51 protein-coding genes are annotated in these 57,083 nt (G+C 63.9%); 29 read left to right on the top strand and 22 right to left on the bottom strand.

The window, feature by feature from the left end:
* Nucleotides 1-62: 62 nt before the first annotated feature.
* Nucleotides 63-2,714: a DNA gyrase subunit A gene (gene gyrA, locus NTD88_RS00740; RefSeq protein WP_262155481.1), complete on the bottom strand. Its 2,652-nt coding sequence runs from the start codon at nt 2,712-2,714 to the stop codon at nt 63-65.
* Nucleotides 2,715-2,975: 261 nt separating this feature from the next.
* Nucleotides 2,976-4,052 (bottom strand): S-methyl-5-thioribose-1-phosphate isomerase, encoded by a 1,077-nt coding sequence (gene mtnA / locus NTD88_RS00735; RefSeq protein WP_095155493.1) that lies wholly within the window; start codon nt 4,050-4,052, stop codon nt 2,976-2,978.
* 107 nt (nt 4,053-4,159) lie between these two features.
* Here mtnA and NTD88_RS00730 point away from each other — a divergent pair, with 107 nt between their 5' ends.
* The 4 genes from NTD88_RS00730 to NTD88_RS00715 all read left to right on the top strand — a co-directional run bounded on the left by NTD88_RS00730 (nt 4,160) and on the right by NTD88_RS00715 (nt 7,739).
* Entirely contained in the window at nt 4,160-5,491 is a 1,332-nt protein-coding gene (locus NTD88_RS00730; protein ID WP_262155483.1) for a TRZ/ATZ family hydrolase, read from the top strand.
* Nucleotides 5,492-5,545: 54 nt separating this feature from the next.
* Nucleotides 5,546-6,244: a bifunctional 2-polyprenyl-6-hydroxyphenol methylase/3-demethylubiquinol 3-O-methyltransferase UbiG gene (gene ubiG / locus NTD88_RS00725; RefSeq protein ID WP_262155484.1), complete on the top strand. Its 699-nt coding sequence runs from the start codon at nt 5,546-5,548 to the stop codon at nt 6,242-6,244.
* 2 nt (nt 6,245-6,246) lie between these two features.
* Nucleotides 6,247-6,918, top strand: coding sequence for an N-acetylmuramic acid 6-phosphate phosphatase MupP (gene mupP / locus NTD88_RS00720; protein WP_095155490.1), 672 nt, complete (start codon nt 6,247-6,249; stop codon nt 6,916-6,918).
* 80 nt (nt 6,919-6,998) lie between these two features.
* Nucleotides 6,999-7,739, top strand: coding sequence for a YciK family oxidoreductase (locus NTD88_RS00715; protein WP_095155489.1), 741 nt, complete (start codon nt 6,999-7,001; stop codon nt 7,737-7,739).
* A gap of 3 nt (nt 7,740-7,742) precedes the next feature.
* On the opposite strand, the gene NTD88_RS00710 is transcribed toward NTD88_RS00715, so the two are convergent.
* The 7 genes from NTD88_RS00710 to NTD88_RS00680 form a co-directional block, all read right to left on the bottom strand.
* Nucleotides 7,743-8,537, bottom strand: a complete 795-nt coding sequence (locus tag NTD88_RS00710; protein WP_095155488.1) for a TenA family transcriptional regulator — start codon at nt 8,535-8,537, stop codon at nt 7,743-7,745.
* Nucleotides 8,538-8,574: 37 nt separating this feature from the next.
* Nucleotides 8,575-11,034 carry an EAL domain-containing protein gene (locus NTD88_RS00705; RefSeq protein WP_262155485.1) on the bottom strand — a complete coding sequence of 820 codons (2,460 nt, stop codon included), beginning with the start codon at nt 11,032-11,034 and terminating at the stop codon, nt 8,575-8,577.
* Between the two features lie 114 nt (nt 11,035-11,148).
* On the bottom strand, nt 11,149-12,981 hold the full coding sequence (locus NTD88_RS00700) for an ABC transporter ATP-binding protein (protein ID WP_262129011.1): 1,833 nt from the start codon (nt 12,979-12,981) through the stop codon (nt 11,149-11,151).
* Entirely contained in the window at nt 12,974-13,606 is a 633-nt protein-coding gene (locus tag NTD88_RS00695) for a DsbA family protein (protein ID WP_262155486.1), read from the bottom strand. The genes NTD88_RS00700 and NTD88_RS00695 overlap by 8 nt, the downstream gene beginning before the upstream one ends.
* Before the next feature lie 3 nt (nt 13,607-13,609).
* Nucleotides 13,610-14,545 (bottom strand): rhodanese-related sulfurtransferase, encoded by a 936-nt coding sequence (locus NTD88_RS00690; protein ID WP_095155484.1) that lies wholly within the window; start codon nt 14,543-14,545, stop codon nt 13,610-13,612.
* A 115-nt stretch (nt 14,546-14,660) separates the two neighbouring features.
* Nucleotides 14,661-14,960 carry a BolA family protein gene (locus tag NTD88_RS00685; protein ID WP_262155487.1) on the bottom strand — a complete coding sequence of 100 codons (300 nt, stop codon included), beginning with the start codon at nt 14,958-14,960 and terminating at the stop codon, nt 14,661-14,663.
* A 12-nt stretch (nt 14,961-14,972) separates the two neighbouring features.
* A complete protein-coding gene (locus NTD88_RS00680) occupies nt 14,973-15,500 on the bottom strand; it encodes a DUF2059 domain-containing protein (protein ID WP_095155482.1) in 528 nt (175 codons plus the stop codon).
* Between the two features lie 160 nt (nt 15,501-15,660).
* Here NTD88_RS00680 and NTD88_RS00675 point away from each other — a divergent pair, with 160 nt between their 5' ends.
* A complete protein-coding gene (locus NTD88_RS00675) occupies nt 15,661-17,055 on the top strand; it encodes a class II fumarate hydratase (protein WP_095155481.1) in 1,395 nt (464 codons plus the stop codon).
* Nucleotide 17,056: 1 nt separating this feature from the next.
* Here NTD88_RS00675 and NTD88_RS00670 read toward each other — a convergent pair whose 3' ends face one another.
* A complete protein-coding gene (locus NTD88_RS00670) occupies nt 17,057-18,013 on the bottom strand; it encodes a DMT family transporter (RefSeq protein WP_262155488.1) in 957 nt (318 codons plus the stop codon).
* A gap of 154 nt (nt 18,014-18,167) precedes the next feature.
* Entirely contained in the window at nt 18,168-19,661 is a 1,494-nt protein-coding gene (gene pap / locus NTD88_RS00665) for a polyphosphate:AMP phosphotransferase (RefSeq protein ID WP_262155489.1), read from the bottom strand.
* 136 nt (nt 19,662-19,797) lie between these two features.
* On the opposite strand from pap, the gene mnmC reads away from it, so the two are divergent.
* The 5 genes from mnmC (at nt 19,798) to NTD88_RS00640 (ending at nt 27,049) form a co-directional block, all read left to right on the top strand.
* Nucleotides 19,798-21,789, top strand: a complete 1,992-nt coding sequence (gene mnmC, locus NTD88_RS00660; protein WP_262155490.1) for a bifunctional tRNA (5-methylaminomethyl-2-thiouridine)(34)-methyltransferase MnmD/FAD-dependent 5-carboxymethylaminomethyl-2-thiouridine(34) oxidoreductase MnmC — start codon at nt 19,798-19,800, stop codon at nt 21,787-21,789.
* Between the two features lie 179 nt (nt 21,790-21,968).
* Complete coding sequence (locus tag NTD88_RS00655; protein ID WP_262155491.1) at nt 21,969-23,756, top strand: N-acetylglutaminylglutamine amidotransferase; 1,788 nt, start codon at nt 21,969-21,971, stop codon at nt 23,754-23,756.
* Nucleotides 23,757-23,759: 3 nt separating this feature from the next.
* Nucleotides 23,760-25,505: an N-acetylglutaminylglutamine synthetase gene (gene ngg, locus NTD88_RS00650; RefSeq protein ID WP_262155492.1), complete on the top strand. Its 1,746-nt coding sequence runs from the start codon at nt 23,760-23,762 to the stop codon at nt 25,503-25,505.
* A 14-nt stretch (nt 25,506-25,519) separates the two neighbouring features.
* Nucleotides 25,520-26,707: an osmoprotectant NAGGN system M42 family peptidase gene (locus tag NTD88_RS00645; RefSeq protein ID WP_095155475.1), complete on the top strand. Its 1,188-nt coding sequence runs from the start codon at nt 25,520-25,522 to the stop codon at nt 26,705-26,707.
* 114 nt (nt 26,708-26,821) lie between these two features.
* Nucleotides 26,822-27,049 (top strand): YheU family protein, encoded by a 228-nt coding sequence (locus NTD88_RS00640; RefSeq protein ID WP_095155474.1) that lies wholly within the window; start codon nt 26,822-26,824, stop codon nt 27,047-27,049.
* An 8-nt stretch (nt 27,050-27,057) separates the two neighbouring features.
* Here NTD88_RS00640 and csrA read toward each other — a convergent pair whose 3' ends face one another.
* The 3 genes from csrA to NTD88_RS00625 all read right to left on the bottom strand — a co-directional run bounded on the left by csrA (nt 27,058) and on the right by NTD88_RS00625 (nt 28,572).
* A complete protein-coding gene (gene csrA / locus NTD88_RS00635) occupies nt 27,058-27,243 on the bottom strand; it encodes a carbon storage regulator CsrA (protein ID WP_095155473.1) in 186 nt (61 codons plus the stop codon).
* A 129-nt stretch (nt 27,244-27,372) separates the two neighbouring features.
* On the bottom strand, nt 27,373-27,708 hold the full coding sequence (locus NTD88_RS00630) for a YnfA family protein (RefSeq protein ID WP_095155472.1): 336 nt from the start codon (nt 27,706-27,708) through the stop codon (nt 27,373-27,375).
* A 48-nt stretch (nt 27,709-27,756) separates the two neighbouring features.
* Entirely contained in the window at nt 27,757-28,572 is an 816-nt protein-coding gene (locus NTD88_RS00625; RefSeq protein ID WP_095155471.1) for an SDR family oxidoreductase, read from the bottom strand.
* A gap of 225 nt (nt 28,573-28,797) precedes the next feature.
* Here NTD88_RS00625 and NTD88_RS00620 point away from each other — a divergent pair, with 225 nt between their 5' ends.
* Nucleotides 28,798-28,956 (top strand): DUF3309 family protein, encoded by a 159-nt coding sequence (locus NTD88_RS00620; protein ID WP_175652484.1) that lies wholly within the window; start codon nt 28,798-28,800, stop codon nt 28,954-28,956.
* Between the two features lie 72 nt (nt 28,957-29,028).
* Here NTD88_RS00620 and NTD88_RS00615 read toward each other — a convergent pair whose 3' ends face one another.
* The 3 genes from NTD88_RS00615 to NTD88_RS00605 form a co-directional block, all read right to left on the bottom strand.
* Nucleotides 29,029-30,687: a cation acetate symporter gene (locus tag NTD88_RS00615; RefSeq protein WP_095155469.1), complete on the bottom strand. Its 1,659-nt coding sequence runs from the start codon at nt 30,685-30,687 to the stop codon at nt 29,029-29,031.
* Nucleotides 30,684-30,995 (bottom strand): DUF485 domain-containing protein, encoded by a 312-nt coding sequence (locus NTD88_RS00610; RefSeq protein WP_095155468.1) that lies wholly within the window; start codon nt 30,993-30,995, stop codon nt 30,684-30,686. Before NTD88_RS00610 ends, NTD88_RS00615 begins: the two co-directional genes overlap by 4 nt.
* Nucleotides 30,996-31,186: 191 nt before the next feature.
* Entirely contained in the window at nt 31,187-32,035 is an 849-nt protein-coding gene (locus NTD88_RS00605; RefSeq protein ID WP_262155493.1) for a glycine betaine ABC transporter substrate-binding protein, read from the bottom strand.
* A 329-nt stretch (nt 32,036-32,364) separates the two neighbouring features.
* On the opposite strand from NTD88_RS00605, the gene NTD88_RS00600 reads away from it, so the two are divergent.
* The gene (locus NTD88_RS00600; protein ID WP_262155494.1) at nt 32,365-33,912 is read left to right on the top strand and encodes a beta (1-6) glucans synthase; all 1,548 of its coding nucleotides are present in this window, start codon (nt 32,365-32,367) and stop codon (nt 33,910-33,912) included.
* Between the two features lie 69 nt (nt 33,913-33,981).
* On the opposite strand, the gene NTD88_RS00595 is transcribed toward NTD88_RS00600, so the two are convergent.
* Nucleotides 33,982-34,344: a hypothetical protein gene (locus tag NTD88_RS00595; protein WP_262155495.1), complete on the bottom strand. Its 363-nt coding sequence runs from the start codon at nt 34,342-34,344 to the stop codon at nt 33,982-33,984.
* A gap of 246 nt (nt 34,345-34,590) precedes the next feature.
* Between NTD88_RS00595 and NTD88_RS00590 the strand changes: the two genes are divergently transcribed.
* Together NTD88_RS00590 and NTD88_RS00585 are read left to right on the top strand one after the other, a co-directional pair.
* Complete coding sequence (locus NTD88_RS00590) at nt 34,591-35,889, top strand: serine/threonine protein kinase (RefSeq protein WP_262155496.1); 1,299 nt, start codon at nt 34,591-34,593, stop codon at nt 35,887-35,889.
* Nucleotides 35,882-36,667 (top strand): VacJ family lipoprotein, encoded by a 786-nt coding sequence (locus tag NTD88_RS00585; protein ID WP_262155497.1) that lies wholly within the window; start codon nt 35,882-35,884, stop codon nt 36,665-36,667. The genes NTD88_RS00590 and NTD88_RS00585 overlap by 8 nt, the downstream gene beginning before the upstream one ends.
* A gap of 4 nt (nt 36,668-36,671) precedes the next feature.
* Here the strand turns inward: NTD88_RS00585 and NTD88_RS00580 are convergent, their stop codons facing one another.
* Together NTD88_RS00580 and NTD88_RS00575 are read right to left on the bottom strand one after the other, a co-directional pair.
* Entirely contained in the window at nt 36,672-37,838 is a 1,167-nt protein-coding gene (locus tag NTD88_RS00580; protein ID WP_262155498.1) for a patatin-like phospholipase family protein, read from the bottom strand.
* 33 nt (nt 37,839-37,871) lie between these two features.
* Nucleotides 37,872-38,798 carry a lipid A biosynthesis lauroyl acyltransferase gene (locus tag NTD88_RS00575; RefSeq protein ID WP_095155462.1) on the bottom strand — a complete coding sequence of 309 codons (927 nt, stop codon included), beginning with the start codon at nt 38,796-38,798 and terminating at the stop codon, nt 37,872-37,874.
* A gap of 121 nt (nt 38,799-38,919) precedes the next feature.
* Between NTD88_RS00575 and minC the strand changes: the two genes are divergently transcribed.
* From minC to NTD88_RS00540, 7 genes are all read left to right on the top strand, one after another.
* Entirely contained in the window at nt 38,920-39,672 is a 753-nt protein-coding gene (gene minC, locus NTD88_RS00570) for a septum site-determining protein MinC (protein WP_095155461.1), read from the top strand.
* A gap of 101 nt (nt 39,673-39,773) precedes the next feature.
* On the top strand, nt 39,774-40,586 hold the full coding sequence (gene minD, locus NTD88_RS00565) for a septum site-determining protein MinD (protein ID WP_095155460.1): 813 nt from the start codon (nt 39,774-39,776) through the stop codon (nt 40,584-40,586).
* A gap of 3 nt (nt 40,587-40,589) precedes the next feature.
* Nucleotides 40,590-40,844: a cell division topological specificity factor MinE gene (gene minE / locus NTD88_RS00560; protein ID WP_095155459.1), complete on the top strand. Its 255-nt coding sequence runs from the start codon at nt 40,590-40,592 to the stop codon at nt 40,842-40,844.
* Between the two features lie 95 nt (nt 40,845-40,939).
* Nucleotides 40,940-41,575: an RluA family pseudouridine synthase gene (locus tag NTD88_RS00555; protein WP_262155499.1), complete on the top strand. Its 636-nt coding sequence runs from the start codon at nt 40,940-40,942 to the stop codon at nt 41,573-41,575.
* 187 nt (nt 41,576-41,762) lie between these two features.
* Entirely contained in the window at nt 41,763-43,052 is a 1,290-nt protein-coding gene (locus NTD88_RS00550; RefSeq protein ID WP_095155457.1) for a M18 family aminopeptidase, read from the top strand.
* A gap of 146 nt (nt 43,053-43,198) precedes the next feature.
* Nucleotides 43,199-43,363, top strand: coding sequence for a hypothetical protein (locus NTD88_RS00545; RefSeq protein WP_177454411.1), 165 nt, complete (start codon nt 43,199-43,201; stop codon nt 43,361-43,363).
* 47 nt (nt 43,364-43,410) lie between these two features.
* Complete coding sequence (locus NTD88_RS00540; protein WP_262155500.1) at nt 43,411-45,570, top strand: mechanosensitive ion channel family protein; 2,160 nt, start codon at nt 43,411-43,413, stop codon at nt 45,568-45,570.
* Here the strand turns inward: NTD88_RS00540 and NTD88_RS00535 are convergent.
* A complete protein-coding gene (locus NTD88_RS00535; protein WP_095155456.1) occupies nt 45,567-46,280 on the bottom strand; it encodes a UTRA domain-containing protein in 714 nt (237 codons plus the stop codon). The genes NTD88_RS00540 and NTD88_RS00535 overlap by 4 nt on opposite strands.
* A 348-nt stretch (nt 46,281-46,628) precedes the next feature.
* On the opposite strand from NTD88_RS00535, the gene NTD88_RS00530 reads away from it, so the two are divergent.
* The 6 genes from NTD88_RS00530 (at nt 46,629) to NTD88_RS00505 (ending at nt 51,891) form a co-directional block, all read left to right on the top strand.
* Complete coding sequence (locus NTD88_RS00530) at nt 46,629-47,693, top strand: ABC transporter substrate-binding protein (RefSeq protein WP_095155455.1); 1,065 nt, start codon at nt 46,629-46,631, stop codon at nt 47,691-47,693.
* A gap of 100 nt (nt 47,694-47,793) precedes the next feature.
* Nucleotides 47,794-48,600 (top strand): alkaline phosphatase family protein, encoded by an 807-nt coding sequence (locus NTD88_RS00525; protein ID WP_262155501.1) that lies wholly within the window; start codon nt 47,794-47,796, stop codon nt 48,598-48,600.
* The gene (locus tag NTD88_RS00520; RefSeq protein ID WP_095155453.1) at nt 48,597-49,439 is read left to right on the top strand and encodes an ABC transporter permease; all 843 of its coding nucleotides are present in this window, start codon (nt 48,597-48,599) and stop codon (nt 49,437-49,439) included. The genes NTD88_RS00525 and NTD88_RS00520 overlap by 4 nt, the downstream gene beginning before the upstream one ends.
* Nucleotides 49,426-50,223 carry an ABC transporter permease gene (locus NTD88_RS00515; RefSeq protein ID WP_095155452.1) on the top strand — a complete coding sequence of 266 codons (798 nt, stop codon included), beginning with the start codon at nt 49,426-49,428 and terminating at the stop codon, nt 50,221-50,223. Before NTD88_RS00520 ends, NTD88_RS00515 begins: the two co-directional genes overlap by 14 nt.
* Nucleotide 50,224: 1 nt before the next feature.
* A complete protein-coding gene (locus tag NTD88_RS00510) occupies nt 50,225-51,214 on the top strand; it encodes an ABC transporter ATP-binding protein (RefSeq protein WP_262128993.1) in 990 nt (329 codons plus the stop codon).
* Between the two features lie 23 nt (nt 51,215-51,237).
* The gene (locus NTD88_RS00505; RefSeq protein ID WP_110969203.1) at nt 51,238-51,891 is read left to right on the top strand and encodes an HAD family hydrolase; all 654 of its coding nucleotides are present in this window, start codon (nt 51,238-51,240) and stop codon (nt 51,889-51,891) included.
* A gap of 45 nt (nt 51,892-51,936) precedes the next feature.
* Here the strand turns inward: NTD88_RS00505 and NTD88_RS00500 are convergent, their stop codons facing one another.
* Nucleotides 51,937-52,899 carry an NAD(P)H-quinone oxidoreductase gene (locus tag NTD88_RS00500; protein ID WP_262155502.1) on the bottom strand — a complete coding sequence of 321 codons (963 nt, stop codon included), beginning with the start codon at nt 52,897-52,899 and terminating at the stop codon, nt 51,937-51,939.
* A gap of 139 nt (nt 52,900-53,038) precedes the next feature.
* Between NTD88_RS00500 and NTD88_RS00495 the strand changes: the two genes are divergently transcribed.
* A complete protein-coding gene (locus NTD88_RS00495) occupies nt 53,039-55,120 on the top strand; it encodes a carboxy terminal-processing peptidase (RefSeq protein ID WP_177454410.1) in 2,082 nt (693 codons plus the stop codon).
* 134 nt (nt 55,121-55,254) lie between these two features.
* The gene (locus NTD88_RS00490) at nt 55,255-57,012 is read left to right on the top strand and encodes a bifunctional diguanylate cyclase/phosphodiesterase (protein ID WP_095155447.1); all 1,758 of its coding nucleotides are present in this window, start codon (nt 55,255-55,257) and stop codon (nt 57,010-57,012) included.
* Nucleotides 57,013-57,083 lie beyond the last annotated feature (71 nt).

The raw sequence follows: 57,083 nt of genomic DNA, 5'->3' as shown, positions 1-57,083 counted from the left end.
CTGCTCAAGATAACGAGGAAGCGGGGCCTTGCCCCGCTTCCTTAAGGTTACGCGTCTACAACTCAGTCCTGTGGCGCCTCTTCGTCAGCGGCGGCATCCCGCTGCTGCCCGTCGGGAGCGTCGATATCCGCCTCGCCATCAACCTCCGCTTCGGCGTCGATTGCCAGCTCATCGTCGTCCTCGGACGGCTCCTGAACCCGCTCCAGACCTACCAGGGTCTCGTCGTTGGCCAGCTTGATGAGCGTCACGCCCTGGGTGTTACGACCCAGGCTCGACACTTCACCTACCCGCGTACGTACCAGGGTGCCCTGGTCGGAAATCAGCATGATTTCCTCGCCTTCCTGCACCTGTACCGCGCCGACCAGACGGCCGTTACGCTCGTTGCTGACCATGGCGATCACGCCCTGGCCGCCACGCTTGTACTCGGGGAACTCGCCGATCGCGGTGCGCTTGCCGAAGCCACGCTCGGAGGCGGTCAGGATCTGGCTGCCTTCTTCCGGAATGATCATCGAGATCAGTTTCTGGCCTTCGTTCAGGCGCATGCCGCGAACACCGCGGGCGGTACGGCCCATGGCTCGGACATCGGATTCCTTGAAGCGGGTCACCTTGCCGGCGTCGGAGAACAGCATGACCTCACGCTCGCCATCGGTGATCGCGGCGGAAATCAGGATGTCGCCTTCGTCCAGTTCCAGAGCGATCAGACCGACGCTGCGCTGACGGCTGAACTGCTCCAGCGGGGTCTTCTTCACGGTGCCGTTGGCGGTAGCCATGAAGATGTAGTGACCCTCGGTGTATTCCTCCACCGGCAGCATGGTGGTGATGTGCTCGCCCTCGCCCAGCGGCAGCAGGTTCACCAGCGGCCGGCCGCGAGCGGCGCGGGATGCTTCGGGAATCTCGTAGGTCTTGAGCCAGTACACCTTGCCCTTGCTGGAGAACAGCAGCAGCGTGGTGTGGCTGTTGGCGACCAGCAGGTGGGAAATGTAGTCCTCGTCCTTGACGCCGGTAGCCGACTTGCCTTTACCGCCACGACGCTGCGCCTGATAGGCAGCCAGCGGCTGAGTCTTGGCATAGCCGCTGTGGGAGATGGTCACCACGCGCTCTTCTTCCGGGATCATGTCGCCGAGGGTCAGGTCCAGGCGGGCATCGAGGATTTCGGTGCGGCGCACATCGCCATATTCGGCCCGGATCAGTTCCAGTTCTTCGCGGATCACTTCCATCAGGCGCTCGGCGCTGCTGAGGATGCGGATCAGTTCGCCGATCTGGTTGAGGATTTCTTGGTACTCGGCCAGCAGCTTCTCGTGCTCCAGACCGGTGAGGCGGTGCAGGCGCAGGTCGAGAATGGCCTGAGCCTGTTCTGGCGACAGGAAGTACTTGCCGTCGCGCAGACCGAACTGCGCATCGAGGGTCTCGGGACGGCAGGAATCGGCGCCAGCGCGCTCGACCATGACCTGCACGGCACTGGATTCCCACGGCGTGCTGATCAGCGCTTCCTTGGCCTCGGAAGGCGTAGGCGAAGCCTTGATCAGGGCGATGACCGGGTCGATGTTGGACAGCGCAACCGCCTGGCCTTCGAGGATGTGCCCGCGCTCACGCGCCTTGCGCAGCTCGAACACGGTACGACGGGTCACCACTTCGCGGCGGTGACGGACGAAAGCTTCGAGCAGGTCCTTGAGGTTGAGCAGGCGCGGACGGCCGTCGATCAGGGCGACGATGTTGATGCCGAATACGCTTTGCAGTTGGGTCTGGGCGTAGAGGTTGTTGAGGATGACCTCCGGAACCTCGCCACGACGCAGCTCGATCACGATGCGCATACCGTCCTTGTCGGACTCGTCGCGCAGTTCGGTGATGCCTTCGAGTTTCTTTTCCTTGACCAGTTCGGCGATCTTTTCGATCAGACGCGCCTTGTTCAACTGGTAAGGCAGCTCGGTAACCACGATCTGCTGGCGGCCGCCGACCTTGTCGATATCTTCGATGGTGGAGCGGGCGCGCATGTAGATGCGGCCGCGACCGGTACGGTAGGCCTCGATGATGCCCTGGCGACCGTTGATGATGGCGGCGGTCGGGAAGTCTGGCCCCGGGATGAACTGCATCAGCTCATCGATGGTGATTTCCGGGTTGTCGATCAGCGCCAGGCAGCCATCGATGACCTCACCGAGGTGGTGCGGCGGGATGTTGGTGGCCATGCCCACGGCGATACCGCTGGAACCGTTGACCAGCAGGTTGGGAATCCGGGTCGGCATGACCGCCGGAATCAGCTCGGTGCCGTCGTAGTTCGGCACCCAGTCCACGGTTTCCTTGTGCAGGTCGGCCAACAGCTCGTGGGCCAGCTTGGTCATGCGCACTTCGGTGTAACGCATCGCTGCGGCGTTGTCGCCATCGACCGAACCGAAGTTGCCCTGGCCATCGACCAGCAGGTAACGCAGGGAGAAAGGCTGAGCCATGCGCACGATGGTGTCGTACACGGCCGTATCACCGTGCGGGTGATACTTACCGATGACATCACCGACCACACGGGCGGATTTCTTGTACGGTTTGTTCCAGTCGTTACCCAGTTCACTCATCGCAAACAGAACGCGACGATGCACGGGCTTCAAGCCATCACGCGCATCGGGCAGTGCACGCCCGACAATGACGCTCATCGCGTAGTCGAGGTAGGACTGTCTCAGTTCGTCTTCGATATTGACCGGGAGGATTTCTTTGGCCAGTTCGCCCATGAGAAGCCTGATTCCTTTTTCTGGTGAAACTTCGTCACATCCATATGGGGAGAAACGAAGCTCGCCGCCACGGAGGAGTTCCTCCGCAACGACTTACGACAAATCAACGAGTTAAAGCATGGATCTGCGTAGTAAAGACGGCCCCTGTGGGCGGTCTTGGAAACCGCCGGATGTTATCACAGTCGCCGGGGGCATGGGAGTATGGCAAAGCGCCGCCCGGCTTGAAGGAAAACGTCCCGACCACCACCCGCACAGGGAGGATCAGTGCAGGCGTTTGCGACACATCAACTGGGCCAGCTTGGCGGTATCGGGACGCTCGACGATGCCCTTCTCGGTCACGATCACGTCAATCAGGTCCGCAGGGGTCACATCGAACACCGGGTTGAAGGCGTCGACATCCGGCCCGATCCGATGACCGGCAACTTCCAGCAACTCGGCGCCGTCGCGCTCTTCCAACGGAATCTCGTCACCGCTGGCCAGCGCGAGGTCGATGGTCGAACTCGGTGCCACCACCATGAACCGCACGCCGTGGTGCATGGCGTTGACCGCCAGCTGGTAGGTGCCGATCTTGTTCGCCACGTCGCCATTGGCGGCGATCCGGTCAGCGCCGACGATCACCCAGGTAATGCCCTTGATCTTCATCAAGTGCGCCGCCGCCGAGTCGGCATTGATGGTGACCGGGATGCCTTCGTTGGCCAGCTCCCAGGCCGTCAGCCGGGTGCCTTGCAGCCAGGGCCGGGTTTCACCGACGTAGACGTGTTCGATCATGCCGTCGAGCCAGGCGCCGCGAATCACCCCGAGCGCGGTACCGAAACCGCCGGTCGCCAGTGCGCCGGTGTTGCAGTGGGTCAGCACGGCCTGCTCGCTACCCTGGTACTTGCGGATCAGCTCCATGCCCAACTGGGCCATGTTCAGGTTGGCTTCACGGTCGCTTTCATGAATGGCCAGCGCCTCGGCTTCCAGCACCTGCGACGGATCGTCGCCGTCCTTGAGGCGTTGCAGCCGATCACGCATGCGGCTCAGCGCCCAGGCCAGGTTGCCGCCAGTAGGTCGCGATTCACCCAACACGGTGAAATCCGCCTCCAGCGCGGCACGCCAATCGCCGCCGGCAGCCAGGCGCTGACGCAGCCCCAGCAGCAGCCCATAAGCGGCGCTGATGCCGATGGCCGGGGCTCCGCGCACCACCATGGAGCGAATCGCTTCAGCCACGCCAGCCGCATCGGTGTAACTCAACCAGGTTTCCTCGAACGGCAGCGCGCGCTGGTCGAGCAAGTGCAAGGCGCCATCCCGCCAATCGATGGCCCTTACTTTCTCTGCAGCCAGAAGTCGATCGCGCATGCTCACCCCGTCATTCGGACATCAAAAACCGGCGATTATAACGAGCCCCAAGCGCGGACGCTCGGGTATACTTCGCCACCACCCCAGAACCCAGGGAAACCCGCCCCATGCCCAAGCCCCCCGCCCCTCTCGACCTGCTGCTCCTGCCAACCTGGCTGGTGCCCGTCGAACCGGCCGGAGTGGTGTTCAAGGAGCATGCGCTGGGTATCCGCGACGGCCAGATCGCCTTCATCGGCCCGCGTACCGAGCTTGGGCGCTTCAAGGCCGACGAAGTCCGCGAGTTGCCGGGCTGCCTGCTGGCTCCCGGTCTGATCAACGCCCACGGCCACGCGGCGATGACGCTGTTCCGCGGCATGGCCGACGACCTGCCCCTGATGACCTGGCTGCAGGACCATATCTGGCCCGCCGAGGGCCGTTGGGTCGATGAGGCCTTCGTCCGCGACGGCACCGACCTGGCCATCGCCGAACAGCTCAAAGGCGGCATCACCTGCTTCAGCGATATGTACTTTTACCCGAAGATCGCCAGCGAATGCGTGCACGAGAGCGGCATTCGTGCGCAGATCGCCATTCCGCTGCTGGATTTCCCGATCCCCGGCGCGCGCAGTTTCGACGAAGGCCTGAACCTGGGCGTCGAGCTGTTCGGCGACCTGCGCCACCACCCGCGCATCAGCATCGCCTTCGGCCCTCACGCGCCCTACACGGTGAATGACGACAATCTGGAAAAGGTCCGGGTGGTCGCCGAGGAGCTGGATGCGCCAATCCAGATGCACATCCACGAGACCGCCGGCGAAGTCCAGCAATCGCTGGAACAGCGCGGCGAGCGGCCGCTGACACGGCTGGCCCGCCTTGGCCTGCTCGGCCCAAGCCTGCAGGCGGTGCACATGACCCAGGTCAGCGATGAAGACCTGGCTTTGCTGGTAGAAAGCAACACCAGCGTCGTGCACTGCCCGGAATCCAATCTCAAGCTGGCCAGCGGCTTCTGCCCGGTCGAACGGCTGTGGCAGGCGGGGGTAAACGTCGCCATCGGCACCGACGGCGCCGCCAGCAACAACGACCTTGATCTGCTTGGCGAGACGCGCACCGCCGCCCTGCTGGCCAAGGCCGTGGCCGGTTCGGCGAGCGCGCTGGATGTCCACCGCGCCCTGCGCATGGCGACCCTCAATGGCGCCCGCGCCCTTGGCCTGGACACCGTCACCGGCTCCCTGGAAATCGGCAAGGCTGCCGACCTGGTGGCCTTCGACCTTTCCGGCCTGGCGCAACAACCGATTTACGACCCGGTATCGCAACTGATCTATGCCAGCGGCCGCGACTGCGTGAAGCACGTCTGGGTCGCCGGCAAGGCGCTGCTGGAAGACGGCCGACTGACCCGGATGGACGAGCAGGCCCTGCATGCCACCGCCGTCGCCTGGGGCCAGCGGATTGCCGGCCACACCGAATGATTGCCGGCAGCCAGGCTGCCGCACCGAATTTTCACAGCTTCAGAGGACTGTTCCATGAGCAACGTCGACCACGCCGAAATCGCCAAGTTCGAGGCCCTGGCCCATCGCTGGTGGGACCGCGAGAGCGAGTTCAAACCGCTGCACGACATCAACCCGCTGCGGGTCAACTGGATCGATGAGCGGGTCAAGCTCGCCGGCAAGAAAGTGCTGGACGTCGGTTGCGGCGGCGGCATCCTCAGCGAGGCCATGGCCATGCGCGGCGCCACGGTGACCGGCATCGACATGGGTGAAGCGCCGCTGGCAGTGGCGCAACTGCATCAACTGGAGTCCGGGGTGAACGTCGAGTACCGGCAGTCCACCGCCGAGGCCCTGGCCGAAGAGATGCCGGAGCAGTTCGACGTAGTCACCTGCCTGGAAATGCTCGAGCACGTGCCGGACCCGTCCTCGGTGATCCGCGCCTGCTTCAAGATGGTCAAGCCCGGCGGCCAGGTGTTCTTCTCCACCATCAACCGCAACCCGAAGGCGTATCTGTTCGCCATCATCGGCGCCGAATACATCATGAAGCTGCTGCCCCGCGGCACCCATGACTTCAAGAAATTCATCCGCCCTTCCGAGCTGGGTGCCTGGAGCCGCGCCGCGGGCCTGAGCGTCAAGGACATCATCGGCCTGACCTACAACCCGCTGACCAAGCACTACAAGCTGGCCGCCGACGTCGACGTCAACTACATGATCCAGACCCTTCGCGAGGAATGAGCATGCGTTTGCGAGCAGTACTTTTCGACATGGACGGCACCCTGCTCGACACGGCGCCGGATTTCATCGCCATCTGCCAGGCGATGCTCGCCGAGCGCGGCCTGCCGGCGATCGACGACAAGCGGATCCGCGACGTGATTTCCGGCGGTGCCCGGGCAATGGTTGCGGCGACGTTCGACATGGACCCCGAGGCGGCTGAGTTCGAAGCCCTGCGCCTGGAGTTCCTCGAGCGTTACCAGCGCGACTGCGCGGTGCACAGCAAACTGTTCGACGGCATGGCCGAGCTGCTCGCCGACATCGAGCGCGGCAATCTGCTGTGGGGCGTGGTCACCAACAAGCCTGTGCGCTTCGCCGAACCGATCATGCAGCGCCTGGGCCTGGCCGAACGCTCGTCCCTGCTGATCTGCCCGGATCACGTGAAGAACAGCAAGCCCGACCCCGAGCCGCTGATCCTCGCCTGCAAGACCCTCGACCTGGACCCGGCCAGCGTGCTGTTCGTCGGCGACGACCTGCGCGACATCGAGTCCGGCCGCGATGCCGGCACCCGTACCGCCGCAGTGCGCTACGGCTATATTCATCCAGAGGACAACCCCAACAACTGGGGCGCGGATGTGGTGGTCGACCATCCCCTGGAACTGCGCAAAGTGCTCGACAGCGCCCTTTGCAGCTGCTGATCCCCGCACCCATCCGCCAGGCAGGCCGGCCGCGACGCCGGCCTGTTGGCGATTGAAGCCATTCTTTCGAGGCATTCCTCATGTTCGACTATTCCGCTCGCCCTGACCTGCTCAACGGCCGGGTCATCATGGTCACCGGCGCCGGTCGCGGGATCGGCGCGGCTGCAGCCAAGGCCTTTGCTGCCCATGGCGCCACCGTGCTGTTGCTGGGCAAGACCGAAGCCAACCTGAGCGCGGTCTACGACGAAATCGAAGCCGCCGGCCATCCGCAACCGGTGGTCATCCCGTTCAACCTGGAAACTGCCCTGCCGCATCAGTACGACGAGCTGGCGGTGATGGTCGAGAACGCTTTCGGCCGTATCGACGGGCTGCTGCACAACGCGTCGATCATTGGCCCGCGTACGCCGCTGGAGCAGTTGTCCGGCGATAACTTCATGCGCGTCATGCACATCAACGTCAACGCAATGTTCATGCTGACCCAGACCCTGCTGCCGCTGCTGAAGCTGTCGGAAGACGCGTCGGTGGTGTTCACCTCCAGCAGCGTCGGCCGCAAGGGCCGCGCCTACTGGGGCGCTTATGGCGTATCGAAGTTCGCCACCGAGGGCCTGATGCAGACCCTGGCGGACGAACTGGAGGGCGTCGCCCCGGTGCGGTCCAACAGCGTGAACCCGGGCGCCACCCGTACCAGCATGCGCGCCCAGGCATACCCGGCCGAAAACCCGCAGGACAATCCGCTGCCCGAGGCCATCATGCCGGTCTACCTCTACCTGATGGGCCCGGACAGCACCGGGGTCAACGGTCAGGCGTTCAACGCCCAGTAAGCCTCAACCCTGCCCCAGGGCGCTGCGCAAGCGCACGCCCTGGCGCGACTCGGCCTGTTCCAGTTGCATGCAACGCTCCAGGAACAGGTACATATAGTCGTAGCTTTTGCAGATCGCCCGTTTCAGCTCGACCTGCAACGCCTTGCCCGGGCTGTTGCCCGCCAGGGTGCAGATGATTTCCAGCGCTTCCCACGGATGGGCATCGTCGTACTGGGCATGCATCTTCAGCCATTTCATGGCGCGCTTGCGGCCTTCCTCGGGGAAACCCTCGGCATAGGCTCCGGTGGCACAGACCACCGCCGACCACTCGCCCACCGCCCCTTCGATCGCATAGTTGGTTGCCGCCATGGCCACCACCAGCGAATCCGCGGTGCAGGTGTGCCAGCACCAATCGCTGAGCGCCTGCAACTCTGCCGGCACATCCTGCGCCTGCAAGTCGTCAAGGCTTACGCCATGGGCTTCGCACCAGTGCACCCAGTAATCGGCATGGTTGAGTTCGACGCGGATGTTGCGCATCAGCCAGCGCCGCGCCATGTCTTCGCCAGGATGACGGGCGTAGCGGGTCTTGGTGAGGTTGTGGGCCATGTACACAGAGAATTGCTCGACCACTGGCCAACCCCCGATCAGGTATTGGTGCATGGTCGCGCTGCCCAGGCGGCCGTCGCGCATGCGCTGGTAGAGCTCGTGCTCCACCACCCTGCGCTTGCTGGCGCTGCATTCCTGGATCAGGCGCTGGGCCCAGAGGGGATAACTTGCGGCGTCCATCAATGGACCTGTCCGAATAAACGCATCAGTCACTGTCAGCTCCTTGTCCTTGTGATCTGGAAAGTGAGCGTCAGCGAAGCGTCCCCGGCGACCCGAACAGCAAGGGCCTGGCGGCGTCACGCTGACGCTGCAGGCTGGCACAGGAAAAGACCTGGGGTCGCTCGATCAGGAAGCCCTGGGCGTAGTCGACACCGATCTCCTGCAAGGCCTGCTGGATCAACGGTGTCTCGACAAACTCGGCGACGGTGCGTTTGCCCATGACGTGGCCGATGTGGTTGATCACTTCGACCATCGCCCGGTTGACCGGATCTTCGAGCATATCCTTGACGAAACTACCGTCGATCTTCAGGAAGTCTACAGGCAAATGTTTCAAATACGCGAACGACGACATTCCGGCGCAAAAATCGTCCAGCGAGAATTTGCAGCCCAGTCCTTTCAATTCGTTGATAAAACGAATCGCGCTGCCAAGATTGGCAATCGCACTGGTTTCGGTTATTTCGAAACAGATCAATTCAGGCGGAATGCCGTAGTCACTGAACTGCCGATGCAGGTATTCGAGAAACTTGTCGTCGCCGATGCTGTTGCCGGAAAGGTTGATCGAACACATGGCCAACGGACCTTCACGCCCTTCGTCCAGGCACTCGCGAATGATCGTGAAGACGCTGCGCACCACCCAGCGGTCCAGCGCGGTGATCAGGCCGAAGCGCTCGGCCGCCGGGATGAAGCTGTCGGGCTGAATGATCAGCCCGCTTTCGTCATGCAGGCGCAGAAGAATCTCAAGGTGCCCACCGCCATGGTCTCCAGGAGCGAGCGCGGCAATTTCCTGGGCGTACAGACAGAAGCGGTTTTCCTCCAGCGCGATGTGCAGGCGCTGGATCCAGGCCATCTCGCCGAAGCGCACCGACAACTCGGTGTCGTCCGCATGGTAGAGCTGGACCCGGTTGCGGCCTTTTTCCTTGGCCATGTAGCAGGCCATGTCGGCGGCCCGCAGCGCTGCTTCCAGTGAGTCCGGCGCCTGGTTCAAGTGCACCAGGCCGACGCTCACGGTATTCATGAACGGCCGCCCTTTCCACACGAAGTGCAGACTCTGCACCGCCTGGCGCAGGTTCTCGGCAATCCGCTCGGCCTGCTCGGGCGGGCAGTTCTGCAGCAGCACCCCGAACTCGTCGCCGCCCAGCCGCGCCAGCACATCACCCTCGCGCAACACCGATTGCAGCACCGCGCAGATATGCCGCAGCAACTCATCGCCAGCGGCATGACCGCTGGTGTCGTTGACCACCTTGAACTGGTCGAGATCGAGGAACATCAGTGAATGCCGCCCAGCCTGGCGGGCCAGGTCGGTCAACGCCTGCTCCAGGCGATATTCGAACTCACGACGGTTGGCCAGCCCGGTCAAGGCGTCGTGGGTCGCCTGCCAGGACAGGTTGGCGATGTACTGCCGCTCCTGGGTCATGTCATGCAGCACCAGCACGATACCGCTGACCCGCCCTTCGCTCATGATCGGCGCCCCGACCAGCGCCACCGAAACCGTGCTGCCATCCAGACGCTGGATCAGACGGATATGCTCGCTGCCCCCACGCAGGGCGCCGCTGAGGATGTGCTCGGTGAGGGTCAGGTTGTCCTTTTCGGCGTTGTCGTCCAGCACGCTGAACAACGCCGCGAGCGGCAGGCCATGGGCATGGCTGGCATCCCAGTGGGTCAGGTGCTCGGCGGCGGCGTTCATGTAGACGATGCAGCCTTCGACATCGGTGGTGATCACCCCGTCGCCAATCGAGGCCAGGGTGATCTGCGCCCGCTCCTTCTCGACCTGCAGGGCGCTGGCGAAGGCCTGGCGCTGGGCCAGCAACTTGCTCGAGCGCAACCAGGCCAGGGCGATCAGGAACAGCGCGGTGGCCAGGTTGGTCACCAGTAACAAGCGCAGCAACATCCGCGAACCTTCGCCCAGCGCGTCGCTGAAGGCGCGGGCCGCGGGCGTCACGGCCTCGTTGATCAGCACGATGCGACGTTTCCAGTCCGCCAGGTCGCGGGGCGTGGCCCGGCTGTTGGCGATGCCCTGATGGATTTCACCGGCCAGGGTATCGAGTTCCTCCAGGAAACCGTCGCCCACCTGCCATAGGCCGATGGCCTGGTCCATGTAACTGACATGACGGAAGTTGAGGTAGAACCAGATGATGCTCGGCACGTCGTCCGGGTGATTGCCGCCGGCGAGAATGCCCTGACGCGCGGCCTCCAGGTCAGGAGGCTGAAGATCAAGCGCCAGGCGCAGGCGATGGCTGCCCTGGGGAATGGCCAGGGCCTGTTGGTATTTGCGGAAGTTTTCTTCGTCGCGGCTGTCGACGTACAGGCTCAGGTAGTAGATCGCGTCTTTCTGGCCCTTGGACCAGAGGCTTTCACCGCCGACGTACGCGCGCATGGCCGACATCGCGTAAAGGCTGATCCCGCCCAGCAGTGCCTGGAACAGCACGACGGCTACAAATGGCCAGATGAGCCCCAGCAACCTGGGTGCTCCGAGCGTCCGTTTTCCCTTCATGAAGTCCCTTGCGGCATAGCCGGTGACGTGACTCACCCCGTTGTTTTCACAGACTAGGCCATTTGCCTTCATGGCAATAAGAGATTTCTGACACCGCACTACATGATGTCGCTATCAGCTTTGCTGCAAATGCCCATAGAGCTTGGCGTACAGGCCGCCCTCGGCGATCAGCTGCTGATGGCCACCATCCTCGGCCACATGACCACCGTCGAACACCAGCACGCGGTCGGCCTGTTTCACCGCCGACAGGCGGTGGGCAATGATCAGCGTGGTGCGGGCACTGAGGAAGCGCGTCAAGGCGACATGCAGGTTGTATTCAGTCGCCGCGTCGAGGGCCGAAGTGGCCTCGTCGAGAATCACTACCTTGGGCTCGGCCAGGACCATCCGCGCAATCGCCAGACGCTGGCGCTGGCCACCGGACAAGCGCACGCCCGAACGGCCGACCACGCTGTCCAGCCCTTGGGGCAAGGCGCCAATGGTTTCGTCCAGTTGGGCGATCGCCAACGCCTGCCAGCAGGCGTCATCGGAACAATCGCGGCCCATGGTGAGGTTGGCGCGTACCGTGTCGTTGAACAGCGACGGGTGCTGCAGCACCACCGCGACATTCTCGCGCAGGGTTTCCAGACCGATCTCCTGCAGGGTCGCGCCGCCGAAACGGATGCTGCCGGCCTGAGCGCTGTACAAGCCCAGCAACAGCTGCACCAGGGTACTTTTGCCGCCGCCGCTGGCGCCGACGATCGCAACCTTCTCGCCGGGGGCGATGGACAGGTTCAACTGGTCCAGCACCGGCTCCTCGCCGTAGCCGAAGCGCAACCCGCGCACCTCGATGCCCACGGTGGTCTGGCCCTGGAAGGGATCGGTGCCGCCGGGGAACTGCGGCTCGTCGGCCCGTGCGAGCAGCTCGTTGATCCGGCTCAGCGCGCCGCCCGCCGCGTAGTAGGCGTATTGCAGGTTCAGCAACTGCTCAACCGGGCCGATCATGAACCACAGGTAACTGAACACCGCGAGCATCTGGCCGATGCTGAGGTCGGAGAACAGCACGGTAAGCATCGCCGCCGCGCGGAAGATATCGATACCGAACTGGAACAGCAGGCCACTGGCGCGGCTGCTCGCATCGCTCTTCCACTGCGAGGCCACCGCGTAGTTGCGTACGTCCTGGGCGCGCAGACCGAGGCGGCCGAGGAAATAGCCCTGGCGGTTGCCGGCGCGGATTTCCTGGATCGCATCGAGGGTTTCGGTCAGCGCCTGGGTGAACCGCGAGGTGCTGTCGTTTTCCAGTTTCTTCAGGTGCTTGACCCGCTTGCCCAACTGCACCGTGGCGAAGATCACCAGCGGATTGAACAGCAGGATCAGCAGCGCCAGTTGCCAGTGCATCCAGATCAGGATCGCCGCAGTGCCGGTCAGGGTCAGCACCGCCACCAGGAAGCGGCTGAGGGTTTCGCCGACGAATTTGTCCACGGTGTCCAGGTCGGTCACCAGGTGCGTGGTGACCGTGCCGCTGCCGAGGCTTTCGTATTCGCTCAGGGAAATCCGCTTCAAGCGCTCGATCAGGCGGATACGCAAGCGGTAGACGATGTCCTTGGCCAGCCCGGCGAACAGCTTGGCCTGGACCACGTTGAAGGCCAGGGCGGAGCAGCGCAGGGTCAGGGTGAACGCCAACATCAGGCCGATATAGCCGGCCGCCACCTGCCAGTTGGCCGGCAGCAACTGGTTCATCCACTTCAGCGCTGCATCGCCGTGACCCAGCAGCACTTCGTCCACCAGCAACGGCAGCAACAGCGGGATTGGCACGCTGCACAGCGCCGCCAGTACGGCAACACCGTTGGCGGTCCACAAGGCTTTTTTGTGATGAAGGGCCAGGCGGCGGATTTCCGCCCAGCTCAAGCGATCGGCGGGCGCCGCCGCAGGCCCGGGGACCGGGTCGGGCGAGCCTGGCAGATCAAGCATAAGCGGCCCGCTCCAGCCAGCGGCCCAGCAACGGTTCGAGGGCTTCCAGCGGCTGGTAGCCGTTGGTCAGCAAGGCAAGCTGGCCGTTGCGCTCGGCCAGCAGGGTGGGGAATCCGGCGATGCCCAGGTCCTGAACCCAGGTGATGTCAGCGGCGGTGGCAGTGCGTTGCTCGGGACTGGTGAGGGCTGCGGAGAAACGCGCGCGGTCAAAACCCGCCTGTTCGGCCAGTTCCACCAGCTTCGGCGCCAAGGTGACGTCTTCGCCATGCTGGTAGAACGCCTGCTGGATCAGCCCGAGCAGCGGCCAGACCGCTTGCGGATCAAGGCTGCGAGCGGTGACCAGCGCGCGGCAGGCCGGCTCGGTGTCGTAGACGAAGCCTTCCGGCATCGCGCCCTCGAGCTGGAACGGCTGGCCGGTGGCCTCGTTGACCGCCTGCCAGTGTTCGAGGATATAGCGCCGCGTCGAAGCATCCAGCGGCGAACTGCCGTTGCGCAGGCCGCCAGCCACCAGATGGGTTTCAACCCCCGCCTGCCCGGCCTGGGCGATCAAGGCGCTGGCCACCGGGGCGAATCCCCAGCACCAGGAGCACATCGGGTCCATGACGTAGAGCAGGCGAGCGGTCATGAATCACACCTCGGCTTTGCGGTAGTTGAACCCGATCGGGTGCGGCTGGTTGCGGGCCTTGGCCAGTTCGATCTGTTTCTGCCGGTCGATGGCGCTGCGGCGCGTCTTCTCGCTCAGGCTGTCCCAGCAATGCGGGCAACTGATGCCTGGCGAATAGTGCTCCGAGGCCCGCTCGTCGGCGTTGATCGGGTGGCGGCAGGCGTGGCACTGGTCGTAGTCGCCTTCGCTGAGGTCGTGACGCACGGTGACCCGGTTGTCGAAGACGAAGCAGTCGCCCTGCCACTTGCTCTGCTCCTGAGGCACCTCTTCAAGGTATTTCAGGATCCCGCCTTTAAGATGATAGACCTCTTCGAAACCCTCACCGAGCATATAGCTGGAGGCCTTTTCGCAACGGATGCCACCGGTGCAGAACATGGCGACCTTCTTGTGCCGCGACGGGTCGAAGTTGGCCTTGATGTAGTCGGGGAACTCGCGGAAGGACGTGGTCTTCGGATCGATCGCACCTTCGAAGGTGCCGATGGCCACTTCGTAATCGTTGCGGGTATCGATCAGCAGGACTTCCGGGTCGCTGATGATGGCGTTCCAGTCCTGGGGCTCGATGTAGGTGCCGACCGCCTTGTTCGGGTCCACACCTGGCACGCCCAGGGTGACGATCTCTTTCTTCAGCTTGACCTTGGTGCGGTAGAACGGCTGTTCGTCGCAGTACGACTCTTTATGGTCGACATCCACCAGGCGCGGGTCATTGCGCAGCCAGGTCAACAGGCCATCTATGCCTTCGCGGGTGGCGGAAACCGTGCCGTTGATGCCTTCTTCGGCCAGCAGCAGGGTGCCTTTGACACCGTTGGCTTCCATGCAGGCGAGCAGCGGCTCGCGCAGCTCGACGTAGTCTTCGAGGGTGACGAACTTGTACAGCGCCGCCACGACAATGGATTGGGTCATGCTTGCAACTCTCCAGTGGTCACCCTCGTAAAGGGCGGACCGGGTCAAAAAATACAAATAAAAACGCGCCGACAAGCGGCGCGGGTGCGGATTCTAGCAAAACCTGAATTTGAAATCAGTGCTTGCTGCCTCCGGCGCAGGTGGGCGACGCCGGCGCGCTGCCGACTTTTTCCCATTCCTGCGGGGTGTAGGTGTGCAACGCCAGCGCATGGAACTGGCCCATCAGATCGCCGAGGGTGGCGTAGACCTTCTGGTGCCGCTTGACGCTGTTCAGGCCTTCGAATTGCTCACTGACCAGCACCGCCTTGTAGTGGGTTTCCACGCCACGGCTGTGCATGTGGCTCTCGTCCAGCACCTGCAGGTGCTGGGGGGCCAGTGCTTGAAGGCTCTGTTCGATCTTCTGCTGCATCGACATGAACGGCCCCGCTTACGGCTTCTTGGCTGGAGCGGCGGCTTTGCCGGCGTTCGGGTCGAGTTCCTTGGTCATGTCATCCAGCAGCTTGTTGACCACCGGCACCGCGCTTTCCAGCTTCTGCTGGGTCAGTTGGGCCGATTGCTGGGTCACACGAGGCATGGTTTCCAGGACTTTCTTGCCCAGTGGCGACTGGTAGAAGGCCACCAGGTCTTTCAGTTCGCTCTCGGTGAAGTTGCTGGTGTACAGCTTGATCATGTCTGGCTTGAGCTTGTTCCAGCCGATGGCGTTATCCAGCGCAGCGTTGGCCTTGGCCTGGTAGCTGTCGAGCACGGATTTCTTCGAAGCAGGAGCTTTGGTCTGCTCGAAGCGCTGACCGAACATCTGCTGAACCTGCATGTAGACCGGGGTTCCGAGCTTGTCGGCGTGCGCCAGCACGAGGAATTTCTCGGCATTGGCAGCGTGGCTGGCGGCATCGGCGAAAACCTGGCCGCTGGCGCAAACCAGCGCGACAGCCGTGCAGAGGGCGCGAAGACGGGTCATCGAAATTCCTTAAAGAGTAAGTGAGTGTTTCCAGCGTAGAGCATTCTGCGCCGACGGGAGCCTCTGCTCAATAGTACGAGAGACTATGGAACCGGCCCGCGTCATCAGGGCCTAAACTGCTTTGTCAGACCTTGCATCTTGCATAAGGAGTGGGTAGCGCATGAGCCGTATCGAAACTGACAGCCTCGGACCGGTCGAAGTTCCGGACCACGTTTACTGGGGCGCCCAGACGCAACGTTCCCTGATCAACTTCGCCATCGGCAAGGAACGCATGCCGCTGGCGGTGCTGCACGCCCTGGCGCTGGTTAAAAAAGCGGCTGCGCGGGTCAACGACCGCAACGGCGACCTGCCCGCAGCGATCGCCCGACTGATCGAACAGGCCGCCGACGAAGTGCTCGACGGCCAGCACGATGACCAGTTCCCGCTCGTCGTCTGGCAGACCGGCAGCGGCACCCAGAGCAACATGAACGTCAACGAAGTGATCGCCGGCCGCGCCAATGAACTGGCCGGCAAGGGCCGCGGCGGCAAAGACCCGGTGCACCCCAACGACCACGTCAACCGCTCGCAGAGCTCCAACGACTGTTTCCCCACCGCCATGCACATCGCCGCCGCCCAGGCGGTGCACGCCAATCTGCTGCCGGCGATCGCCGAGCTGTCTGCGGGCCTGGCGGAGCTGTCGGCGCGGCACATGCACCTGGTCAAGACCGGGCGCACGCACATGATGGACGCCACGCCGATCACCTTCGGCCAGGAAGTCTCGGCCTGGGTCGCCCAGCTCGACTATGCCCAGCGGGCCATCCGCTCGGCATTGCCGGCGGTCTGCGAACTGGCCCAGGGCGGCACGGCGGTGGGCACCGGCCTCAATGCGCCACACGGTTTCGCCGAGGCCATCGCGGCGGAACTGGCGGCGCTGTCGGGGCTACCGTTCGTCACCGCACCGAACAAGTTCGCCGCGCTGGCCGGGCATGAACCGCTGACCAGCCTCGCCGGCGGCCTGAAAACCCTGGCCGTGGCGCTGATGAAGATCGCCAACGACCTGCGGTTGCTCAGTTCCGGCCCCCGCGCCGGCTTCCAGGAGGTGCGCTTGCCGGCCAACGAACCGGGCAGCTCAATCATGCCCGGCAAGGTCAACCCGACCCAGTGCGAGGCGCTGTCGATGCTGGCCTGCCAAGTGCTCGGCAACGACACCGCGATCAGCTTCGCGGCGAGCCAGGGCCATTTGCAGTTGAACGTGTTCAAGCCGGTGATCATTCATAACCTGCTGCAATCCATCGAGCTGCTGGCCGATGGCTGCCGCAACTTCCAGCAGCACTGCGTCGCCGGCATCGAGCCGGACCCGCAACAGATGGCCGCGCACCTGGAACGCGGGCTGATGCTGGTCACCGCGCTGAACCCGCACATCGGCTACGACAAGGCGGCGGAAATCGCCAAGAAGGCCTACAGCGAAGGCACCACCTTGCGCGAAGCGGCACTCTCGCTGGGTTACCTGACCGACGCCCAGTTCGATGAGTGGGTCCGCCCCGAGCAGATGCTCGAGGCGGGTGGCAAGGGCTGAGTCAACGGGCCAGGCGTGCGCGCCTGGCCCGCCAGCCGGCGCTGATCGACGGCCCCAGGGCGGTCAGCGCCGACCCCAGCACCACCACCAACGCACCGGCATACCCGAGGCCGTTGATCTGCTCGGCGGTTACATAATCCGGCCACAACCACGCGGCCAGCGCCACGGCGACGAACGTCACCAACGGCGTGAGCGCCAGGGTCGCGCTGACCCGCGAAGCCTCCCAGTGCGCCAGCGCCTCGGCGAACGCGCCGTAGGCAACCAGAGTATTCAGGCAGCAGGCCAGCAGCAGCCAGCCTTGCAGCGCCGTCAGTTGCAGCACTTCCAGCGGATGCGCCCAAGGCGTCAGCAACAGCGCGCAGCACAGGTAGATCACCATCATCACCTGCATGGAATTCCACACCGTCAGCAATTGCTTCTGGCCGAGGGCGTAGAACACCCAGATCGTCGACGCCAGCAGAATCACCAGCACGCCGGTGGTGTAGGCGCTGAGTGAGGTCAGCAATTCCTCCAGCCGCTGGTTGAAGAACAGCCCGAAACCCGCCAGCAACAGGGCCAGACCGACACCCTGCCCGGCACTGAAATGCTCCTTGAACAGAAACACGCTGCCGATCAGCAACAACACCGGCCCCACCTGCACCACCAACTGCGCGGTGCCGGCACTGACCAGCTTCAGGCCGATGAGATAAAGCACGTAATTGCCCACCAGGCCGAAGGTGCAGACCGCCACCAACAGCTTGCCGCGTCGCCCCAGCGGCGCGAACGACGGCAGCCGGCGGGTTGCCGCCAGCCACGAGAACAAGAGCCCGCCGGAGACCAGCAGGCGATACCAGGTGACGGTGATCGGGTCCATGACCAGCAGGACCTGCTTGAGCTTGACCGGAAGAATGCCCCACAGCAGGGCCGTCAATAGCGCCAGGAACAGACCATAGCCCCAGCGTCCGGAAGAGATATGCATTGATGGCCTCGATAACCCGGGGTGGTGGTTGGGTGTACGGCAACACACTGACAGCTGGACCCGGTGCGGTGCTGGTCCAGAAAGGACATCGCGCCCCTTCAAAAGGCCGGGGCTTCTCGCGGGAGCTGGCCAACCAGCTCCCCCAAGCCGCTATCTATTTCTTGTGTTTGCGAAACGCCGCCTCCAGCGCGTCGTTGATGGTGCGCAGCACTTTCACCCGGGCCCAGCGCTTGTCGTTGGCTTCCACCAGGGTCCAGGCGGCGATTTCGGTGCTGGTGCGGTCGACCATATCGCCCACCGCGTTGGCATACAGGTCCCATTTGTCGCGGTTGCGCCAGTCTTCCTCGGTGATCTTGAAGCGCTTGAACGGGATCTGCTCGCGCTCCTGGAAGCGCTCCAGTTGGGTCTGCTGGTCGATGGACAGCCAGAACTTCACCACCACCACGCCGGCATTGCTCAACTGCTCTTCGAAATCGTTGATCTCGCCGTAGGCGCGCATCCAGTCGGCTGGCGTGCAGAAGCCCTCGACCCGCTCCACCAGCACCCGCCCGTACCAGGAACGGTCGAAGACGGTGAATTTGCCGCGTGCCGGGATGTGCCGCCAGAAGCGCCACAGATACGGCTGCGCGCGTTCTTCCTCGGTCGGTGCGGCGATGGGAATGATGCGGTACTGACGCGGGTCCAGCGCCGCGGCCACCCGGCGGATCGCCCCGCCCTTGCCCGCCGCGTCATTGCCTTCGAACACCGCCACCAGCGAATGGTGCTTCATGCGCTTGTCGCGCAGCAGCCCGGCCAGGCGTGCCTGCTCGCTGAGCAGTTGGTCCTGGTAGTCGTTCTTGTCCAGCCGCACGCTCAGGTCGAGGCTGTCCAGCAGGCTGAGCTGGTCGATGCTCTCGCCCAGCGGGGCAATGTGGGTGGGCTGCTTGATCGCGCCTTCGGTCTTGAGGGCGTTTTGCAGACCCTCCAGCAGAATCCGCCCGACCGCCAGGCTGCGGTAATGCGGGTCCGAGCCTTCGATCACATGCCATGGCGCATAGTCGCGGCTGGTGCGACGCAGCACCCGCTCGCCGAAGCGCACGAAGCGGTCGTAGGTTTCCGACTGCTGCCAGTCCAGCGGGCTGATCATCCAGCGGCTGTGCGGGTCAGCCTTGAGCGCCTTGAGCCGCCCCTTCATCTGTTTCTTGGACAGGTGGAACCAGAACTTGAAGATCAGCGCGCCTTCATCGCAGAGCATCTGCTCCAGGCGCTCGGCGCCGCTGATGGCCTGGTCCAGCACCGCGTCCTTGAACTGGCCATGAACCCGCCCCTGCAGCATCTGGCTGTACCAGTTGCCGAAGAACACGCCCATCCGCCCCTTGGCCGGCAGTGCCCGCCAGTAGCGCCAGGCCGGTGGCCGGGCCAGTTCTTCATCGCTCTGCTGGTCGAAGGTGCGCACCTCGATCAGCCGTGGGTCCATCCATTCATTGAGCAGCTTGACCGTCTCGCCTTTGCCAGCGCCTTCGATGCCGTTGATCAGCACGATGACCGGGAAACGTGCCTGCTGCTTGAGTTCGAACTGCGCTTCGAGCAGCGCCTCGCGCAGGGCGGGCACTTCGGCGTCGTAGGTTTCTTTGTCGATCGCGTGACCGATTTCAGCGGATTCAAACATACCAGGCTCCCTTCTTGGATAAGCAAGACTAGCGGATCGCCATCGATTTTGTCGCTGCCGTGCGCGAGCTTGCGCCAGGTCAAACGGCCGCCGGGCGATCAGCTAGAATGCGCCATCCGCTGTAGCCGAGCCCGCCATGACCGACACCCCCGCCCCACGCCACGCCCAGATCGACTGGGACGAACAAGGCCGACCGCATTCGCGGCAGTACGACGACATCTATTTCTCCAAGGACCAGAGCCTGGCGGAAACCGAGCACGTGTTCATCGAGCAGAACGACCTGCGCGAACGCCTCAAGGCCCTGGCGCCGGGAAGCGGCCTGACCATCGGCGAAACCGGCTTTGGCACCGGCCTGAATTTCTTCTGCGCCTGGCAGTTGTTCGAGCAACACGCGCCCGCCGATAGCCGCCTGCATTTCATCAGCGCCGAGAAGTTTCCCCTCAGCCGCGACGACCTCGGCCGCGCCCTGGCGCTGTGGCCGGAACTGACGACCTTCAGTGAGCCGCTACTGCAGCAATACGTCGCGGTGCACGAGGGTTACCAGCACTTCCTCTTCGATAACGGCCGGGTCAGCCTGACCCTGCTGATCGGTGACGCCAGCGAGCAGTTCGGCAAACTGGACGGCCAGGTCGACGCCTGGTTCCTCGATGGCTTCGCCCCGGCGAAAAACCCCGACATGTGGACCCCGGAGCTGTTCGCCCAGGTCGGCCGGCTTTCCGTGCCCGGCACCACGCTGGGCACCTTCACCAGCACCGGCTGGGTGCGCCGGGCGCTGATCGCGGTGGGCTTCAAGATGAAGCGCATTCCCGGCATCGGCAAGAAGTGGGAAGTGCTGCGCGGACGCTTCGAAGGCTGGCCAGAGGATCAGCCCGCCCCGGCTCCCGTGGCGCCCTGGTATCGCCGACCGCCGGCGCTGTCCGGCCCGCAACAGGCGCTGGTGATCGGTGCCGGGCTGGCCGGTTGCGCCAGTGCCGCGAGCCTCGCCGCGCGCGGCTGGCAGGTCGAGCTGCTGGAACGTCACGCCGGCCCGGCGCAGGAAGCCTCGGGCAATCCGCAGGGCGTGCTGTACCTGAAACTGTCGGCCCACGGCACCGTGCTCTCGCAACTGATCGTCAGCGGCTTCGGCCATACCCGGCGTCTGCTGGAGCGCTTGCAGCGCGGCACCGACTGGGACGATTGCGGCGTGCTGCAATTGGCCTTCGACGACAAGGAAGACCAGCGCCAGGCCGTCCTGGCCGGCGCCTTCGACGATGAGCTGCTGCAACGCCTGGACCGTCAGCACGCCGAGGCCGTGGCCGGCGTGGCGCTGGCCAGCGGCGGGCTGTTCTACCCGGAAGGCGGTTGGGTGCATCCGCCGGCACTCTGCCACTGGCAGTCCGCGCAGCCCAATGTCCGCCTACTCACCCACCATGACGTGCTGCAACTGCGCAAGGTCGATGGCCTCTGGCAAGCCTGGGACGGCGAGCGACTGCTGGCCTCGGCGCCGGTGGTGGTGCTGGCCGGTGCCGCCGATATCCAGCGCTTCGAAGGCTGCGCCGGCTTGCCGCTCAAGCGCATACGCGGGCAGATCACCCGCCTGCCGGTCACCGCCGCCAGCCAGGCGCTGAACACCGTGGTCTGCGCCGACGGCTATGTCGCGCCGTCGCGGCATGGCGAACATACCCTCGGCGCCAGCTTCGATTTCCACAGCACCGACCTGACCCCGACCGCCGAGGAACATCACAGCAACCTGGAGCTGCTGCGGGAGATCTCCGCCGATCTGGCCGAGCGGCTGGATATCGAACACCAAGACCCGCAGCGACTGGAAGGCCGCGCAGCGTTTCGCTGTACCACCCCGGATTACCTGCCGCTGGTGGGGCCGGTGGCGGATGCGCCGAGGTTCGCCGCGACCTACGCCGCCCTGGCGAAGAACGCCCGGCAGGTTCCCGAGGCGGACTGCCCGTGGCTGGAGGGGCTTTATGTGAACAGCGGACACGGTTCTCGCGGGCTGATTACCGCGCCGTTGTGCGGGGAATTGGTGGCGGCGTGGATCAACGGCGATGCACTGCCGGTGCCGCGGGAACTGGCGGAGGCCTGTCATCCGAATCGGTTCATGTTGCGGGAATTGAAGCGCGGTAGCGGGCGGTAAACGAGCTTCGCGAGCAAGCTCGCGCCTACAGGGGGCGAGGTCGGGCGCAGGCGGAGTTGTCTCGGTCCGGCATTTCCACTTATTCCATATCGATCTAAAACTCCCAGGATTCGCACCGGTCAGTTTCTGAGTGCCCACCTTTCGGGCACCTTCCCCAACGGCAAAACCGGTAAGGACTTATGTGCGGATTAGCTGGAGAGTTTCGTTTCACCCCTGTAGCCACCCCTTCGCGCCCGGCGGACCTCGCCGCGGTTGAACGGATAACCCATCACCTGGCACCCCGCGGCCCCGACGCCTGGGGCTTCCATAGCCAGGGGCCGATTGCCCTGGGCCATCGTCGCCTGAAAATCATGGACCTGTCCGATGGCTCGGCCCAGCCCATGGTCGATGCGCAACTGGGCTTGTCGCTGGCCTTCAACGGTGCCATCTACAACTTCCCGGAACTGCGCAGCGAGCTGGAAAGCCTCGGCTACGTCTTTTATTCCGGCGGCGACACCGAAGTGCTGCTCAAGGGCTATCACGCCTGGGGCGAACAGCTTCTGCCACGGCTGAACGGCATGTTCGCCCTGGCGATCTGGGAGCGCGACCGCCAGCAACTGTTCCTCGCCCGCGACCGCCTCGGCGTGAAGCCGCTGTACCTGTCGCGGACCAACGAACGCCTGCGTTTCGCCTCGACCTTGCCGGCCCTGTTGAAAGGCGGCGATATCGACCCGGTGCTGGACCCGGTGGCGCTCAATCACTACCTGAACTTCCATGCCGTGGTGCCAGCACCACGCACCCTGCTGGCGAATATCGAGAAACTGCCGCCAGCCACCTGGATGCGTATCGACGCCCAGGGCCGCAGCCAGCAGCAACAGTGGTGGAGCCTGCATTACGGGCCCCACACCGATGAACAGGACCTGGGCCTGGAAGACTGGCGCGACCGCGTTCTGGACAGCACCCGCGAGGCGGTGGCGATCCGTCAGCGCGCGGCCGTCGATGTTGGCGTGCTGCTCTCCGGCGGCGTCGATTCCAGTCTGCTTGTGGGCTTGTTGCGCGAGGCCGGGGTCGAAGACCTGTCGACCTTCTCCATCGGCTTCGAAGATGCCGGCGGCGAACGCGGCGACGAATTCCAATACTCCGACCTGATCGCCAAACACTACGGCACCCGTCACCACCAGTTGCGCATCGACGAACGCGAGATCATCACCCAGTTGCCAGCGGCCTTCCGGGCCATGAGCGAGCCGATGGTCAGCCACGACTGCATCGCCTTCTACCTGCTGTCGCGGGAAGTGGCCAAGCACTGCAAGGTGGTGCAGAGCGGCCAGGGCGCCGACGAGCTGTTCGCCGGTTATCACTGGTATCCGCAGGTGGATGGCGCGCAGGACCCGCTCGCGGCTTACCGCGCCGCGTTCTTCGACCGCAGCCACGGCGAGTACCGCGACACCGTGCAATTGCCTTGGCTGCTGGAGCACGACGCCGCCGGTGATTTCGTCCGCGAGCACTTCGCCCAGCCCGGCGCCCGCGAGGCGGTGGACAAGGCGCTGCGCCTGGACAGCACGGTGATGCTGGTGGATGACCCGGTCAAGCGGGTCGACAACATGACCATGGCCTGGGGCCTGGAAGCGCGCACGCCGTTCCTCGATTACCGCCTGGTCGAGCTGTCGGCGCGGATTCCGGCGCGCTTCAAGCTGCCCGACGGCGGTAAGCAAGTGCTCAAGGAAGCTGCGCGGCTGGTCATCCCAAGCGAAGTGATCGACCGCAAGAAAGGCTATTTCCCGGTGCCCGGCCTCAAGCATCTGCAAGGCGCGACCCTCGACTGGGTGCGCGAATTGCTGCTCGACCCGAGCCAGGATCGCGGCCTGTTCAATCCGGCCATGCTCGACCGCCTGCTGAGCGACCCGCATGGCCAGCTCACACCATTGCGCGGTTCGAAACTGTGGCAACTGGCGGCCCTCAACCTGTGGCTCAGCGAACAAGGAATCTGACCGATGAAGCCTCACACTTCCGCCTACGGCCAACGCTTGCTGCGCGGCCAGGTGCCGTCCTATGAACGGCTGCAGGCGCGCCTGGCCGGTGACGGCAACGAACCCAGCGACGAGCCCCGCGCCCTGCATTGCGGCTGGGGCCGGTTGCTGGTCGGCCACACCTATTCCGAGCCGGCCCTGCTGGCCGCCGCGCTGCTCGAAGAACAACCCGGCGAGCGCGATATCGCCCTTTATGTCGCCGCCCCGCAACAAGTGCTGGCCCAGGCGCCGCAGCAACTGTTCCTCGATCCGTCCGACACCCTGCGCCTGTGGTTCAGCGACTACCGCCCGGCGCAGCGGGTGTTCCGTGGTTTCCGCATCCGCCGCGCGCAAAGCGACGAGGACTGGCAGGCGATCAACACGCTGTACCTGACCCGCGGCATGCTGCCGGTGAACACCGCCCTGCTGACCCCGCGTCATCTCGGCGGGCCGGTGTACTGGCTGGCCGAGGACGAAGACAGCGGCGCGGTGATCGGCAGCGTCATGGGCCTGAACCACCACAAGGCCTTCGACGACCCGGAGCTGGGCAGCAGCCTCTGGTGCCTGGCGGTGGACCCGAACACCACCCGGCCAGGTGTCGGCGAGGTGCTGGTGCGCCACCTGATCGAGCACTTCATGAGCCGCGGGCTCAGCCACCTCGACCTCTCGGTGCTGCACGACAACCGCCAGGCCAAGCGCCTCTACGCCAAGCTCGGCTTCCGCAACCTGCCGACCTTCGCGGTCAAGCGCAAGAACGGCATCAACCAGCCGCTGTTCCTCGGGCCCGGTCCCGAAGCCGGACTCAATCCCTACGCGCGGATCATCGTCGAGGAAGCTTATCGCCGCGGCATCGATGTGCAGGTGGATGATGCCGATGCCGGGCTGTTCACCCTGATCCATGGTGGGCGCCGGGTGCGTTGCCGCGAGTCGCTGAGCGACCTGACCAGCGCCGTCAGCATGACCCTCTGTCAGGACAAGCAACTGACCCACAAGACCCTCGCCGCCGCCGGCCTGAAGCTGCCGGCCCAGCAACTGGCCGGCAGCGCGGATGACAACCTGGCCTTCCTCGAAGACCACGGCGCGGTGGTGGTCAAGCCGGTGGATGGCGAACAGGGCAACGGCGTTGCCGTCAACCTGAGCAGTCTCGACGAACTCAACCACGCCATCGAACAGGCCCGTCGCTTCGACAGCCGGGTGCTGCTGGAAAGTTTCCACGAAGGACTCGACCTGCGCATCGTGGTGATCGGTTTCGAAGTGGTGGCTGCGGCGATCCGCCACCCGGCCGAGGTGATCGGCGATGGCCTGCACAGCATCGGCGCGTTGATCGAAGCCCAGAGCCGTCGACGCCAGGCCGCAACCGCTGGCGAAAGCCGCATCCCGCTGGACGACGAAACCGCGCGCACCCTGCACGCCGCCGGTCTCGACTACCACAGCGTGCTGCCCGCCGGGCAGCGCCTGGCGGTCCGCCGTACCGCCAACCTGCACACCGGCGGCTGCCTCGAAGACGTCACCGCGCAATTGCACCCGACCCTGGTCGACGCCGCGATCCAGGCCGCCCGAGCCCTCGATATCCCGGTGGTCGGGCTGGACCTGATGGTCCGCGCCGCCGATCAGCCGGAGTACGTGTTCATCGAAGCCAATGAACGCGTTGGCCTCGCCAACCACGAACCTCAACCCACTGCCGAACGTTTCGTCGACCTGCTGTTTCCCCACAGCCGGCCCACGCCATGAACCAAGGAGTGCGTATGCCCGCCCCACTACCCGAACCGGACCTGAACTACCTGCAGAAAGTCCTGCTGGAAATGCTCGCGATCCCCAGCCCCACCGGCTTTACCGACACCATCGTGCGCTACGTCGCCGAACGCCTGGAAGAACTGGGCATCCCCTTCGAGCTGACCCGTCGCGGCACCATCCGCGCCACCCTCAAGGGCCGCAAGAACTCCCCGGACCGCGCCGTCTCCGCGCACCTGGACACCATCGGCGCCAGCGTACGCAACCTGCAAGACAACGGCCGCCTGGGCCTGGCGGCGGTGGGTTGCTGGTCGAGTCGTTTCGCCGAAGGCAGCCGGGTCAGCGTGTTCACCGACAACGGCGTGTTGCGCGGCAGTGTGCTGCCGCTGATGGCCAGCGGACACGCCTTCAACACCGCCATCGACCAGATGCCGGTGAGCTGGGAGCACATCGAAGTGCGCCTGGACGCCTACTGCGCGACCCGCGCCGATTGCGAGTCGCTGGGGATCAACATCGGTGATTTCGTCGCCTTCGATCCCTTGCCCGAGTTCACCGAAAGCGGCCATATCAGCGCCCGGCACCTGGATGACAAAGCCGGCGTCGCGGCATTGCTGGCGGCGCTCAAGGCCATTGTCGAAAGCGGCCAGCAGCCGCAGATCGACTGCCATCCGCTGTTCACCATCACCGAAGAAACCGGCTCCGGTGCAGCGGGCGCCCTGCCCTGGGATGTCAGTGAATTCGTCGGCATCGACATCGCCCCGGTCGCGCCCGGCCAGCACTCCAGCGAACACGCCGTGAGCGTGGCGATGCAGGATTCTTCCGGGCCTTACGACTACCACCTGTCGCGGCACCTGCTGCACCTGGCCCATGAACACAACCTGCCGGTGCGGCGCGACCTGTTCCGCTACTACTTCAGCGACGCCCACTCGGCGATCACCGCCGGACACGACATCCGCACCGCGCTGCTGGCCTTCGGTTGCGACGCGACTCACGGTTATGAACGCACCCATATCGACAGCCTCGCGGCGCTGAGCCGATTGCTGGGCGCGTACCTGCTGAGCCCACCGGTGTTCGCCGCCGACTCGCAGCCGGCGGGGAGTTCACTGGAGCGGTTCAGTCATCAGCTTGAGCATGACGCGCAGATGGAGAGTGATACGCGGGTGCCGGCGGTCGAGGAGGTGCTGGGCAGGCGGGATCAGTGAGTTGAATTGAGGGCCTCATCGCTGCGGTTCGGCGGCCCGACACGCCAGCGATGAGGCCCGAAAGAACAAACACAGGTAGCATGTGCCATCCCCCTCCCCCAAGGCCTGCTCCAGATGCTGATCCCCTACGACCAACTCGAAGCCGAGACCCTGACCCGCCTGATCGAGGATTTCGTCACCCGCGAAGGCACCGACAACGGCGACGACACCCCGCTGGAAACCCGCGTACTGCGGGTTCGCCAGGCGCTGGCCAAGGGTCAGGCATTCATCCTCTTCGACCTCGAAAGCCAGCAGTGCCAGTTGCTGGCCAAGCACGATGTGCCCAAGGAACTGCTCGACTGACCCGACGGCTAACTGGCCGCCTCCTTCTCCAGTTGCTCGGCCAGGCGCTTGTAGATCTCCGCGCGATGAATCTCGACATCACGCGGCGCGCTGATACCGAAACGCACGGTCCCGCCATCCACGGCCAGAACCTTGAGCTTGATGTCGTCGCCGATGTTGATGACCTCGCCTATTTCACGTCCTATAACCAACATTCCCGAATCCTCCATTTCAAGGTGAATTCGGAGACTGGCTGTCGGGGTAGTCCGCTTCAATGGTCTGATCTTGAAAGAGAGACGACCTACGCGACTAACGGAAATGCCCTACACATTCTTCCCACAAGATCAGCCCGCGCTGTGGAACCTCGGCCCCAGCAGGATGACCGTCGCACCCGCCACGCAGAGCAACCCGCCGATCCAGTCGCTGCCCAGCGGCCGGCCGCGCTCCACCAGCGCCAGCCAGAGCAATGAAGTGACAATATAGATTCCGCCATAGGCGGCATAGGCACGCCCGGCGTAAGCCGACTCGACACGGGTCAGCAGCAGGGCGAAGAGGGTCAGGCTGAGCAGCGCCGGGGCGATCCACCAGGCGCTCTTGCCCAGGCGCAGCCACATGTAGAAGGCGTAGCAACCGGCGATCTCGAACACCGCCGCGAGGAAGAACAACAGGTAATTGACCACAGGTATCCCCAATGCTGGCAAAGCGCCGAGGATACCCGATGCCGCCGCTCAGGATTGCGGCTGACGGCCTTTGGCGCGCATTTTCTCCGCCATGCTCGCCATTTCGTCGTAGAGCGCCTGCGGATTGTGCTGCTTGAGTTGCCAGGCCATCCGGCCCTGCTCGTGCGGCAGGATCATGAACTGGCCGCGGGCGACCTGCTGGTAGATGTACTCGGCGATATCGGTGGCGCTGATCGGCGAGCTTTCCAGCAGCTTGCCGACCTGGGCCTTCATCGCGGGCGTCGGGCCGCGGAAGGAGTCCAGCAGGTTGGTCTGGAAGAACGACGGGCAGACCACATGCACCGCCACGTCGAGTTGCCGCAGTTCCACCAGCAGACTCTCGGACAGCGCCACCACGCCGGCCTTGGCGACGTTGTAGTTGCTCATCGCCGGGCCCTGCATCAGCGCGGCCATGGACGCGATATTGATGATCCGCCCCTTGCTGCGCTCCAGCAGCGGCAAGAACGCCTTGCAGCCCTTGACCACGCCCATGAGGTTGATCGCGATCTGCCAGTCCCAGTCCTCCAGCGACAGCTCGGCGAAGAACCCGCCCGAAGCCACGCCGGCGTTGTTGACGATCACATCGATGCCGTCGAAGTGCTCTTCGCAGGCCTGGGCCAGGGCGATCAACTGGCTGTAGTCGCGGACATCGCAGCGCTGGATAAAGCCGCTGCCGCCCGCCTCGCGAACCAGCGCCAGGGTCTGTTTGAGGCCTTCCTCGCTGACATCGCTCAATGCCAGACGCCAGCCCTCACGGGCCCAGCGCAGGGCAATTTCACGACCCAGTCCGGATCCCGCGCCAGTGATCATCATGCGGTTCTGCATAGCCAGCTGCCTTGTGTGCTTGACGGTGAAGGCCAGTGTAGCGAAGGCCCTGCGCCGGCCCACGCGGTATCAGGTTGCTGAATGGCACGGGCAAAAAAAGGCGTGAATTGCGGGGCTCTCCAAGAGGCCAAACGTGAGGTTAATTAAACTTTTCCCTCACGGCAGGAGTCGCAATTACAAGCGGGCCTGAAAGCCAGGTCTGCCCATCCGACCGAAACCAGAGGAATCGTCATGGGCACAATTCTAATCATCATCCTGATCCTGCTGCTGATCGGTGGCCTGCCGGTATTCCCGCACTCCAGAAGCTGGGGCTACGGACCATCGGGCATCATCGGTACCGTGCTGATCGTCCTGTTGATATTGCTATTGCTCGGCTACATATGACCCGCGTCTGAACCGCCTCCCGCAGGCAAAAAAAAGACAGCCCGAGGGCTGTCTTTTTCATTGCCGGGTCGATCAGTGCGAAACCGCACCGCTGGCGCCCAGGCCGGTCTGCGAACGGACGAACTGCGGGAAGAACAGTGCGCGTTCTTCGTCGGCCGCCTTGGACTTGTCGGTGATCGAGAAGAACCAGATACCGACGAAAGCAATCAGCATGGAGAACAGTGCCGGGTACTCGTACGGGTAGATCGGTTTCTCGTGGTGCAGGATCTGTACCCAGATGGTCGGGCCGAGCACCATCAGGGCCACGGCGCTGATCAGGCCCATCCAGCCGCCGATCATGGCGCCACGGGTGGTCAGCTTCTTCCAGTACATCGAGAGCAGCAGTACCGGGAAGTTGCAGCTCGCGGCGATGGAGAACGCCAGGCCCACCATGAACGCGATGTTCTGGCTTTCGAAGAGGATACCCAGGCCGATGGCCAGCACCGCCAGGGCGATGGTGGTGATCTTCGAAACGCGGATCTCATCCTTATCGTTGACTTTGCCCTTGCGCCATACGCTGGCGTACAGGTCGTGGGATACCGCCGAAGCGCCTGCCAGGGTCAGGCCGGCAACCACCGCCAGGATGGTGGCGAAGGCCACTGCCGAGATGAAGCCGAGGAAGATGCTGCCGCCCACGGCGTTGGCCAGGTGCACCGCCGCCATGTTGTTACCGCCCAGCAAGGCACCTGCAGCGTCCTTGAAGGCCGGGTTGGTGCTGACCAGCAGGATCGCGCCGAAGCCGATGATGAAGGTCAGGATGTAGAAGTAGCCGATGAAGCCAGTGGCGTAGAACACCGATTTGCGGGCTTCTTTAGCATCGCTCACGGTGAAGAAGCGCATCAGGATGTGTGGCAGGCCAGCAGTACCGAACATCAGCGCCAGACCCAGCGAGAACGCCGAGATCGGATCTTTCACCAGACCGCCAGGGCTCATGATCGCTTCACCTTTAGGGTGAACGGCGATGGCCTGGGAGAACAGTTCGCTGAAGTTGAAGTTGACGTGCTTCATCACCATCAGCGCCATGAAGCTGGCACCGGAGAGCAGCAGCACTGCCTTGATGATCTGTACCCAGGTGGTCGCCAGCATGCCGCCGAACAGCACGTACAGGCACATCAGGATACCGACCAGGATGACCGCAACGTGGTAGTCCAGACCGAACAGCAGCTGGATCAGCTTGCCGGCACCGACCATTTGCGCGATCAGGTAGAACGCCACCACCACCAGCGAGCCGGAGGCCGACAGGGTGCGGATTTCTTTCTGGCCGAGGCGATAGGACGCCACGTCAGCAAAGGTGTATTTACCCAGGTTGCGCAGGCGTTCGGCGATCAGGAAGAGGATGATCGGCCAGCCGACCAGGAAGCCGATCGAGTAGATCAGGCCGTCATAGCCGGAAGTGAACACCAGGGCGGAAATACCCAGGAAGGACGCCGCGGACATGTAGTCACCGGCAATCGCCAGACCGTTCTGGAAGCCAGTGATCTTGCCGCCGGCAGCGTAGTAGTCGGACGCCGAGTTGTTCTTTTTCGAAGCCCAGTAGGTGATGCACAGGGTGGCGCCAACGAAGGCGACGAACATGAGGATCGCCGCAACGTTCAGCGGTTGTTTCTGTACCGCGCCGGTCAGGGCGTCGGCGGCCCAGACGGCGGGTGCGAACGCGCCGATGGCCAGGGTTGCCAGTAGACGCCGGATCATTGCTGAGCCTCCTTGAGGATTGCGTTGTTCAGCTCATCGAATTCACCGTTGGCGCGACGCACATAGATACCGGTGAGGATGAAGGCTGACAGGATCAGTCCCACGCCCAGGGGAATACCCCAGGTAATCGAAGAGTCAGGGCTGATCTTGGTTCCCAGCAGTTGGGGACCGTAGGCAATCAGAAGGATGAAAGCAGAATAGAGACCGAGCATGATTGCCGAGAGAATCCAGGCGAATCGTTCACGTTTTGAAACCAGCTCCTTGAACCGCGGGCTGTTTTGTATCGATAGGTAAATGCTGTCGTTCATTGTTTTTGTCCTCGCAGCACAGATTAGATAGAACGACTCCACTTTATGCTGCCTATGAACGCACTCCAGACGACCTTAGTCTTAGATGTAAAAGTCTTTTGCAAAGACTGTAAAAGCCCGCAAACAGAAGGGCCGCCCACCGGATAAACCGGGGGCGGCCCTGGAAGGCTCAGGATAGAGGCATCAAGCCATTATTTGCCGACCCACTCGGCAACGCGTTCGGGGTGTTTGGCTACCCAATCCTTCGCGGCGGCATCGGGCTTGGCGCCCTCTTGAATGGCCAACATGACCTCGCCGATTTCGTCTTTCGACTGCCAGGAGAACTTCTTCAGGAACTCCGCCACTTCCGGCGCCTTGGTCGCCAGTTCCTTGCTGCCGATGCTGTTGACGGTTTCCGCGGCGCCGTACACGCCCTTGGGGTCTTCGAGGAAGCGCAGTTTCCACTTGGCGAACATCCAGTGCGGTACCCAGCCGGTGACGGCGATGGACTGCTGCTTGGCATAGGCACGGCCCAGTTCGGCGGTCATCGCCGCGCCGGAACTGGCCTGCAGTTTGTAGCCGGTGAGGTCGTAGTCCTTGATCGCCTGTTCGCTCTTGATCATCACGCCGGAACCGGCGTCGATGCCGACGATTTTCTTCTTGAAGCTGTCATCGGTCTTGAGGTCGGCGACTGACTGCGCCTTGACGTACTCCGGCACGATCAGGCCGATCTTGGCGTCCTTGAAGTTCGGGCCATAGTCGACGACGTTGTCCTTGTTCTTCGTCCAGTATTCGCCGTGGGTGACGGGCAGCCAGGCCGAGAGCATGGCGTCGAGTTTGCCGGTGGCTACGCCCTGCCACATGATCCCGGTCGCCACGGGCATGAGTTTCACGTCATAGCCCAGCTTCTGTTTGATGACCTCCGCGGCCACATGGGTGGTTGCCACACTGTCGGACCAGCCATCGACATAGCCGATGCTCACTTCCTTGGCCATCGCCGTCATGGCGCTCATTGCCAATACCAGGGCGGTGCCCGCCCCCAGGAGTCGTCGCATTTTCATCAAAGCTTCCCCTTGTCACGTCACGGATAGTCATGCGCCCGACGCCGGTCGGACCACGTCTTGTTCTGGTGCACGGCGCCCCCATCACGCCTCGTTGCCTGGACCGAGAGAGCATCAGCGGAGTACTGATGCGCCCATCATCAACCCCGGCTCGTGGTGGACCTGCTCTGTCAGCGACCTCGAAACATCGAGAAACGACACCAGTTTGCCAGCACCGCCAGCAATCCCGGGGCCCTCGGTAAAGCCCGCCCGAACTTTGCATGCCAAAGGCAAAACCTCCGGTGTTTACGGGTAGTATTGGCGGCTTTGTTGCCTCACCGGATCGTTCCATGTCCTCGACCGCCCGCTTTGCGCTCCCCCCTTATCTGTTCGCCTGCCTGCTCGGCCTGTTCGCCCTCGCGGGCCTCTGGTACGGGCTCGGCAAGCCGGTGGTGCTGCCGGATGCCGCCAGCGCCACGCACAAATTGCAGTGCGCCTCCTACACCCCGTTCGACAAGGACCAGTCGCCCTTCGACCAGCCCTTCACCCTGCGCCCGGAACGCATCGACGCCGACCTCGCGCTGCTGTCGAAACGCTTCGAGTGCATCCGCACCTATTCCATGACCGGCCTCGAAGGCATCCCCGATATCGCCCGCAAGTACGGGCTGAAAGTGATGCTCGGAGCCTGGGTCAACGGCAACCCGGTGGATACCGACAAGGAAATCAAGGCACTGATCGCCTCGGCCAACGCCAACCAGGATGTGGTCCGCGCAGTGATCGTCGGCAACGAAACGCTGCTGCGCAAAGAGATCACCGGCGACCGCCTCGCCGAGCTCATCGGCCAGGTGAAAAGCCAGGTCCAGGTGCCCGTGACCTACGCCGATGTCTGGGAGTTCTGGCTGCAGCACCCGCAAATCGCCCCGGCGGTGGACTTCCTCACGATTCACCTGCTGCCCTACTGGGAAGATGATCCACGCGGCATCGACGACGCGCTGGCCCATGTCGGCGAGATCCGCCAGGTGTTCGGCAACCAGTTCGCGCCCAAGGACATCCTGATCGGTGAAACCGGCTGGCCCAGCGAGGGCCGCCAGCGCGAAACCGCGGTGCCAAGCCGGGTCAACGAAGCGCGCTTTATCCGTGGTTTCGTCGCCATGGCGGAAAAGAACGGCTGGCACTACAACCTGATCGAAGCCTTCGACCAACCGTGGAAACGCGCCAGCGAAGGCGCGGTAGGCGGTTACTGGGGCCTGTACGACGCCGACCGCCACGACAAGGGCGTACTCGAAGGGCCGGTGAGCAACCTGGCGTTGTGGCCGCAGTGGCTGGCCGCCAGCGTCGCGCTGTTCCTCGCCACCCTGGTGCTGGCGGGCCCGGTCCGCAGCACCCGCAACGCCCTGGCCCTGCCGCTGCTGGCAGCGATAGGTGCCGCCAGCATCGGCCTGTGGGGCGAACTGGCGCGGACCAACAGCCGCTTCTTCGGCGAATGGTTGTGGGTGGTGGTGCTGGTGGGGCTCAACCTGATCGTGCTGGCCCATGGCGCGCTCGCCCTGGCATCGCGCAGTGGCTGGCGTGAGCGAACCTTCGCCTGGCTGGAAGCCCGAGCGGGCTGGTGGGTACTGGCGGCGGGCTTTGCCGCGGCGGTGAGCATGCTGGCGCTGGTGTTCGATCCGCGCTATCGCAGTTTCCCGAGTGCCGCGTTCGTATTGCCGGCACTGGTTTACCTGCTGCGTCCAGTGAAGGTGGCGCGGGCTGAAGTAGCGCTGTTGACCTTGATCGTCGGTGCCGGGATCGGACCGCAGTTGTATCGCGAAGGATTGGAAAGCCTGCAGGCCTGGGGCTGGGCGGTGGTCAGTGTGTTGATGGTCGCTGCGTTGTGGCGCTGCCTGAAAACCCGATAGTCCTTTCGGTCCTCATCGCTGCGGTTCGGCAGCGATGAGGCCCTCAAATGCCCTGTCAAAGGGCGCGGCTCATCTGGCCCGACGAACCAACCGCAACCCCGCCAGTACCACCGCAAACACCGCGATACTCGCGGTGTACAACACCAGCGCCGGAATCCCCGCCACCAGCGCCAGCACCGCCAGCCAGCGCCCGGCCCGGTGCGACACGACCGTCCCCAGCAGCGCCAGTCCCAACGCCAGCCACGCCAGAATCCGGAAATGAATGGTCAGGCCCAGCGTCGAGCGAACCTGGCACTCCCACACCTGCACCTGCGCCGAGCAGATCCCCACCCACTGCGGATCCTCCATGAACCCGTAGCGAACCCCATAACTGGCGGCCAGCCACAACGGCACGAACAGCAACAAGGCGATAAGTGGCAAACGCTGAGACATGGTGACTCCAAAATCAGAAAAATCGGCGCCCAGCATAATCCTCCAGGCGGTCTGCGCAAGGCGAAAGCGCCAGCCTCGACTACTTTTAACGCCAGGATAAATGGAACCAATTGTTGCAGAGTCCAAGGCCATCACGGCAACATCCGGGACGACAAATACCGTGGCACCAGGCAACTTTGCCGGTAACACAGATGTCCTAGGCTGGACTACGCACCACGCTTTCGTGCCTTTTTCTGGGGATCCGTCATGTTTCGACCACTGCGCCTCGCTGCCCTGTTGGGCGGCCTTCTGTTGTGTGCGGCCGCGTCGGCGGCGGACATCGATGCCGCCACCTACGGCTATCCGCTGACCAACCCCTTCGAGGCGACTATCGCCACCACACCGCCGGACATGCGCCCGGAACTGCCCACCGACGATGACATCACGCAGTCCGACTACGACCTGAACGTGCGCCCGGAACGCGCCTTCACCCTGCCGGACAATTTCTGGCCGGTGAAAAAACTGCGCTACCGCCTGGCCCGCCAGGACCACGAAGCACCGCTGATCTTCCTCATCGCCGGCACCGGCGCACGCTACAACGCCAGCATCAACGAATACCTCAAGCGCCTCTATTACAAGGCCGGCTTCCACGTCGTGCAGTTGTCCTCGCCGACCAGCTTCGACTTCATCAGCGCCGCGTCGCGCTTCGCCACTCCCGGCGTCAGCACCGAGGACGCCGAAGACCTCTACCGGGTGATGCAAGGCGTGCGCGCCCAACACCCGCGGCTGCCGATCAAGGAGTTCTACCTCAGCGGCTACAGCCTCGGCGCGCTGGACGCGGCATTCGTCAGCCACCTGGACGAAACCCGGCGCAGCTTCAACTTCAAGCGCGTGCTGCTGCTCAACCCGCCGGTGAACCTCTACACCTCCATCAGCAACCTCGACCGCCTGGTGCAGACCGAGGTCAAGGGCGTGACCAGCCACACCACCTTCTATGAACTGGTGCTCAACAAGCTGACCCGCTACTTCCAGCAGAAAGGCTACATCGACCTCAACGACGCCCTGCTCTACGACTTCCAGCAATCGCGCCAGCACCTGAGCAACGAGCAGATGGCCATGCTGATCGGCACCTCGTTCCGCTTCTCCGCGGCCGATATCGCCTTCACCTCGGACCTGATCAACCGCCGCGGCCTGATCATCCCGCCGAAATTCCCGATCACCGAAGGCAGCAGCCTGACCCCGTTCTTCAAGCGTGCGCTGCAATGCGACTTCGACTGCTACCTGACCGAGCAGGTGATCCCCATGTGGCGCGCCCGCACCGACGGCGGCAGCCTGTTGCAATTGATCGACCAGGTGAGCCTCTACGCCCTGCAGGACTACCTGAGCAAGACGCCGAAGATCGCCGTGATGCACAACGCCGACGACCTGATCCTCGGCCCCGGCGATATCGGTTTCCTGCGCAAGACCTTCGGCGACCGACTCACCCTGTACCCCCATGGCGGCCATTGCGGCAACCTCAACTACCGCGTCAACAGCGACGACATGCTGGAGTTCTTCCGTGGTTAAACGCCTGCTGATCACCGCCCTGCTGCTGTCCGCCGGCCCGGCGTTCGCCGACGAACCCGCGCCCGCGGCCAGCGTCATCGACACCGACGGCTTCACCGAGCCGCTCAAGGAGCTGAAATTCAACCCCGGCCTGGACCAGCGCGAATTCGAACGTTCGACGCTCAACGCCCTCGCCGTCTACGACCCGCTGGAGTCCTGGAACCGCCGGGTCTATCACTTCAACTACCGCTTCGACGAGTGGGTGTTCCTGCCGGTGGTCAATGGCTACCGCTACGTCACCCCGCAGTTCGTGCGCAGCGGCGTGAGCAACTTCTTCAGCAACATCGGCGACGTGCCGAACCTGCTCAACAGCCTGTTGCAGTTCAAGGGCAAGCGCTCGCTGGACATCACCGCGCGGCTGCTGGTCAACACCACCATCGGCGTTTTCGGCCTGTGGGACCCGGCGACCATGATGGGCGTGCCGAAACAGAACGAGGACTTCGGCCAGACCCTGGGCTTCTACGGCGTGCCGGACGGCCCTTACCTGATGCTGCCGATCCTCGGCCCGTCGAACCTGCGCGACACGGGCGGCCTGGTGGTGGACTACAGCGCCGAGAACCAGATCAACTTCCTCAACGTCGCCGAAGTCAGCAGCGACCATCCGGAACTGTGGGTGCTACGCGCCATCGACCGACGCTACACCACCGCATTCCGCTATGGCCAGATGAATTCGCCGTTCGAGTACGAGAAGGTGCGCTACGTCTACACCGAGGCGCGGCACCTGCAGATCGCCGAGTAAGGGTTCAGACGTGAACGGGCGGCAAGCCGAGGAAGGCGCATAGCTGATCGCGCTTGGCCAGGGCATCACGCCGGCCGAGTTCGATCAGTTCGCTGCAATAGCCAGCTTCGAACAGCAAATAGCTGAGCACCCCGGCCCCGCTGGTCTTGGTCGCGCCTGGGCCGCGCAAGAACAGGCGCAGGGCCGCCGGCAGTTCGCGACGATGGCGCGCGGCGATCTCGTCCAGTGGCTGACTCGGCGCCACCACCAGCACCTCCACCGGCTCCAGTCCGAGCCGGCGCGGATAAGCCTGCTCCGGCACCAGGTGACTCAGGTGATTGAGGCGCTGCAACAATTCCAGATCGTCTTCCAGGCTGTCGATAAAGGTGCTGTTGAGCAGATGCCCGCCGATCTGCGCCAGGCTCGGCGGCTGGCCGCTGTAAATACGCTGGACCGGCTCGCTGACCGAGGGCCCGCGCGGGTTGCCACTGACCCCGACCACCAGGATGCGACTCGCCCCCAGGTGCAGCGCCGGGCTGATCGGTGCCGACTGGCGCACCGCGCCGTCGCCGTAATACTCGTGACCCAGCTTGACCGGCGCGAACAGCAGCGGGATCGCCGAACTGGCCAGCAGGTGCTCGACGCTCAAGCGGGTCGGCACGCCGATACGCCGATGGCGCAACCAGGGATCGATCGCGCCGCGGCCCTGATAAAAGGTCACCGCCTGCCCCGACTCATAGCCAAACGCGGTCACCGCGACCGCGCGCAGACAGTGCTGCTCGATGGCGTGACCGATGCCTCGCAGGTCGAGGTGTTCGTTGAGCAGGCCGCGCAACGGCGAGCTGTCGAGCAGCGCCACCGGCACTTGCCGGCCGAGGCCGAGCAGGCTGTGGCCGACGAAACGGCTGGCCTGGCGCATCACGCCGGGCCAGTCGCTACGCAGCACCTGATGGCTGCGAAAGCCTTGCCAGAAGCTGGTCAGGCGCCGGATCGCCTCGGCGAAATGCAGGGCGCCGCTGGCCAGGGTCACCGCATTGATGGCGCCGGCGGAGGTGCCGACGATTACCGGGAAGGGATTGGATGCGCCCTGCGGCAGCAGATCGGCGATCCCCGCCAGAACCCCGACCTGATAGGCGGCACGGGCGCCACCACCGGAAAGGATCAGGCCGGTGACCGGTTCTGCTGCTGCCATGCTCATGCTCCCTGAGATAAATGTGCGCCGCGCTTAACGCCGATACAGCTTCGGCTCTCCTGGCGGGCGCGACTTGAAGCGCCGATGCGCCCACAGGTACTGCTCCGGGCAGGCCCGCAGCGCCTGCTCGATCCACTGGTTGATGCGCAGGCAGTCGGCTTCTTCGGTTTCGCCGGGGAAGTCCGCGAGCGGCGGGTGAATCACCAGCCGGTAACCACTGCCGTCGGCCAGACGCTCCTGAGTGAACGGAATCACTCGGGCCCGGCCCAGGCGGGCGAATTTGGTGGTGGCGGTCACGGTTGCCGCCTGAATGCCGAACAGCGGCACGAACAGGCTCTGCTTGGCGCCGTAGTCCTGGTCCGGCGCGTACCAGATCGCCCGACCGGCGCGCAGCAGCTTGAGCATGCCGCGCACATCCTCACGCTCCACCGCCAGCGAATCGAGGTTATGACGCTCGCGGCCGCGGCGCTGGATCAGGTCGAACAGCGGGTTCTTGTGCTCGCGGTACATGCCGTCGATGGTGTGGACCTGGCCCAGCAGCGCCGCGCCAATCTCCAGGGTGGTGAAATGCAGGGCCATGAGGATGGCGCCCTGGCCATCACGCTGCGCGGCCTGCAAATGCTCCAGCCCCTCGATATGCGCCAGGCGCGCCAGCCGGGCCTTTGGCCACCACCAGCTCATGGCCATTTCGAAGAAGGCGATGCCGGTGGACGCGAAGTTTTCCTTTAACAGGCGCTTGCGTTCGACGGACGGCAGTTCCGGGAAACACAGTTCCAGGTTGCGCGCCGCAATCGCCCGACGAGCACCGGCCACGCGGTACATCAAAGCACCGAGGACACGACCGATGCCCAGCAAAACCGGGTACGGAAGCTGGACGATCAGCCAGAGCAGCCCGAGCCCCAGCCACAGCGGCCAGAAACGCGGGTGCAGGAAATAAGGACGAAAACGCGGGCGATCCATTCAAGATTCCGGAAAGAAAAAGGCCGGGCATTCTACAACGGTTCGGCGCGGGTTGCGGCTAACCGGCGTTCTCGTTATAAGTCTGGGCACTTTTTTCGCAACAAGGCGCCTCGACGCAGACATGAGCCAGACCCCGACGCCCGACCAAGCCCCCGTGTTCCAGCTCAAGGGCAGCATGCTCGCCATCACCGTGCTGGAGCTTGCCCGGAACAACCTCGAAGGACTCGACCGGCAACTGGCGGCCAAGGTGGCCCAGGCGCCGAACTTCTTCAGCAACACCCCGCTGGTGCTGGCGCTGGACAAGCTGCCGCCCGGCGAAGGCGCGGTGGACCTGCCGGGGCTGATGCGGGTCTGCCGCCAGCACGGGCTGCGCACGCTGGCGATCCGCGCCAGCCGCATCGAGGACATCGCCGCCGCCATCGCCATCGACCTGCCGGTGCTGCCACCGTCCGGCGCCCGCGAGCGGCCGGTGGAGCCGGAAGTCGAGGTGGTGAAGAAGCCCGAACCGGCCCCGGCGCCGCCTCCACCGCCCGAACCGACCGTCCGCCCGACCAAGATCATCACCTCGCCTGTACGCGGCGGCCAACAGATCTATGCTCAAGGTGGCGATCTGGTAGTGATATCGGCGGTCAGCCCCGGCGCGGAACTTCTCGCCGATGGCAACATCCATGTGTACGGGCCAATGCGGGGGCGTGCACTGGCAGGTATCAAGGGCAATACCAAGGCGCGGATTTTCTGCCAGCAGATGACCGCCGAACTGGTCTCCATCGCCGGGCAATACAAGGTCTCCGAAGACCTGCGCCGTGACCCTCTGTGGGGTGCCGGCGTGCAGGTCAGCCTGTCCGGTGACGTGTTGAACATCACCCGCCTTTAACGGATACTGCCGCCATTTTCCGCGCAACTTAGTCAGATGTTGCCGTTTTTTGTATTTTGGGACCGATCGTCCTTTTTCATCATTTTTAGGGGTGATACACCTTGGCCAAGATTCTCGTGGTTACTTCCGGCAAGGGTGGTGTGGGCAAAACCACCACCAGTGCCGCCATCGGTACCGGTCTCGCGCTGCGCGGCCACAAGACAGTGATCGTCGACTTCGACGTCGGCCTGCGTAACCTCGACCTGATCATGGGCTGCGAACGCCGCGTGGTGTACGACTTCGTCAACGTGGTCAACGGCGAAGCCAACCTGCAGCAAGCCCTGATCAAGGACAAGCGCCTGGAAAACCTGTACGTGCTGGCCGCCAGCCAGACCCGTGACAAGGACGCGCTGACCGTCGAAGGCGTCGAAAAGGTCCTGATGGAACTGAAGGAAAACTTCGAATACGTGGTCTGCGACTCCCCGGCCGGCATCGAGAAGGGCGCGCACCTGGCGATGTACTTCGCCGACGAAGCCATCGTCGTGACCAACCCTGAAGTGTCCTCGGTACGTGACTCGGACCGCATGCTGGGCCTCTTGGCCAGCAAATCGCGCCGCGCCGAGCGCAACGAAGACCCGATCAAGGAACACCTGCTGATCACCCGTTACCACCCCGAGCGCGTCAGCAAGGGCGAGATGCTTGGCGTCGAAGACGTCAAGGAGATCCTCTCGGTCGCCCTGCTCGGTGTCATTCCCGAATCCCAGGCCGTGCTCAAGGCCTCCAACCAAGGCGTCCCGGTCATCCTCGACGACCAGAGCGATGCCGGCCAGGCGTACAGCGACACTGTCGACCGCCTGTTGGGCAAAACCGTGGAACACCGGTTCCTCGATGTACAGAAGAAGGGATTCTTCGAGCGCCTGTTTGGAGGCAACTGAACCATGAACCTTTTTGACTTCTTTCGTGCCAACAAAAAGCAGAGCTCCGCGTCGGTTGCGAAAGAGCGTCTACAGATCATCGTGGCGCACGAGCGCGGTCAGCGCAGTACCCCGGACTATCTGCCAGCCCTGCAAAAGGAACTGGTCGAAGTGATCCGCAAGTACGTCAACATCGGCAACGATGATGTGCAGGTCGCTCTGGAGAACCAGGGCAGCTGCTCGATCCTGGAACTGAACATCACCCTGCCCGAGCGCTGATAGCGTCTGCGGGTAACCTGCCACGGCGACGGCCGGGCCCGGGCTGCGCAAGCCCGGGTTCGACCGTCGCCGTTGGCGTTTGCAGAGAACACGCAATGCCGCTGTCCAACGTTCACATCCTGCACGAGGATGACGCCATCCTGGTGATCAACAAACCGACCCTGTTGCTCTCGGTGCCCGGCCGGGCCGACGACAACAAGGACTGCCTGATCACCCGCCTGCAGGAAAACGGCTATCCCGACGCCCTGATCGTCCACCGCCTGGACTGGGAAACCTCGGGGATCATCCTCCTCGCCCGCGACGCCGACAGCCACCGCGAGCTGTCGCGGCAGTTCCACGACCGCGGAACCGAGAAGGCCTACACCGCACTGTGCTGGGGCCAGCCGGAGCGTGACAGCGGCAGCATCGACCTGCCGTTGCGCTACGACCCGCCGACCAAGCCGCGCCACGTGGTCGACCACGAGCAAGGCAAACATGCCCTGACCTTCTGGCGTATCGTCGAGCGCTGCGGCGATCACTGCCGGGTCGAGTTGACGCCGATCACCGGCCGCTCGCATCAACTGCGCGTGCACATGCTGTCGATCGGGCATCCGCTTCTGGGTGACCGCCTGTACGCCAACCCCGAAGCCCTGGCCGCCCACGAACGGCTGTGCCTGCACGCCAGCATGCTGAGCTTCACCCACCCGGTGACGGGTGAGCGCCTGAAGTTCGAGTGTCCGGCGCCGTTCTGACAATGCAGGCCTACTTTGAAGGCCATCGCGAGCAAGCTCGCTCCTACAGGCCATGACCCCTCGTAGGAGCGAGCTTGCTCGCGAGGCCCCGCCCCGCCTGCCACGCACCCCCTTCGCCCCACAAAAACCCGCGTCAGCCCTCGACCATCTGCGTTAAACTCGCGCCCACTGCTGTCTGGAGTGACTTATGCGCGACGCCCTGAACCAAGGCCTGATTGATTTCCTCAAAGCCTCCCCCACGCCCTTCCACGCCACCGCCAGCCTGGCCCAGCGCCTCGACGCCGCCGGCTACCAGCGCCTGGACGAGCGCGACAGTTGGGCCACGGTGCCCGGCGGTCGCTACTACCTGACCCGCAACGACTCTTCGATCATCGCCTTCAAGCTCGGCCGCCATTCGCCGCTGCTCGACGGCATCCGCCTGGTCGGCGCCCACACCGACAGCCCGTGCCTGCGGGTCAAGCCACAGCCGGAGCTGCAACGCCACGGTTTCTGGCAACTGGGCGTGGAAGTCTACGGCGGCGCGCTGCTCGCGCCCTGGTTCGACCGCGACCTGTCGCTGGCGGGCCGCGTCACCTTCCGCCGCGACGGCAAGGTGGAAAGCCAACTGGTGGACTTCAAGCTGCCGATCGCCGTGATCCCCAACCTGGCGATCCACCTCAACCGCACCGCCAACGAAGGCTGGGCGATCAATCCGCAACTGGAACTGCCGCCGATCCTGGCGCAGGTCGCCGGTGACGAACGCGTCGACTTCCGCGCCCTGCTCACCGAGCAACTGGCCCGCGAACACGGTCTCAACGCCGACGTGGTGCTGGATTACGAACTGAGCTTCTACGATACCCAGGACGCCGCATTGATCGGCCTGCACGGCGAGTTCATCGCCGGCGCGCGGCTGGACAACCTGCTCTCCTGCTACGCCGGCCTGCAAGCGCTGCTCAATGCCGACAGCGACGAAACCTGCGTGCTGGTCTGCACCGACCACGAAGAAGTCGGTTCGTGCTCGGCCTGCGGTGCCGACGGCCCGATGCTGGAGCAGACCCTGCGCCGCCTGCTGCCGGATGGCGACGAGTTCGTGCGCAGCATCCAGCGCTCGCTGCTGGTCTCGGCCGACAACGCCCACGGCGTGCACCCCAACTACGCCGACAAGCACGACGGCAACCACGGCCCGAAACTCAACGCCGGCCCGGTGATCAAGGTCAACAACAACCAGCGCTACGCCACCAACAGCGAAACCGCCGGTTTCTTCCGCCACCTGTGCATGGCCGAGGAAGTCCCGGTGCAGAGCTTCGTGGTCCGTAGCGATATGGGCTGCGGCTCGACCATCGGCCCGATCATCGCCAGCAACCTGGGCGTGCGCACCGTCGATATCGGCCTGCCGACCTTCGCCATGCACTCGATCCGCGAGCTGTGCGGCAGCCAGGACCTGGCGCATCTGGTCAAGGTGCTGACCGCCTTCTACCGCAGCCGCGAGCTGCCCTGAAGTCGACGCGGGGCGCTCTGCCCCGCCGTTTTCCAAACCGCGCGGACGCCCCGTTTGCGCGGACTGTGACACCGGTCAAACCGCTCCCGCCGCTTTGCGCCTATGCTGATGCCTGACATTTCCCAGGAAAAAGAAGGATCTTGCGCATGTCCGCGTTTCAATCGATGTTCCTCCCGGTGCTCGCCGGCCTGATCCTGCTGACCATCGGCTTCAGCAAGCGTGAAAGCAATTACGGGGTACTGATGATGTGGCTGGGCATGCTGTCGATACTCGGCATCATGGTCTGGAAGATCCTCGAGAAACTCGCCTGACAAATGCTCTACACTGCGCCGATCACGTGTTTGAGGTTGATCGTCCGGTGCCTGCCTTCCTGCGTTGTCTCGCCCTTTTCCTGTTGTTGTTCGGCGCCCTTGGCCCGGTGCATGCGGCCGGCCTGCCCAGCCTGCTCGGCGGTGGCGGCACAGCGCAGCCGCAAGCCAGCGAACCGCTGGGCAAGTCCCTCGATGAAGTCATCACCACCCTGGAAAACGACCAGCAACGCACTCGCCTGCTCAACGACCTGAAGAAGCTTCGCGACAGCACCCGCAAAGCCCAGCCCGAGCCGGAACAGGGTGTGCTGGGATTGATCGGCAGCACCTTCGCCGAGCTGGAAAAGCAGTTCAGCGGCGAGGCCAGCCCGTTCAAGCGCTGGGCCGCGGAAATGGAGCTGGCGCAGATCGAACTGGTCGCATTGAAAGTCCCGGTGCAGCAATGGCCCGCGATGTTCTTCGGTTTCATCGCCATCATCGCCTTGTGGAGCCTGCTGGCCTACGCGCTGAACTGGGTCAGTCATCAGGTGCGCCTGCGCTTCGGCCTCACCGAAGAACTGCCACAACATCCGCGCACCTGGGACCTGGTGCGCTTCGCCCTGCGCAAGCTCGGACCCTGGCTGGTCGCGCTGGTGATCACCGTCTACCTGAGCTTCGCCCTGCCCTCGTCGCTGGGCAAATCACTGGCCATGGTGCTGGCCTATGCACTGGTGGTGGGCACTTGCTTCTCGGCCATCTGTGTAATCGCCTTCTCCCTGCTGGACGGCCCTCATCGCCACCGCGCCCTGCATATCCTGCGGCACCAGGCTTTCCGCCCACTGTGGCTGATCGGTAGCTTCGCCGCCTTTGGCGAGGCAATGAACGATCCGCGCCTTTCCCTCGCCCTCGGCGGTCACCTGGCCCATGCCCTGGCAACCCTGGCCAATGTGCTGGCGGCCTTGTCGACGGCGCTGTTCATCCTGCGCTTCCGGCGTCCCATCGCCCACCTGATCCGCAACCAGCCGCTGGCCCAGCGCATCAAGCGCAAGGCACTGAGTGACACCATCGAGATCCTCGGCACGTTCTGGTTCCTGCCGGCGCTGGTGCTGGTGGGGATTTCCCTGTTCGCCACCTTCGTTTCCGCCGGCGACACCAGCACGGCGTTGCGCCAGTCGCTGATGTGCACCGTGCTGGTAATCCTGTGCATGGTGATCAATGGCCTGGTTCGCCGCCACGCCCTCAAGCCGCGCCGCGCCAACCGGCGCCAGGCGGTGTATACCGAGCGCCTGCGCAGCTTCGGCTACACCCTGTTGCACATGACCATCTGGCTGCTGTTCATCGAACTCGGCCTGCGGGTCTGGGGCTTTTCGCTGATCGCTTTCGCCGAAGGCGACGGCCATGAAGTCGCCATGCGCCTGGTCGGGCTCGCTGGCACCCTGGTTGCCGCGTGGCTGGTCTGGATCCTCGCCGACACCGCCGTGCACCACGCGCTCACCCGCTCGCGCAAGGGCCTGGCCAATGCTCGCGCGCAAACCATGATGCCGCTGATCCGCAACGTGCTGTTCGTGGCGATTTTCATCATCGCGCTGATCGTCGCCCTGGCGAACATGGGCATGAACGTCACCCCGCTGCTCGCCGGTGCCGGTGTCATCGGCCTGGCAATCGGCTTCGGCGCACAATCGCTGGTAGCCGACCTGATCACCGGGCTGTTCATCATCATCGAAGACTCCCTGGCCATCGACGACTACGTCGATGTCGGCGGCCACCTCGGCACCGTCGAAGGCCTGACCATCCGCACCGTGCGCTTGCGCGACATCGACGGCATCGTCCACACCATCCCGTTCAGCGAGATCAAGAGCATCAAGAACTACTCGCGTGAGTTCGGCTACGCGATCTTCCGCATCGCCATCCCCCACAGCATGAACATCGACCAGGCCATTACCCTGATCCGCGATGTCGGGCAGAAGATGCGCAACGACCCGCTGCAACGCCGCAACATCTGGTCGCCGCTGGAGTTGCAGGGCGTGGAAAGTTTCGAATCCGGCTCAGCGATCCTGCGGGCGCGGTTCAAGACCGCGCCGATCAAGCAGTGGGAAGTCTCCCGCGCCTTCAACCTGGCGCTCAAGCGCCGCCTCGACGAATCCGGGCTGGACCTGGCGACCCCGCGCCTGTCGGTGCAGGTGCTCACCACCCCAGGCGGCACGCCGGCCACCGGCACTGAAAACGCTTAGCCGGCGTCGGCACGAATGCGGATCGCGTCGTGCCGCCAGTACTCCAGGTCACAGTCGATCAGCCGTCCCGCCTGGTCGCTGTTGACCCGGGTGATGTGCAGGCCGGCACTTCCCGGCGTCACCTTCAGCGCCGAAGCCGCCGCCGCTGGCAAGGCTGTTGGCAATATCTCGAAACGCACCCGCCCGTAATGGATGTCGTAGTGCTGGGCATAGATTTCGGTCAGTGACTGACCGAGGTCGTGCTCAAGGATGCCCGGAAAGTAATCCGGGTTCAGGTAGTGCTCGGCATATAGCACCGCCCGCCCATCGATGCGCCGCAAACGGCAGATCTGGATAACGCTCGACAACGGCGGACGCTGTAGCCGCGCGCAGATTGCCGCCGCGGCCGGCAGCAAGCGCGCCGACAGCAGCTCGGTCGCCGGGGTGCGGCCCTGGTCGCGGACCATGGCGTGGAAGTGGCTGCGCTCGATCAAGTCGTAGGTCAGCCGCTGCGGCGCGACAAACCAGCCACGCCGCTCTTCACGGTAAATCAGGCCCTGCGCCTCCAGTTGCACCAGCGCCTCACGCAGGGTGATGCGGGTAGTGTCGAACACTTCACTGAGCTTGCGTTCGGCCGGCAGCTTGCAGCCCGAGGCGAGCAAGCCGTGTTCGATCTGCTCCTGCAGGGCATGGCAGATCGCTGTTACTGCGCGTGGCGGCAGTGCGTGCATCAACGGGTTCCTTTCTGGACTAGTCCAGCCTGTGCACAGCCCCATGACGGAGCAGCGACGCAATGCCGGACAACCTCTCAAGCCTAGGCAAAACAAATGAACAGTAGATGACAAGGCCGCCTGATGCTGGCCTGCGAACCCCGCAGAAAGCCTTGTCGGGCGCGGTTTTTCATCTGGTCTACGCTGTAACCCCAAGGTCAGTTGGCGGGCCTCGGGCTAGCGCCTCGACATCAAACTGTCATGCGAACTCCCTACCTTGGCTCAGGTATTGCTGACCTAGACCAACCGAACCGCAACGACGTCTTACCCCTTACACGTTTTGCAAGGCACCCCATTAAGGAGCTTCGGATGAAACAGCTTTTCCTGGCCTCTCTGTTAGGCGCGAGCATTGCCCTGTCCCACTCGGCCGTCGCCGCCGACACTGATCTCAAAGCCCTCGAAGATGCTGCCCGCAAGGAAGGCACCGTGAACAGCGTCGGCATGCCCGACGCCTGGGCCAACTGGAAAGGGACCTGGGCCGATCTGGCCAGCAAGTACGGTCTCAAGCACATGGACACCGACATGAGTTCGGCCCAGGAAGTGGCCAAGTTCGACGCCGAGAAAGACAACGCCAGCGCCGATATCGGTGACGTCGGCGCCGCCTTCGGCCCGATCGCCGTGACCAAGGGCGTGACCCAGCCCTACAAGCCGAGCACCTGGGACCAGGTACCCGACTGGGCCAAGGATCAGGACGGTCACTGGGCGCTGGCCTATACCGGCACCATCGCCTTCATCGTCAACAAGCAACTGGTGAAGGAAGAAGACATCCCGAAGACCTGGCATGACCTGGAAAAGGGCAAGTACAAGGTCGCCATCGGTGACGTCGGCACCGCCGCCCAGGCCGCCAACGGCGTACTGGCCGCAGCCATCGCCTACAAGGGTGACGAGAAGAACATCGAGCCGGGCCTGCAACTGTTCACCAAGCTGGCCCAGCAGAAGCGCCTGTCGCTGGCCAATCCGACCATCCAGACGCTGGAGAAGGGTGAGATCGAAGTGGGCGTGGTCTGGGACTTCAACGGCCTGAGCTACCGCGAGCAGATCGATCCGAAGCGCTTCGAAGTGCTGATCCCCTCCGATGGCTCGGTGATCTCCGGCTACACCACCATCATCAACAAATACGCCAAGCACCCGAACGCCGCCAAGCTGACCCGCGAGTACATCTTCAGCGATGCCGGCCAGACCAACCTGGCCATCGGTCACGCCCGGCCGATCCGCGCCGACCACCTGAAGCTGCCGGCCGAGGTTCAGGCCAAGCTGCTGCCGAACGAGCAATACCAGGCCGCGCAACCGATCAAGGATGCCGCAGCGTGGGAAGCCACCTCGAAGGCCCTGCCGCAGAAGTGGCAGGAGCAGGTCATCATCGAGATGGAGTGAGGCCCTATCGCGAGCACGCTCGCTCCTACAGACGATCGCGCCGTTCGTGTAGGAGCGAGCTTGCTCGCGATTGACCGCACCGCCGCTTTCGGAGCTTCCAATGAACCACAACGTCATCCTGGTCCTGCTCGACGGTCTCAATCACCAGGTCGCGCACCATGCCATGGGCCACCTGCACGCCTACGTCGAAGCTGACCGCGCCGCACTGTACCGCCTCGAATGCGAGCTTCCGGCGCTGTCCCGCCCGCTCTACGAATGCATCCTCACCGGCGTGCCACCGATCGATAGCGGCATCGTGCACAACCAGGTTTCCCGCCTGTCCACCGAGCGCAGCATCTTCCACTACGCCCGCGACGCCGGCGTGGGCACCGCCGCGGCGGCCTATCACTGGGTCAGCGAGCTGTACAACCGCACGCCGTTCGACCCGGTGCGCGATCGCCACACGAACGCGCCCAAGCTGCCGATCCAGCACGGCCTGTTCTATTACGCCGACCACTACCCGGACTCGCACCTGTTCGCCGATGCCGAATACCTGCGGCGCAAGTACCGGCCCGGCTTTCTCCTGGTGCACCCGATGAACATCGACGACGCCGGCCACCGCCATGGCCTCGACAGCAGCCAGTACCGCAACAGCGCACGCAGCGCCGACATTCTCCTGGCCGACTACCTCGGCACCTGGCTCGCCGAGGGCTACCAAGTGCTGGTGACCGCCGACCACGGCATGAACAACGACCGCTCGCACAACGGCCTGCTGCCGGAAGAACGTGACGTGCCGCTGTTCGTGTTCGGCGACGGCTTCAGCCTTGACCCCAACGCCAAGCCCCTGCAAACCGAGCTGTGCGGAACCATCTGCGAACTGCTCGGTGTGGCCCACGACAAACCGTTCTGCCGGGAGTTGCTTTCGTGAATCCGCTGACCCGCGGCAAGTGGCTGGCGCTGCTATGCCTGCTGCCCTTCGCAGTGTTCTTCATCATTTTCCAGATCGCCCCGCTGGCCTGGGTGGCGATCCACAGTCTGCAAGCCGAAAGCGGCTGGGGCCTGGACAACTTCAGCAAGATCTTCGCCTCGAAGTTCTACCGCCAGGCGATCCAGCACAGCCTGGAAATCAGCTTCTGGTCGAGCCTGTTCGGGATCGTCATCGCGGTGCTCGGCGCCTATTCGCTGCAGCGGGTGGACTCGCGCCTGCGGGATTTCGTCAACGCCTTCGCCAACATGACCAGCAACTTCTCCGGGGTGCCGCTGGCCTTCGCCTTCATCATCCTGCTCGGCTTCAACGGCGCCCTGACCCTGGCACTCAAGCAGGCCGGGCTGATCGAGGACTTCAACCTCTATTCCAAGACCGGGCTGATCATCCTCTATACCTACTTCCAGATTCCGCTCGGCGTGCTGCTGCTCTACCCGGCCTTCGATGCCCTGCGCGAAGACTGGCGCGAGTCGGCCGCGCTGCTCGGCGCCAACGCCTGGCAGTACTGGCGGCATATCGGCCTGCCGGTGCTGACCCCGGCGCTGCTGGGCACCTTCGTCATCCTCCTGGCCAACGCCCTCGGCGCCTACGCCACGGTGTACGCGCTGACCACCGGCAACTTCAACGTGCTGCCGATCCGCATCGCCGCGCTGGTGGCCGGTGATATTTCCCTCGACCCGAACCTGGCCAGTGCCCTGGCGATCATCCTCGTCGGGCTGATGAGCCTGGTGACCCTGGTCCATCAATGGCTGCTGAAGAGGAGCTACCATGTTGCGCGCTGAACCGGGGGCCAGCCGCCTCTACCACCGGCTGGTGGTGTGGGTGCTGTTCCTGATCCTGTTGCTGCCGCTGGCCGGCACCCTGCTCTATTCGTTGTCCACCAGTTGGTCGGCGAGCCTGCTGCCCAGCGGCCTGACCTTTAAATGGTACGTGGCGCTGTGGAGCGACCCGCGCTTTCTCACCGCCTTCGCCCAGTCGCTGCTGGTCTGCGTTGGCGCGCTGCTGCTGTCGGTGCTGCTGATCCTGCCGCTGCTGTTCGTGGTGCACTACCACTTCCCGCGGCTCGACGCGCTGATGAACATCCTCATCCTGCTGCCCTTCGCCGTGCCCCCGGTGGTGTCCTCGGTGGGGCTGCTGCAACTCTACGGTTCGGGGCCGATGGCCATGGTCGGTACGCCGTGGATTCTGATCGGCTGCTACTTCACCGTGGCGCTGCCGTTCATGTACCGGGCGATCACCAACAACCTCCAAGCGATCAACCTGCGCGACCTGATGGACGCCGCCCAACTGCTCGGCGCCAGCACCTGGCAGGCGGCGTTCCTGGTGGTGCTGCCGAACCTGCGCAAGGGCCTGATGGTGGCGCTGCTGCTGTCGTTCTCGTTCCTGTTCGGCGAGTTCGTCTTCGCCAACCTGCTGGTGGGCACCCGCTACGAGACCCTGCAGGTCTACCTCAACAACATGCGCAACAGCAGCGGCCACTTCAACAGTGCCCTGGTGATTTCCTACTTCCTCTTCGTACTGGTGCTGACCTGGGCAGCCAACCGCCTGAACAAGGACAAGACCTGATATGAGCTTCGTCAGCATCCAGAACCTGGAAAAGACCTACGCCGGCAGCCCGGTGTTCAAGGACATCAACTTCGAGATCCAGCGCGGCGAGTTCATCACCCTGCTCGGCCCGTCCGGCTGTGGCAAATCCACCCTGCTGCGCTGCATCGCCGGGCTGACACCGGTGGACAGCGGCAAGATCCTCCTCGACGGCCATGACCTGGTCCCGCAGAGCCCGCAGAAACGCGGGATCGGCATGGTGTTCCAGAGCTACGCACTGTTCCCCAACATGACCGTCGCGCAGAACGTCGCCTTCGGCCTGCGCATGCAGAAGGTCAAGGGCGACGACAGCAAGACCCGCGTGCAGGAAGCCCTGCGCATGGTCGAGCTACAGGACTTCGCCGGACGCTACCCGCACCAGCTTTCCGGCGGGCAATGCCAGCGCGTGGCGTTGGCGCGCTCGCTGGTGACCCGGCCGCGCCTGCTGTTGCTGGACGAGCCGCTGTCGGCCCTCGACGCGCGGATTCGCAAGCACCTGCGCGAACAGATCCGCCAGATCCAGCGTGAACTGGGACTGACCACGGTGTTCGTCACCCACGACCAAGAAGAAGCCCTGACCCTGTCCGACCGCATCTTCCTGATGAACCAGGGCAAGATTGTCCAGAGCGGCGACGCCGAAACCCTCTATACCGCGCCGGTGGACGCGTTTGCCGCGGGCTTCATCGGCAACTACAACCTGCTCGACGCCGACAGCGCCAGCCGCCTGCTGCAACGCCCGGTGACTGCCCGCCTGGCGATCCGCCCGGAAGCCATCGCGATCAGCCTCCACGGCGAGCTGGACGGCCAGGTCCGCAGCCACAGCCTGCTGGGCAACATCATCCGCTACCGGGTCGAAGCCCGCGGCGTCGAGTTGCTGGTGGACGTGCTGAACCGCTCATCCGCAGATCTCTATCCGGACGGACAACGGGTATCCTTGTCGATCGATCCAACTGCCCTGCGCGAAGTCGCGTAGGGGATGCACGGGAGTTTTCTTGAATGGCTTTAGCGATCTTCGATCTCGACGAAACCCTGATCCACGGCGACTGCGCCTCGCTGTGGAGCGAGCAGATGGTCCGCCTGGGCTGGGTCGACGGCCCGTCTTTCCTGCGCCGCGACCATGAATTGATGGAAGCCTACGGCAAGGGCCACCTGGCCATGGAAGACTACATGGCGTTCAGCCTGGAGCCCGTGGCCGGCCGCACGCCCGAGGAAGTCGAGCACCTGGTGGAACCCTGGGTCGAGGACTTCATCGAACCGATCATCTTCAGCGACGCCTGCCGCTGCATCGCCGAGCACCGGCGCAAGGGCGACCGGATCCTGGTGATCTCCGCCTCGGGCACGCACCTGGTCGGGCCGATCGCGGCGCGGCTGGGCATCGACGAGTTTCTTGCGATCGAGCTGGAAGTGGTCAACGGCGTGTACAGCGGCAAGACCAGCGGTGTGCTCACCTATCGCGAAGGCAAGATCACCCGGTTGCTGGAGTGGCTGGATCAGGAAGAAGAGAACCTGGAAGGGGCGAGTTTCTATTCGGACTCGCGCAATGACCTGCCGCTATTGCTGAAGGTGGATCACCCGCATGTGGTCAACCCGGACCCGGTGTTGCGCGAGCATGCGGAGAAGAATGGCTGGCCGGTGCTGGCCTGGAGTTGATTCGCGGCCAATGAGGGCCTCATCGCGGCGATGAGGCCCTGACCATCACACCAGTTCTGGATCGATCACCAACACCAGCTTCCCGGACACCTGGTTCCCCTCCAGTTCCGCAAAGGCTGCTTCGGCGTCCTTCACCGGATAGCTGCGCACCAGTTGCGGTTTCAGCCGGCCTTCGGCGAACAACGGCCATACCTGCTGCTGCAGATCGCTGAGCAGGTCCGCCTTGAACTGATCGTCGCGGTTGCGCAGGGTCGAGCCGGTCACCTGGATGCGCTTGCCCAGCAGCAGGGCGAGGTCCAGATCGGCCTTGCGCCCGCCCATCAGGCCGATGATGACCCAGCGTCCATCGCGGCCCAGCAGCTTCAGGTTCAGCGCCGCATAGCTGGCGCCCACCGGATCGAGGACTACGTCGAACGGCGCGAAATCATTCAGCGCCTCCAGATCATCGCCACGCACCACGCCACCGCTGGCGCCCAGGCTTTCGCAATACGCCAGGCGCTCGGAGGAACCGACACTGACCCAGCACGGGCTGCCAAAGGCCTTGCACAACTGGATCGCTGCCGAGCCCACGCCACTGGCGCCGGCGTGCAGCAACACCTTCTCACCGGGCCTCAGGCCGCCAAGCTGGAACAGATTAAGCCAGGCGGTGGCGTACACCTCAGGCACCGCGGCCGCTTCGTGCAAGCTCAGACTGTCTGGCACGGCCATCACATGACGGGCATCAGCCACCACTTCCTCGGCCATGCCACCGCCCGCCAGCAACGCGCAGACCCGGTCACCGACCTGCCACGACGAACCGGCACCCACCTCGGTAATCACCCCGGAGCATTCCAGGCCAAGGTATTCACTGGCGCCAGGCGGCGGCGGGTAGAGACCGGCACGCTGTAGCAGGTCGGCGCGATTCAGACCAGCAGCGGCAACACGAATTCGTACTTGACCTACATCGCAGGTTGGACTTGTCGTATCAACCCACTCCACATGTCCTTCAACGCCTTGCAATGCCTTCACAGTGCCTCCATAGTTGAGTCAAGACTGAGCCTGGGTGCTGTGGCCCCGGGCTTTTTGCATTATGCGACCGGCTCCATGGAGCCGGCGAATTCAAAGACGGCCCACTATGCGTTATCAATTGCCCCTGCGTCGAATCAGCATGAAGCACTTTCTTCCCAGCACCGCCCTCGCCCTGCTGATCGGCCTTGGCAGCCTGCCCCTCGCGGGCAATGCACTGGCCGCCAACAGTTGGGAATCGCTGCACCCGGACCGCGACCAGGTGGTCGCCAGCCTGAACGTGGTCGAGTTGCTCAAGCGCCACCACTACAGCAAGCCGCCCCTCAACGACGCCCGCTCGGTCATCATCTACGACAGCTACATCAAGCTGTTGGACCCGGCGCGCATCTACTTCACCGCGGGTGATATCGCCGAGTTCGACAAGTGGAAGGCCCAGTTCGACGACTTCCTCAAGAGCGGCAACCTGGAGCCCGGCTTCGATATCTACAAGCGTTACCTGGACCGCGTGAAGTCGCGTCTCGACTTCACCCTGGCCGAGCTGAACAAAGGCATCGACAAGATCGACTTCACGGTCAGCGAAACCCTGCTGGTGGACCGCAAGGACGCCCCGTGGATGAAGACCGACGCCGAGCTGGATGACCTGTGGCGCAAACGTCTGAAAGACGAAGTGCTGCGCCTGAAGATCGCCGGTAAGGAACCCAAGGCCATCCAGGAACTGCTGACAAAGCGCTACAAGAACCAACTGTCGCGCCTTGACCAGACCCGTTCGGAAGACATCTTCCAGGCCTACATCAATACCTTCGCCCAGTCCTACGACCCGCACACCAACTACCTGTCGCCGGACAACGCGGAAAACTTCGACATCAACATGAGCCTGTCGCTGGAAGGTATCGGCGCAGTACTGCAGAGCGACAACGACCAGGTCAAGATCGTGCGCCTGGTACCGGCCGGCCCTGCCGCCAAGACCAAGCAGGTCGCACCCGCCGACAAGATCATCGGTGTCGCCCAGGGCGACAAGGAAATGGTCGACGTGATCGGCTGGCGCCTGGACGAAGTGGTCAAGCTGATCCGCGGTCCGAAAGGCTCGGTGGTACGCCTGGAAGTGATTCCGGCGAACAACGCGCCGAACGACCAGACCAGCAAGATCGTCTCGATCACCCGCGAAGCGGTGAAGCTGGAAGAGCAGGCGGCGAAAAAATCCGTGCTCAACCTCAAGCAGGATGGCCGCGACTACAAGCTCGGCATCATCGAGATTCCGGCCTTCTACCTCGACTTCAAGGCCTTCCGTGCCGGCGATCCGGAGTACAAGAGCACCACCCGCGACGTGAAGAAACTGCTCACCGAGCTGCAGAAGGAAAAAGTCGACGGCGTGGTCATCGACCTGCGCAACAACGGCGGCGGCTCCCTTCAGGAAGCCACCGAGCTGACCAGCCTGTTCATCGACAAGGGCCCGACCGTGCTGGTGCGCAACAGCGATGGCCGCGTGGACGTGCTCGAAGACGAGAACAGCGGCGCCTTCTACAAAGGTCCGTTGGCACTGCTGGTCAACCGCCTCTCGGCTTCGGCCTCGGAGATCTTCGCCGGCGCCATGCAGGACTACCACCGCGCGCTGATCATCGGCGGCCAGACCTTCGGCAAGGGCACCGTGCAGACCATCCAGCCGCTCAACCATGGCGAGCTGAAGCTGACCCTGGCCAAGTTCTACCGCGTGTCCGGCCAGAGCACCCAGCACCAGGGCGTACTGCCTGACATCGATTACCCGTCGATCATCGACACCAAGGAAATCGGCGAAAGCGCCCTGCCCGAAGCGATGCCGTGGGACACCATCCGCCCGGCGATCAAACCGGCCAGCGATCCGTTCAAGCCGTTCCTTGCGCAACTCAAGAACCGCCACGACGACCGCAGCGCCAAGGACCCGGAGTTCGTCTACATTCGCGATCGCCTGGCCCTGACCCAGAAGCTGATGAGCGAGAAGACCGTCAGCCTCAACGAGGTCGAGCGCCGTGCGCAGCACGCCGATATCGAAAACAAGCAACTGGTCCTGGAAAACACCCGCCGCAAGGCCAAGGGTGAGGAACCGCTGAAGGAACTGAAGAAGGAAGACGAAGACGCCATCCCCGCCGAGCCGGACGATACCAAGCCGGAAGACGATGCTTACCTGAGCGAAACCGGGCGCATCCTGCTGGACTACCTGAGCCTGAATTCGGCGGTGGCCAAGCACTGAAAAGTGGCTGAAACGATAATGGCGAAATAGTATGAGCGCATAGCGTTACGTCATTAAACAGTCATCAAACTGTCGTGAAATAAGGGACTGAGCACCACTGGCGCTCAGTCCCTTTTTTTCAAGGTAGTCCCGACATGACCATGACCGAACAGCTCAGCGCGTTGAGTTCCATCCTGACTCAAAGCGGCTTGCACAGCCTGTTCCAGCCCATCGTCTGCCTCTCCGAACGGCGCATCCTCGGTTACGAAGCCTTGAGCCGCGGCCCGTCCAACAGCCCGTTGCACTCGCCGATCAACCTGTTCGCCGTGGCACGCCACGCCGGTCGCCTGACCGAGCTGGAAATCGCCTGCCGGGAAAGCGCCTGCCGCCGCTTCAGCCAGCAGAAACTGGACGGCAAGCTGTTCCTCAACGTCTCGCCCGAGTCGTTGCTCGAACCGCAATACCAGTCCGGGCTGACCCTCAAGCTGTTGCAGAACCTCGGCATCCCCGCCAGCCAGGTGGTCATCGAGCTGACCGAGCAAACCCCCACCGACGACTTCCAACTGCTGTTCAACGCCCTGCACCATTACCGCGACATGGGCTTTTCCATTGCCCTGGACGACCTCGGTGCCGGCTATTCGAGCCTGCGCCTGTGGTCCGAGCTGCGCCCGGACTACGTGAAGATCGACCGCCACTTCATCGACGGCATCCACCTGGACGCGGTCAAGCGCGAGTTCGTCGGTTCCATCCTGCAGATCGCCAAGGCCTCGCGGGCCAAGGTGATCGCCGAAGGCATCGAGCTGGCCGAGGAGCTGGCGGTGCTGACCGAGATGGGCGTCGACCTGGTCCAGGGCTATTTCATCAGCCGCCCGCAGGAGCAGCCGCCACGGGACGCCGCGCAATTGCTGCCCGGTCCGGTGACGAGCAGCGTACCGGCGCTGGTCGACGAACCCTCGGACCTCGGCGCCTTGCTGATCGAGCAACCAGCGGTCACCGGCAGTACCGCCACGCCGAAGGTGCTGGAAGCGTTCCGTCGTCAGGCCAACCTCAACTCGCTGGCGGTGCTTGATGAGCAGCAGCGGCCTTGTGGCATCGTCCACCGCCACTCGCTCTCGGATGCGCTGCTCAAGCCCTTCGCCACCGACCTGTTCGCGCGCAAGCCGATCAGCCGGCTGATGAACGAGGACTTCCTCGCCGTGGAACTGACCCAATCGTTGCAGACCGTCAGCCGCTTGCTCACCAGCCGCGCCCGTCAGCGCATTGAAGAAGATTTCATCATTACCCACCTCGGCCGCTACGTTGGTCTGGGGCGGGTCATCGACGTGCTCAAGCTGATCACCGAGCAGAAGATCCAGCAGGCTCGCTATGCCAACCCGCTGACCCTGCTGCCGGGCAACGTGCCGATCAAGCAGTGCCTGACCCGCTTGCTGCAGCAGCAGCGCAAGGCGGCAATCTGCTACGTCGACATCGACAGCTTCAAGCCCTTCAACGATATCTACGGCTACGCCCGGGGCGATGAAGTCTTGTTGTGCCTGGCCCAGTGCCTGAATGATCGCGTGGATCCGGCCCGGGATTTCGTCGGACATATCGGCGGCGACGATTTCATGCTGGTGCTCGGCTCACTGGATTGGGAGCAGCGCCTGAACGTGCTGCTGGAGGACTTTCAAAAGCAATGCCGGCGTTTCTACCGCGCCGAGCATGTGGAAGCCGGCTGTTTCATTGCGCACAACCGCCTCGGCCAGCGTCAGGAATTTCCCCTGCTGTCGCTGTCCATCGGTGTCGTGCAGTTGCGCCCGGAAGCCTGCGCGCAGCTCGATGCCGACCAGTTGGCCGACCTCGCCTCGCAGGCCAAGCACCACGCCAAGGATGTCGCCGGCCACAGCCTGTACCTGATCGATACCGCTGTCGCCTGAACGAAAAAACCGGGGCCAGGCCTAATGTCAGTCAGTTAGCGTTTTATGCAGCCCTTCGCGAGCAAGCTCGC

Source organism: Pseudomonas sp. 20P_3.2_Bac5 (genome assembly GCF_025466035.1).
Taxonomy (GTDB): Bacteria; Pseudomonadota; Gammaproteobacteria; order Pseudomonadales; family Pseudomonadaceae; genus Aquipseudomonas.
The sequence above is the reverse complement of the archived record's forward strand: the minus strand, read 5'-3'. Positions and strand labels throughout refer to the sequence as shown.

What these genes read in the sequence shown, in the direction of transcription:
- gyrA (WP_262155481.1), bottom strand. Translation starts at nt 2,714, where the DNA reads ATGGGCGAACTGGCCAAAGAAATCCTCCCGGTCAATATCGAAGACGAA.
- mtnA (WP_095155493.1), bottom strand. Translation starts at nt 4,052, where the DNA reads ATGCGCGATCGACTTCTGGCTGCAGAGAAAGTAAGGGCCATCGATTGG.
- NTD88_RS00730 (WP_262155483.1), top strand. Translation starts at nt 4,160, where the DNA reads ATGCCCAAGCCCCCCGCCCCTCTCGACCTGCTGCTCCTGCCAACCTGG.
- ubiG (WP_262155484.1), top strand. Translation starts at nt 5,546, where the DNA reads ATGAGCAACGTCGACCACGCCGAAATCGCCAAGTTCGAGGCCCTGGCC.
- mupP (WP_095155490.1), top strand. Translation starts at nt 6,247, where the DNA reads ATGCGTTTGCGAGCAGTACTTTTCGACATGGACGGCACCCTGCTCGAC.
- NTD88_RS00715 (WP_095155489.1), top strand. Translation starts at nt 6,999, where the DNA reads ATGTTCGACTATTCCGCTCGCCCTGACCTGCTCAACGGCCGGGTCATC.
- NTD88_RS00705 (WP_262155485.1), bottom strand. Translation starts at nt 11,034, where the DNA reads ATGAAGGGAAAACGGACGCTCGGAGCACCCAGGTTGCTGGGGCTCATC.
- NTD88_RS00700 (WP_262129011.1), bottom strand. Translation starts at nt 12,981, where the DNA reads ATGCTTGATCTGCCAGGCTCGCCCGACCCGGTCCCCGGGCCTGCGGCG.
- NTD88_RS00695 (WP_262155486.1), bottom strand. Translation starts at nt 13,606, where the DNA reads ATGACCGCTCGCCTGCTCTACGTCATGGACCCGATGTGCTCCTGGTGC.
- NTD88_RS00690 (WP_095155484.1), bottom strand. Translation starts at nt 14,545, where the DNA reads ATGACCCAATCCATTGTCGTGGCGGCGCTGTACAAGTTCGTCACCCTC.
- NTD88_RS00685 (WP_262155487.1), bottom strand. Translation starts at nt 14,960, where the DNA reads ATGTCGATGCAGCAGAAGATCGAACAGAGCCTTCAAGCACTGGCCCCC.
- NTD88_RS00680 (WP_095155482.1), bottom strand. Translation starts at nt 15,500, where the DNA reads ATGACCCGTCTTCGCGCCCTCTGCACGGCTGTCGCGCTGGTTTGCGCC.
- NTD88_RS00675 (WP_095155481.1), top strand. Translation starts at nt 15,661, where the DNA reads ATGAGCCGTATCGAAACTGACAGCCTCGGACCGGTCGAAGTTCCGGAC.
- NTD88_RS00670 (WP_262155488.1), bottom strand. Translation starts at nt 18,013, where the DNA reads ATGCATATCTCTTCCGGACGCTGGGGCTATGGTCTGTTCCTGGCGCTA.
- pap (WP_262155489.1), bottom strand. Translation starts at nt 19,661, where the DNA reads ATGTTTGAATCCGCTGAAATCGGTCACGCGATCGACAAAGAAACCTAC.
- mnmC (WP_262155490.1), top strand. Translation starts at nt 19,798, where the DNA reads ATGACCGACACCCCCGCCCCACGCCACGCCCAGATCGACTGGGACGAA.
- NTD88_RS00655 (WP_262155491.1), top strand. Translation starts at nt 21,969, where the DNA reads ATGTGCGGATTAGCTGGAGAGTTTCGTTTCACCCCTGTAGCCACCCCT.
- ngg (WP_262155492.1), top strand. Translation starts at nt 23,760, where the DNA reads ATGAAGCCTCACACTTCCGCCTACGGCCAACGCTTGCTGCGCGGCCAG.
- NTD88_RS00645 (WP_095155475.1), top strand. Translation starts at nt 25,520, where the DNA reads ATGCCCGCCCCACTACCCGAACCGGACCTGAACTACCTGCAGAAAGTC.
- NTD88_RS00640 (WP_095155474.1), top strand. Translation starts at nt 26,822, where the DNA reads ATGCTGATCCCCTACGACCAACTCGAAGCCGAGACCCTGACCCGCCTG.
- csrA (WP_095155473.1), bottom strand. Translation starts at nt 27,243, where the DNA reads ATGTTGGTTATAGGACGTGAAATAGGCGAGGTCATCAACATCGGCGAC.
- NTD88_RS00625 (WP_095155471.1), bottom strand. Translation starts at nt 28,572, where the DNA reads ATGCAGAACCGCATGATGATCACTGGCGCGGGATCCGGACTGGGTCGT.
- NTD88_RS00615 (WP_095155469.1), bottom strand. Translation starts at nt 30,687, where the DNA reads ATGATCCGGCGTCTACTGGCAACCCTGGCCATCGGCGCGTTCGCACCC.
- NTD88_RS00610 (WP_095155468.1), bottom strand. Translation starts at nt 30,995, where the DNA reads ATGAACGACAGCATTTACCTATCGATACAAAACAGCCCGCGGTTCAAG.
- NTD88_RS00605 (WP_262155493.1), bottom strand. Translation starts at nt 32,035, where the DNA reads ATGAAAATGCGACGACTCCTGGGGGCGGGCACCGCCCTGGTATTGGCA.
- NTD88_RS00600 (WP_262155494.1), top strand. Translation starts at nt 32,365, where the DNA reads ATGTCCTCGACCGCCCGCTTTGCGCTCCCCCCTTATCTGTTCGCCTGC.
- NTD88_RS00595 (WP_262155495.1), bottom strand. Translation starts at nt 34,344, where the DNA reads ATGTCTCAGCGTTTGCCACTTATCGCCTTGTTGCTGTTCGTGCCGTTG.
- NTD88_RS00590 (WP_262155496.1), top strand. Translation starts at nt 34,591, where the DNA reads ATGTTTCGACCACTGCGCCTCGCTGCCCTGTTGGGCGGCCTTCTGTTG.
- NTD88_RS00580 (WP_262155498.1), bottom strand. Translation starts at nt 37,838, where the DNA reads ATGGCAGCAGCAGAACCGGTCACCGGCCTGATCCTTTCCGGTGGTGGC.
- NTD88_RS00575 (WP_095155462.1), bottom strand. Translation starts at nt 38,798, where the DNA reads ATGGATCGCCCGCGTTTTCGTCCTTATTTCCTGCACCCGCGTTTCTGG.
- minC (WP_095155461.1), top strand. Translation starts at nt 38,920, where the DNA reads ATGAGCCAGACCCCGACGCCCGACCAAGCCCCCGTGTTCCAGCTCAAG.
- minE (WP_095155459.1), top strand. Translation starts at nt 40,590, where the DNA reads ATGAACCTTTTTGACTTCTTTCGTGCCAACAAAAAGCAGAGCTCCGCG.
- NTD88_RS00555 (WP_262155499.1), top strand. Translation starts at nt 40,940, where the DNA reads ATGCCGCTGTCCAACGTTCACATCCTGCACGAGGATGACGCCATCCTG.
- NTD88_RS00550 (WP_095155457.1), top strand. Translation starts at nt 41,763, where the DNA reads ATGCGCGACGCCCTGAACCAAGGCCTGATTGATTTCCTCAAAGCCTCC.
- NTD88_RS00545 (WP_177454411.1), top strand. Translation starts at nt 43,199, where the DNA reads ATGTCCGCGTTTCAATCGATGTTCCTCCCGGTGCTCGCCGGCCTGATC.
- NTD88_RS00535 (WP_095155456.1), bottom strand. Translation starts at nt 46,280, where the DNA reads ATGCACGCACTGCCGCCACGCGCAGTAACAGCGATCTGCCATGCCCTG.
- NTD88_RS00530 (WP_095155455.1), top strand. Translation starts at nt 46,629, where the DNA reads ATGAAACAGCTTTTCCTGGCCTCTCTGTTAGGCGCGAGCATTGCCCTG.
- NTD88_RS00525 (WP_262155501.1), top strand. Translation starts at nt 47,794, where the DNA reads ATGAACCACAACGTCATCCTGGTCCTGCTCGACGGTCTCAATCACCAG.
- NTD88_RS00515 (WP_095155452.1), top strand. Translation starts at nt 49,426, where the DNA reads ATGTTGCGCGCTGAACCGGGGGCCAGCCGCCTCTACCACCGGCTGGTG.
- NTD88_RS00510 (WP_262128993.1), top strand. Translation starts at nt 50,225, where the DNA reads ATGAGCTTCGTCAGCATCCAGAACCTGGAAAAGACCTACGCCGGCAGC.
- NTD88_RS00505 (WP_110969203.1), top strand. Translation starts at nt 51,238, where the DNA reads ATGGCTTTAGCGATCTTCGATCTCGACGAAACCCTGATCCACGGCGAC.
- NTD88_RS00495 (WP_177454410.1), top strand. Translation starts at nt 53,039, where the DNA reads ATGAAGCACTTTCTTCCCAGCACCGCCCTCGCCCTGCTGATCGGCCTT.
- NTD88_RS00490 (WP_095155447.1), top strand. Translation starts at nt 55,255, where the DNA reads ATGACCATGACCGAACAGCTCAGCGCGTTGAGTTCCATCCTGACTCAA.